The sequence below is a fragment of the Pseudomonas sp. GL93 genome, from assembly GCF_003408955.1.
Taxonomy (GTDB): domain Bacteria; phylum Pseudomonadota; class Gammaproteobacteria; order Pseudomonadales; family Pseudomonadaceae; genus Aquipseudomonas; species Aquipseudomonas paracarnis.
In genome coordinates this window covers 1-56,929 of sequence record NZ_NKRF01000064.1, presented here as the reverse complement: position 1 = coordinate 56,929, position 56,929 = coordinate 1, and the positions used below count along the sequence as shown (strand labels likewise).

Annotated in this window: 54 protein-coding genes and 4 tRNA genes (1 of these 58 cut by a window edge); 35 read left to right on the top strand and 23 right to left on the bottom strand. The window is 60.2% G+C overall.

Going from position 1 to position 56,929, the window contains the following annotated elements:
• Both CER19_RS11500 and CER19_RS11495 read right to left on the bottom strand, forming a co-directional pair.
• Positions 1–260, bottom strand: the start of a protein-coding gene (locus CER19_RS11500) for a cysteine desulfurase family protein (protein WP_116666506.1). Its footprint begins 901 nt before the window's first position; only the first 260 of its 1,161 coding nucleotides appear in the window; it begins with the start codon at positions 258–260; the stop codon falls past the left edge of the window.
• Positions 261–491: 231 nt separating this feature from the next.
• Positions 492–761, bottom strand: a complete 270-nt coding sequence (locus tag CER19_RS11495; protein ID WP_003190175.1) for a hypothetical protein — start codon at positions 759–761, stop codon at positions 492–494.
• A 268-nt stretch (positions 762–1,029) separates the two neighbouring features.
• Between CER19_RS11495 and CER19_RS11490 the strand changes: the two genes are divergently transcribed.
• Positions 1,030–2,127 carry a sigma-54-dependent Fis family transcriptional regulator gene (locus tag CER19_RS11490; protein ID WP_116666505.1) on the top strand — a complete coding sequence of 366 codons (1,098 nt, stop codon included), beginning with the start codon at positions 1,030–1,032 and terminating at the stop codon, positions 2,125–2,127.
• On the opposite strand, the gene CER19_RS11485 is transcribed toward CER19_RS11490, so the two are convergent.
• Positions 2,116–2,481, bottom strand: coding sequence for an antibiotic biosynthesis monooxygenase (locus CER19_RS11485; protein ID WP_019817256.1), 366 nt, complete (start codon positions 2,479–2,481; stop codon positions 2,116–2,118). The genes CER19_RS11490 and CER19_RS11485 overlap by 12 nt on opposite strands.
• 100 nt (positions 2,482–2,581) lie before the next feature.
• On the opposite strand from CER19_RS11485, the gene soxR reads away from it, so the two are divergent.
• The 10 genes from soxR (at position 2,582) to CER19_RS11435 (ending at position 10,473) form a co-directional block, all read left to right on the top strand.
• A complete protein-coding gene (soxR, locus tag CER19_RS11480; RefSeq protein ID WP_116666504.1) occupies positions 2,582–3,037 on the top strand; it encodes a redox-sensitive transcriptional activator SoxR in 456 nt (151 codons plus the stop codon).
• Positions 3,038–3,111: 74 nt separating this feature from the next.
• A complete protein-coding gene (locus CER19_RS11475; protein WP_116666503.1) occupies positions 3,112–3,573 on the top strand; it encodes a VOC family protein in 462 nt (153 codons plus the stop codon).
• A gap of 755 nt (positions 3,574–4,328) precedes the next feature.
• Positions 4,329–5,531: a PepSY domain-containing protein gene (locus CER19_RS11470; protein WP_116666502.1), complete on the top strand. Its 1,203-nt coding sequence runs from the start codon at positions 4,329–4,331 to the stop codon at positions 5,529–5,531.
• Entirely contained in the window at positions 5,528–6,064 is a 537-nt protein-coding gene (locus CER19_RS11465) for a hypothetical protein (protein WP_019817260.1), read from the top strand. Before CER19_RS11470 ends, CER19_RS11465 begins: the two co-directional genes overlap by 4 nt.
• Positions 6,061–6,384 (top strand): hypothetical protein, encoded by a 324-nt coding sequence (locus tag CER19_RS11460; RefSeq protein ID WP_014717808.1) that lies wholly within the window; start codon positions 6,061–6,063, stop codon positions 6,382–6,384. The genes CER19_RS11465 and CER19_RS11460 overlap by 4 nt, the downstream gene beginning before the upstream one ends.
• Positions 6,381–6,941, top strand: coding sequence for a DUF6162 family protein (locus CER19_RS11455; protein WP_116666501.1), 561 nt, complete (start codon positions 6,381–6,383; stop codon positions 6,939–6,941). The genes CER19_RS11460 and CER19_RS11455 overlap by 4 nt, the downstream gene beginning before the upstream one ends.
• 19 nt (positions 6,942–6,960) lie before the next feature.
• Positions 6,961–7,881: a metal ABC transporter substrate-binding protein gene (locus CER19_RS11450; RefSeq protein ID WP_116666500.1), complete on the top strand. Its 921-nt coding sequence runs from the start codon at positions 6,961–6,963 to the stop codon at positions 7,879–7,881.
• A complete protein-coding gene (locus CER19_RS11445) occupies positions 7,878–8,624 on the top strand; it encodes a metal ABC transporter ATP-binding protein (protein ID WP_116666499.1) in 747 nt (248 codons plus the stop codon). The genes CER19_RS11450 and CER19_RS11445 overlap by 4 nt, the downstream gene beginning before the upstream one ends.
• Entirely contained in the window at positions 8,621–9,520 is a 900-nt protein-coding gene (locus CER19_RS11440; RefSeq protein ID WP_116666498.1) for a metal ABC transporter permease, read from the top strand. Before CER19_RS11445 ends, CER19_RS11440 begins: the two co-directional genes overlap by 4 nt.
• The gene (locus CER19_RS11435; RefSeq protein ID WP_116666497.1) at positions 9,520–10,473 is read left to right on the top strand and encodes a metal ABC transporter solute-binding protein, Zn/Mn family; all 954 of its coding nucleotides are present in this window, start codon (positions 9,520–9,522) and stop codon (positions 10,471–10,473) included. Before CER19_RS11440 ends, CER19_RS11435 begins: the two co-directional genes overlap by 1 nt.
• Positions 10,474–10,619: 146 nt before the next feature.
• Here the strand turns inward: CER19_RS11435 and CER19_RS11430 are convergent, their stop codons facing one another.
• Positions 10,620–11,333 carry a UTRA domain-containing protein gene (locus tag CER19_RS11430; RefSeq protein WP_116666496.1) on the bottom strand — a complete coding sequence of 238 codons (714 nt, stop codon included), beginning with the start codon at positions 11,331–11,333 and terminating at the stop codon, positions 10,620–10,622.
• 351 nt (positions 11,334–11,684) lie between these two features.
• Here CER19_RS11430 and CER19_RS11425 point away from each other — a divergent pair, with 351 nt between their 5' ends.
• From CER19_RS11425 to CER19_RS11390, 8 genes are all read left to right on the top strand, one after another.
• Positions 11,685–12,761, top strand: a complete 1,077-nt coding sequence (locus CER19_RS11425; RefSeq protein WP_003190150.1) for an ABC transporter substrate-binding protein — start codon at positions 11,685–11,687, stop codon at positions 12,759–12,761.
• Positions 12,762–12,941: 180 nt separating this feature from the next.
• Positions 12,942–13,748, top strand: coding sequence for an alkaline phosphatase family protein (locus CER19_RS11420; RefSeq protein ID WP_116666495.1), 807 nt, complete (start codon positions 12,942–12,944; stop codon positions 13,746–13,748).
• On the top strand, positions 13,745–14,590 hold the full coding sequence (locus CER19_RS11415) for an ABC transporter permease subunit (protein ID WP_116666494.1): 846 nt from the start codon (positions 13,745–13,747) through the stop codon (positions 14,588–14,590). The genes CER19_RS11420 and CER19_RS11415 overlap by 4 nt, the downstream gene beginning before the upstream one ends.
• A complete protein-coding gene (locus CER19_RS11410; RefSeq protein ID WP_003190144.1) occupies positions 14,577–15,377 on the top strand; it encodes an ABC transporter permease in 801 nt (266 codons plus the stop codon). Before CER19_RS11415 ends, CER19_RS11410 begins: the two co-directional genes overlap by 14 nt.
• Positions 15,374–16,363 (top strand): ABC transporter ATP-binding protein, encoded by a 990-nt coding sequence (locus CER19_RS11405; RefSeq protein ID WP_034127242.1) that lies wholly within the window; start codon positions 15,374–15,376, stop codon positions 16,361–16,363. Before CER19_RS11410 ends, CER19_RS11405 begins: the two co-directional genes overlap by 4 nt.
• 33 nt (positions 16,364–16,396) lie before the next feature.
• The gene (locus tag CER19_RS11400; RefSeq protein ID WP_116666493.1) at positions 16,397–17,050 is read left to right on the top strand and encodes an HAD family phosphatase; all 654 of its coding nucleotides are present in this window, start codon (positions 16,397–16,399) and stop codon (positions 17,048–17,050) included.
• A gap of 361 nt (positions 17,051–17,411) precedes the next feature.
• Positions 17,412–19,493, top strand: a complete 2,082-nt coding sequence (locus tag CER19_RS11395) for a carboxy terminal-processing peptidase (protein ID WP_224796967.1) — start codon at positions 17,412–17,414, stop codon at positions 19,491–19,493.
• A 117-nt stretch (positions 19,494–19,610) separates the two neighbouring features.
• Entirely contained in the window at positions 19,611–21,380 is a 1,770-nt protein-coding gene (locus CER19_RS11390; protein ID WP_116666492.1) for a bifunctional diguanylate cyclase/phosphodiesterase, read from the top strand.
• Here CER19_RS11390 and CER19_RS11385 read toward each other — a convergent pair.
• The 4 genes from CER19_RS11385 to CER19_RS11360 form a co-directional block, all read right to left on the bottom strand.
• The gene (locus tag CER19_RS11385) at positions 21,377–21,748 is read right to left on the bottom strand and encodes a hypothetical protein (protein WP_005786715.1); all 372 of its coding nucleotides are present in this window, start codon (positions 21,746–21,748) and stop codon (positions 21,377–21,379) included. The genes CER19_RS11390 and CER19_RS11385 overlap by 4 nt on opposite strands.
• Positions 21,745–22,083, bottom strand: a complete 339-nt coding sequence (locus CER19_RS11380) for a helix-turn-helix transcriptional regulator (RefSeq protein ID WP_116666491.1) — start codon at positions 22,081–22,083, stop codon at positions 21,745–21,747. The genes CER19_RS11385 and CER19_RS11380 overlap by 4 nt, the downstream gene beginning before the upstream one ends.
• A gap of 97 nt (positions 22,084–22,180) precedes the next feature.
• Positions 22,181–22,636, bottom strand: coding sequence for a YkvA family protein (locus CER19_RS11375; protein ID WP_116666490.1), 456 nt, complete (start codon positions 22,634–22,636; stop codon positions 22,181–22,183).
• 996 nt (positions 22,637–23,632) lie between these two features.
• Entirely contained in the window at positions 23,633–24,373 is a 741-nt protein-coding gene (locus CER19_RS11360; protein ID WP_116666488.1) for an FKBP-type peptidyl-prolyl cis-trans isomerase, read from the bottom strand.
• Positions 24,374–24,620: 247 nt separating this feature from the next.
• On the opposite strand from CER19_RS11360, the gene CER19_RS11355 reads away from it, so the two are divergent.
• Both CER19_RS11355 and CER19_RS11350 read left to right on the top strand, forming a co-directional pair.
• Positions 24,621–26,429 (top strand): di-heme-cytochrome C peroxidase, encoded by a 1,809-nt coding sequence (locus CER19_RS11355; RefSeq protein WP_116666487.1) that lies wholly within the window; start codon positions 24,621–24,623, stop codon positions 26,427–26,429.
• Positions 26,430–26,458: 29 nt separating this feature from the next.
• A complete protein-coding gene (locus CER19_RS11350) occupies positions 26,459–27,592 on the top strand; it encodes a catalase family protein (RefSeq protein WP_116666508.1) in 1,134 nt (377 codons plus the stop codon).
• Positions 27,593–27,681: 89 nt separating this feature from the next.
• On the opposite strand, the gene CER19_RS11345 is transcribed toward CER19_RS11350, so the two are convergent.
• From CER19_RS11345 to CER19_RS11330, 4 genes are all read right to left on the bottom strand, one after another.
• A tRNA-Asp gene (locus CER19_RS11345) sits at positions 27,682–27,758 on the bottom strand.
• 19 nt (positions 27,759–27,777) lie between these two features.
• Positions 27,778–27,853: transfer RNA gene (locus CER19_RS11340), tRNA-Val, on the bottom strand.
• A gap of 177 nt (positions 27,854–28,030) precedes the next feature.
• Positions 28,031–28,107, bottom strand: a tRNA-Asp gene (locus CER19_RS11335).
• 19 nt (positions 28,108–28,126) lie between these two features.
• Positions 28,127–28,202: transfer RNA gene (locus CER19_RS11330), tRNA-Val, on the bottom strand.
• 159 nt (positions 28,203–28,361) lie between these two features.
• Between CER19_RS11330 and rdgC the strand changes: the two genes are divergently transcribed.
• Together rdgC and CER19_RS11320 are read left to right on the top strand one after the other, a co-directional pair.
• Positions 28,362–29,282 (top strand): recombination-associated protein RdgC, encoded by a 921-nt coding sequence (gene rdgC / locus CER19_RS11325; RefSeq protein WP_005786703.1) that lies wholly within the window; start codon positions 28,362–28,364, stop codon positions 29,280–29,282.
• A 166-nt stretch (positions 29,283–29,448) separates the two neighbouring features.
• Positions 29,449–30,405, top strand: coding sequence for a bile acid:sodium symporter family protein (locus CER19_RS11320; protein ID WP_116666486.1), 957 nt, complete (start codon positions 29,449–29,451; stop codon positions 30,403–30,405).
• A 141-nt stretch (positions 30,406–30,546) separates the two neighbouring features.
• Here CER19_RS11320 and CER19_RS11315 read toward each other — a convergent pair whose 3' ends face one another.
• Entirely contained in the window at positions 30,547–32,274 is a 1,728-nt protein-coding gene (locus tag CER19_RS11315) for a M91 family zinc metallopeptidase (protein WP_116666485.1), read from the bottom strand.
• 334 nt (positions 32,275–32,608) lie between these two features.
• Between CER19_RS11315 and sugE the strand changes: the two genes are divergently transcribed.
• On the top strand, positions 32,609–32,923 hold the full coding sequence (sugE, locus tag CER19_RS11310) for a quaternary ammonium compound efflux SMR transporter SugE (protein ID WP_116666484.1): 315 nt from the start codon (positions 32,609–32,611) through the stop codon (positions 32,921–32,923).
• Between the two features lie 108 nt (positions 32,924–33,031).
• Here sugE and CER19_RS11305 read toward each other — a convergent pair whose 3' ends face one another.
• The 3 genes from CER19_RS11305 to CER19_RS11295 all read right to left on the bottom strand — a co-directional run bounded on the left by CER19_RS11305 (position 33,032) and on the right by CER19_RS11295 (position 37,413).
• The gene (locus CER19_RS11305) at positions 33,032–34,906 is read right to left on the bottom strand and encodes an MFS transporter (protein WP_116666483.1); all 1,875 of its coding nucleotides are present in this window, start codon (positions 34,904–34,906) and stop codon (positions 33,032–33,034) included.
• 59 nt (positions 34,907–34,965) lie between these two features.
• Positions 34,966–36,114 carry a TDT family transporter gene (locus CER19_RS11300; protein ID WP_116666482.1) on the bottom strand — a complete coding sequence of 383 codons (1,149 nt, stop codon included), beginning with the start codon at positions 36,112–36,114 and terminating at the stop codon, positions 34,966–34,968.
• Positions 36,115–36,225: 111 nt separating this feature from the next.
• A complete protein-coding gene (locus tag CER19_RS11295) occupies positions 36,226–37,413 on the bottom strand; it encodes an MFS transporter (RefSeq protein ID WP_116666481.1) in 1,188 nt (395 codons plus the stop codon).
• Positions 37,414–37,504: 91 nt separating this feature from the next.
• Between CER19_RS11295 and CER19_RS11290 the strand changes: the two genes are divergently transcribed.
• The gene (locus tag CER19_RS11290) at positions 37,505–38,044 is read left to right on the top strand and encodes a TetR/AcrR family transcriptional regulator (RefSeq protein ID WP_116666480.1); all 540 of its coding nucleotides are present in this window, start codon (positions 37,505–37,507) and stop codon (positions 38,042–38,044) included.
• A gap of 131 nt (positions 38,045–38,175) precedes the next feature.
• On the opposite strand, the gene CER19_RS11285 is transcribed toward CER19_RS11290, so the two are convergent.
• The 4 genes from CER19_RS11285 to CER19_RS11270 all read right to left on the bottom strand — a co-directional run bounded on the left by CER19_RS11285 (position 38,176) and on the right by CER19_RS11270 (position 41,353).
• Entirely contained in the window at positions 38,176–38,955 is a 780-nt protein-coding gene (locus CER19_RS11285; RefSeq protein WP_003190115.1) for an ABC transporter permease, read from the bottom strand.
• Positions 38,952–39,884 carry an ABC transporter ATP-binding protein gene (locus tag CER19_RS11280; protein WP_014717781.1) on the bottom strand — a complete coding sequence of 311 codons (933 nt, stop codon included), beginning with the start codon at positions 39,882–39,884 and terminating at the stop codon, positions 38,952–38,954. The genes CER19_RS11285 and CER19_RS11280 overlap by 4 nt, the downstream gene beginning before the upstream one ends.
• A 135-nt stretch (positions 39,885–40,019) precedes the next feature.
• Positions 40,020–40,637 (bottom strand): glutathione S-transferase family protein, encoded by a 618-nt coding sequence (locus CER19_RS11275; protein ID WP_116666479.1) that lies wholly within the window; start codon positions 40,635–40,637, stop codon positions 40,020–40,022.
• A 56-nt stretch (positions 40,638–40,693) separates the two neighbouring features.
• The gene (locus CER19_RS11270) at positions 40,694–41,353 is read right to left on the bottom strand and encodes a transglutaminase family protein (protein ID WP_116666478.1); all 660 of its coding nucleotides are present in this window, start codon (positions 41,351–41,353) and stop codon (positions 40,694–40,696) included.
• Between the two features lie 190 nt (positions 41,354–41,543).
• On the opposite strand from CER19_RS11270, the gene CER19_RS11265 reads away from it, so the two are divergent.
• On the top strand, positions 41,544–43,991 hold the full coding sequence (locus CER19_RS11265; protein ID WP_116666477.1) for an acyl-CoA dehydrogenase: 2,448 nt from the start codon (positions 41,544–41,546) through the stop codon (positions 43,989–43,991).
• A gap of 75 nt (positions 43,992–44,066) precedes the next feature.
• Entirely contained in the window at positions 44,067–44,474 is a 408-nt protein-coding gene (locus CER19_RS11260; protein ID WP_003190109.1) for a PA2817 family protein, read from the top strand.
• A 149-nt stretch (positions 44,475–44,623) separates the two neighbouring features.
• Here the strand turns inward: CER19_RS11260 and CER19_RS11255 are convergent, their stop codons facing one another.
• Positions 44,624–45,556: a LysR family transcriptional regulator gene (locus tag CER19_RS11255; protein WP_034127229.1), complete on the bottom strand. Its 933-nt coding sequence runs from the start codon at positions 45,554–45,556 to the stop codon at positions 44,624–44,626.
• Between the two features lie 89 nt (positions 45,557–45,645).
• Here CER19_RS11255 and CER19_RS11250 point away from each other — a divergent pair, with 89 nt between their 5' ends.
• Positions 45,646–46,287, top strand: coding sequence for an alanyl-tRNA editing protein (locus CER19_RS11250; protein ID WP_116666507.1), 642 nt, complete (start codon positions 45,646–45,648; stop codon positions 46,285–46,287).
• Positions 46,288–46,377: 90 nt separating this feature from the next.
• On the opposite strand, the gene CER19_RS11245 is transcribed toward CER19_RS11250, so the two are convergent.
• Both CER19_RS11245 and CER19_RS11240 read right to left on the bottom strand, forming a co-directional pair.
• Positions 46,378–47,949: an alkaline phosphatase gene (locus CER19_RS11245; protein ID WP_116666476.1), complete on the bottom strand. Its 1,572-nt coding sequence runs from the start codon at positions 47,947–47,949 to the stop codon at positions 46,378–46,380.
• Positions 47,946–48,500, bottom strand: a complete 555-nt coding sequence (locus CER19_RS11240; protein WP_116666475.1) for a GNAT family N-acetyltransferase — start codon at positions 48,498–48,500, stop codon at positions 47,946–47,948. The genes CER19_RS11245 and CER19_RS11240 overlap by 4 nt, the downstream gene beginning before the upstream one ends.
• A gap of 190 nt (positions 48,501–48,690) precedes the next feature.
• On the opposite strand from CER19_RS11240, the gene CER19_RS11235 reads away from it, so the two are divergent.
• The 7 genes from CER19_RS11235 to CER19_RS11205 all read left to right on the top strand — a co-directional run bounded on the left by CER19_RS11235 (position 48,691) and on the right by CER19_RS11205 (position 56,568).
• Positions 48,691–49,098: a biopolymer transporter ExbD gene (locus CER19_RS11235; protein ID WP_014717774.1), complete on the top strand. Its 408-nt coding sequence runs from the start codon at positions 48,691–48,693 to the stop codon at positions 49,096–49,098.
• 2 nt (positions 49,099–49,100) lie between these two features.
• Entirely contained in the window at positions 49,101–49,829 is a 729-nt protein-coding gene (locus tag CER19_RS11230) for an energy transducer TonB (RefSeq protein ID WP_116666474.1), read from the top strand.
• Between the two features lie 24 nt (positions 49,830–49,853).
• Positions 49,854–52,133 (top strand): TonB-dependent receptor, encoded by a 2,280-nt coding sequence (locus CER19_RS11225; protein ID WP_116666473.1) that lies wholly within the window; start codon positions 49,854–49,856, stop codon positions 52,131–52,133.
• Positions 52,134–52,157: 24 nt separating this feature from the next.
• Complete coding sequence (locus tag CER19_RS11220; protein ID WP_116666472.1) at positions 52,158–52,805, top strand: MotA/TolQ/ExbB proton channel family protein; 648 nt, start codon at positions 52,158–52,160, stop codon at positions 52,803–52,805.
• A gap of 56 nt (positions 52,806–52,861) precedes the next feature.
• Positions 52,862–54,079 carry a phospholipase D-like domain-containing protein gene (locus CER19_RS11215; protein WP_116666471.1) on the top strand — a complete coding sequence of 406 codons (1,218 nt, stop codon included), beginning with the start codon at positions 52,862–52,864 and terminating at the stop codon, positions 54,077–54,079.
• 115 nt (positions 54,080–54,194) lie between these two features.
• Positions 54,195–54,662, top strand: coding sequence for a hypothetical protein (locus tag CER19_RS11210; protein ID WP_116666470.1), 468 nt, complete (start codon positions 54,195–54,197; stop codon positions 54,660–54,662).
• Positions 54,663–54,828: 166 nt separating this feature from the next.
• Positions 54,829–56,568, top strand: a complete 1,740-nt coding sequence (locus tag CER19_RS11205) for a dipeptidase (RefSeq protein ID WP_116666469.1) — start codon at positions 54,829–54,831, stop codon at positions 56,566–56,568.
• Positions 56,569–56,929: the final 361 nt, after the last annotated feature.

Below are 56,929 nucleotides of genomic sequence, written 5' to 3'. Positions count from 1 at the left end.
ACGCCCTTGAGCGCAAGGTTGTTGGATTCCGTGGCACCGGAGGTCCAGACTATCTGCTCGGGCTCGGCCACCACCAACTCGGCCACCTGGCGACGCGCCTGTTCAACCTTCTGCCGGGCCGCTTGGCCGAATGCATGGGAACTGGACGCAGGGTTGCCGAAGTGGGCGTTGAAACCCAGACACTCGACCATCACCTGGATAACTCGCTCATCCACCGGCGTGGTGGCGGCGTAGTCGAAATACAGCGGACGTTTATTCATGAGGTAAAAACTCGCAGAGCGTATTCCCAAGAGCAGCGTCTCGGGGGGCATCGACCAGAACAGAGGTCGTCAGGTTTAACCGATCGAATGCCATTAAAGAAGGTAACTTTATTTAAATGTGCGTAGGAACGCTCCTGGAATGAGCTTAACAGGCTGAAGTAGCCCCATGGCAAACAAAAAGCCCGAGGTTCCTTGTGGGAAACCTCGGGCTTTTTGCTGCACGAAGCGCGCTCAACTGGGCCGACCATGCAGGACCACGCTGCGCTCGGCGTTCATTTCACCTTGGCGATCAAAACCGAAGGGCTTTTGTGGCTGGCCAAGCAATGCGGCGCGCTGGCGTTGGTAGTCGTCAAACGACAAGCCACGACGGCCCAGGGCCTCCAGGGCCAACTGCTTGGTTTCCTCCGCCGTATAGGGACGCAACTCCGGGGAAGGCTGGGTCGCACAACCCGCAAGGACAGAGGTGACAAGTAAAAAGGAAACAGCGAGGAAACGGTTCATGGCGATAGCCCTGCGAAGGAGGTTTCGAGTCAATGAACACAGGCTACTCCCGGCCCTTCTCGCTGAAAAATCATCGTCCGTGATAGTCGCTATCACGCGTATCGGCGTCCGTCGGGGGAACGCCTTTATATTCATTTAAGTTCTATAAATATAGAAACACCTTCATTTACGAATTAAGACGATACCTCTATAAAGACCTTGCGCGCAGCCCACTGTCCACCAGGCAACAGCCCTTCAACAAAGCCCAAATTCCCCCTGAGAGGTCACCATGCAGCTGTTCACCCTGCCGCCCTCGCCTGCCCTCGCGACCTCGATCCGCGCCACAGCCCAGGTCTTCGAAGACCCAAAGTCCCAGGCCCTGCTCGACCATATCCAGCAAGTGGCCCCCAGCGAAGCCAGCGTGCTGATCATCGGCGAAACCGGCACCGGCAAAGAACTTGTCGCGCGGCATATCCACCACCTCAGTGCGCGGCGAAACCGGCCCTTCGTGGCGGTGAACTGCGGGGCCTTTTCCCAAGCGCTAGTGGAAGCCGAGTTGTTCGGCCATGAGAAAGGCGCCTTTACCGGTGCCCTCAGCGCCAAGGCCGGCTGGTTCGAAGAGGCTGACGGCGGCACCTTGTTTCTGGATGAGATCGGCGATTTGCCGATGGCCATCCAGGTCAAGCTGCTGCGGGTGCTACAGGAGCGTGAGGTGGTGCGCCTGGGTTCGCGCAAGAGCATTGCAATCGATGTGCGAGTCCTGGCCGCCACCAATGTACAACTGGAAAAGGCCATCAACGCCGGGCATTTCCGTGAAGACCTCTACTACCGCCTCAATGTAGTCAGCCTGGAACTAAGCCCGCTGCGCGAACGTACCGACGATATCCTGCCGCTGACCCGGCACTTCATCCAAACCTACAGCCAGCGCCTGGGCTATGGCCCGATCAGCGTGAGCCACGAGGCCGAGCACAAGCTCAAGCGCTACAGCTGGCCGGGCAATATCCGTGAGCTGGAAAACGTGATTCATCACACCCTGCTGATCTGCCGCAACGCTGTGATCGAACCCGACGACCTGCGCCTGTCGAACCTGCGCATCGAACGCCAGAACGACAGCGACACCGATACCAGTGCGCAAGCCCTGCTGGCGCGGGCGTTTCAAAAGCTCTTCGAGGAACAGTCCGGCGCCCTGCATGAAAAGGTCGAGGACGCTTTATTTCGCGCGGCCTATCACTTCAGCCACTGCAACCAAGTGCACACCGCCAATCTGCTGGGACTGAGCCGCAACGTCGCTCGCGCTCGCCTGATCAAGATCGGCGAACTGGCGGTCAACAAGCGCAGGCCCGGGGAAAATGTGCAAGGCGAACGGATGCTGCATCTATCCATTTAGTCGGCAGTGCAAGGCATCGTCCTGACTGCGCTCAAAACTGCGCAGTACCTGGAATGCGCCAAAGGTCACGGCCGTGGCCCGGTGAGCGCGGATCAGCGTCCAGAAATCTTCGCCGCCCTGCTCAAAACACTTGAAGGCGGCCTCACCCTCTTCCCGCGATTGCCATTGCAAATAATTGAGCACCCTGCGCCCGTCATCGCTGACCTGTACGCTGGCACTCAAGAAGCCGCCATGGCGCACGGCCAGACGCTCGCTCTGGGTGGTCAAGGCGGCCACTAGCGCGGATTGCTGACGAGGCTCGATGTGAAATTCGATCAGTTGAGTGAAGCTGCGACTCTTCTCTGATACCTGCATGAACACTCCCCTCTCTTTGTAGGCAGAATCTTGCGATTCGATGCCACGCAGGGTAAAACCTCTAGTTAAGTCGAGGTCAAGCACTGTTTGGGAGCCTTACATGCTCAGCAACGAACTCAGCGTCGGTCAGTTGGCCGCTCGCAGCGGCGTGGCGGTCACCGCCCTGCACTTCTACGAATCCAAAGGGCTGATCAAGAGCAATCGCAATGCCGGCAATCAACGGCGATATCCACGGGATGTACTGCGCCGGGTGGTGCTGATCAAAATCGCCCAACGCCTGGGCATTCCGCTGGCGACCATTGGCGAGGCATTGCGGGCCCTGCCCGAGGGGCGCGCACCGAACGCTCACGACTGGGAACGGCTGTCGGCGATATGGCGTGAAGATCTGGATGAGCGCATCAACAAGCTGATGCTGCTGCGCGACAAGCTCAATGGTTGCATCGGGTGCGGGTGCCTGTCGATGGAGGCGTGCCCGTTGCGCAATCACGATGACGAGCTGGGTGAGCGTGGCCCCGGTGCGCAGCTGCTGGAGCCCACGCCTGATTCTGATCGGTAACGCCAGCTGCGCAATGCAACGTGACCTATAGTGAAAAGGCTGTAACCCCATAACCACAATCAAAGGAGAACGTTATGAGCGTTAAACCTATTCCCGAGGGTTATCACGGCATTACCCCCTATCTGGGCATCAACGAGGCCGCAAAGGCGATCGAGTTCTACAAGAAGGCCTTTGGCGCCTCAGTGTTCATGCGCCTGGACATGCCTGACGGCAGGGTCGGCCATGCGGAGCTGCGTATTGGCGAAGCGGTGATCATGTTAGGCACGCCCTGCGACGAAACAGCCCTGCGCAATCCTGACGCACACCCCAGTGTCGGCCTGCACCTGTATGTGAATGACGTGGACAAACAATTCAAACAGGCGGTTGATGCCGGCGCCAGCGTAGTGTCCACGCCGCAGGATCAGTTCTATGGGGATCGCTCGGCGAGTGTAAAGGATCCGTTCGGGCACCTGTGGTTCCTGGCGACTCACAAGGAAGACCTGAGCGAGGAACAGATCCGTCAGCGTGCCATGCAAATGTTCAAGCAAGGCGGATAGTTGCAGCGCAATACACATCCAATGTGGGAGCTGGCTTGCTCGCGAAGGCGGCGGGTCAGTCAATTAATCTGCAACTGAACCACCGCTATCGCAGGCAAGCCAGCTCCCACATTGGTTGGGTATTGCCCACGGAATCAGCGCCCGGCATCAATCCCCTGTGGGAGCGGGCTTGCTCGCGAAGGCGGCGTGTCAGTCAATGAGTCTGTCACTGAACCACCGCTATCGCAGGCAAGCCAGCTCCCACATTGGTTGGGTATTGCCCACGAAATCAGCGCCCGGCATCAATCCCCTGTGGGAGCGGGCTTGCCCGCGAAGGCGGCAGGTCAGTCAATTAATCTGCAACTGAACCACCGCTATCGCAGGCAAGCCCGCTCCAACATTGGTTGGGTATTGCCCACGGAATCAGCGCCCGGCATCAATCCCCTGTGGGAGCTGGCTTGCCCGCGATGGCGGCGGGTCAGTCAATTAATCTGCAACTGAACCACCGCTATCGCAGGCAAGCCAGCTCCCACATTTAGACCTCAGCGCGTCAGATAGAAAGGCGTCGGCTGGTAGGCCGTGATCGCAGACAAGCTATATCCCAAAGGTTACGCCACACACCCTGACTGCGAGCTTGAAACATTTTCTTTCATATCCGCCTTAGGGATTTCTCATTCTCATCCGTCCTAACTTAGATACAGCCTGTCGCGTCAGCAAAAGCTACGACTGGCCTTTTCCGGGCCTCCATCGCCCCTCCGATCAAGACCCTCATTTATATGTCGAAGAAGTCACGCTCCAAACTCTGGTTTCTCGTCCATAGCTGGCTGGCGTTGCCCATCTGGTTCTTTGTACTGATCGTCTGCGTCACCGGCACCCTGGCCGTGGTGAGCCAGGAAATCGTGTGGCTGGCCAACCCGGATATCCGCGCCAGCAAGCCGTCGGATGACGCTCAGCCGCTGAGCTTTGACCAGGTGATCGCGGCCATCAAGCACGATGAGCCCAAGGCCATCGTCCAGTCCATCATCCGCCCGGATGAATCGCACTTCGCCCTGAGCGTCGGCCTCAGCTACCCGGATGGGCGCTCCGTGGAGGTGTATGCCAACCCCTACACCGGCGCGATCCAGGGCATCAGCCCCTCGTTCAATTTCCAGCAATTCACCCGCGCCCTGCATGGCTGGTGGCTAGTGCCATTCACCAATGGGTACAGTTGGGGCTGGTACCTGGTGTCCGCGTTGGGCTTGCCGCTGCTCGCCTCGTTGGTCACCGGCCTGGTGGTGTACAAGCGCTTCTGGAAAGGCTTCCTGCGCCCTACCCTGCGCATCCGCCACGGCGCACGGATCTTCTGGGGCGACTTTCACCGCCTGAGCGGCATCTGGTCGATCTGGTTTATCGCGGTCATTTCAATCACCGGCACCTGGTTCCTGATCGAGGCTGTCCTGGGCGACAACCAGATATCCATTTCCAGTGAACCCATCGTGCCAGTGATTGCGCGGGAAAAGGTGCCGCTGTCGGCACCGGGCGTACCGGCACCGATGATCCCTATCGACAAGGCGATCGACATCGCCGCCGAGCGGATCCCCGGCCTGGACGCCAGCTTTGTGTTCATGCCAAGCAACGCCTACAGCCACCTGCAGATCGGCGGGCGAGGCTGGTACCCGTTGATGTTCCAGACCGCACAGTTGAACCCCTATGACGGTGAAATCGCGGTCTCAAACTTATTGTCCGACCGTACCCCGCTGGAATTTGTCACCGAGTCGATGCGCCCGCTGCACACCGGGGACTTTGGCGGTCTGTGGATCAAGCTGATCTGGGCGTTCTTCGGCCTGGTGCTGAGCATGATGGTGTTGAGCGGCCTGCTGATCTGGACCAAGCGCACCGCTCTGGCCACCCTCAACGCCCTCAAGCGCGAGGCCAAGACGCAACGTCAGCCCATGCCCACCCCGGCCATGCGCACCGAAACCCCGGAGGCCCAGCGATGAGCAAGGTCGCAACCGTACCGCCGTCCCCGCTGCGCGCCTTTTGGCTCAAATGGCGTTTCCATATCAACATCCTGCTGTTGCTGGTGCCGTTGGGGTTCATGCCTAAATACTTTGCCGACGCCGCGTTGTTTCGCGGAGATACCGGCATCGGCGAGCGCGTGGCCGGGCAAGTGCAAGTCGGCCCCTGGAGCCTGACGCTGGCTGAGTTTCGCAACGAAGGCCCGAGCCCGAACCCGGCTGGCCCGATGAAGTTCTTTAACGCTGCCCTGTGTGACACCTGTGCCGAGCAGGTCAAGGCCACTTACCTGCGTATCGGCAAACCCCGCAGCCTGCGCGCTGCCGGAGTGATCTTCTTCGGCACGCCGTACCGCATGGGCGCCGCCCTGCCGATCCCCGAACGCACCCCGGCGGACGCCGAAATATGGGTGACCATGGAAGGGTGGGACGGCAGCATGCACCAGGGTTCCATCCCGCTGAGCCAGGCCTCGCCTGCCACCATTGCCTGGCTGAACAAGCAAGGAGTCAAACCATGACGTTCAAGCGCCTCACCCGCGCCGCGCTGTTGCTGTGCGCCGGCCTGAGCACCACCGCCTTCGCCCACAACCCGATGTGCGAATGCAAAGAAATCCCCGGCGAGCAGATCCAGTGCAAAGGCGGTTTCTCCGACGGCAGTGGCGCCCCCGGCGTAACCCTGGATGTGATCGGCTACGACGAAACCATCCTGGTGCCGGGCAAGCTTGGCGAGGATTCGACCCTGACCTTCAAGAAGCCCGCCGCCGAGTTCTACGTGCTGTTTGATGCCGGCCCCGGCCACGTGGTGGAAATCGACCAAGCGGATATCCCGTCGCAATGAGTACCACACAGGTTGTACGCCCCGCTGGCGCGGGCCACGAAACTCTTTATGTGTTGCTGTTGTGCCTGATCATCCTCGCGGTGGCGGGCACGGTCGTGGCGCTGCACGGGGAAACCCAGGAAGTCGCGGCAGTGCCCAGCCACCAGTTGGACGCCCGCCGCGACCTGAGCGCGGCCGAGCAAGGCATCTACGCCGACCTGCGGGTGACCCTGGATGAAATCCACCTGTTGCAGCAGGAGCACAGCGCCCTGCCGACACCTGAGCAACTGGCCGAAGAAGGCTTCGCGCCATTTGCCCAGGACGCCAGTTCGGTCAGCCGTGGCGGCCATCGCTGGCAGTTGCTGGCACCGGCTGCCTACCTGGGCTTGAGCCAGGTGCCGGCCACCAGCGGTTCGCTGCTGATGCGCGTGCAAGGCAGTGAGCCGGATATCTGGCTCAACCGCAGCGCCAACCTTGCCGCCCCATCCGACCTCACTGACCAGGCGTTGATCGCGGCCGGCTGGCAGCAGGTAGTCGCGCAATTCGATGCCGGCGTCACCCGCCAACACCGTCACTGAACGAGAAGACCGATTGCCCATGCCTATGTCATCGCCCCTGTTGCGCCTGTTGCTGGTTGGCCTGTTCAGCCTGATGCTCGCCCCCCTTGCCAATGCCGAGGCGGCCAAGCGCCTGCGTATCGGCATTACCTTGCACCCCTATTACAGCTACGTAGCCAATATCGTGGGCGACAAGGCCGAAGTGGTGCCGCTGATTCCCGCCGGTTTCAACCCCCACGCCTACGAGCCGCGCGCCGAAGACATCAAGCGCATTGGTACCCTGGATGTGATCGTGCTCAACGGCGTCGGCCATGACGACTTCGCCGACCGCATGATCGCCACCAGCGAGCGCCCGGACATCAAGGTGATCGAAGCCAACGCCAACGTGCCGCTGCTCGCCGCTACCGGTAACGCAGCACGCGGTGCGGGCAAGGTGGTCAACCCGCACACCTTCCTGTCGATCAGCGCGTCGATTGCCCAGGTCAATAACATTGCCCGTGAGTTGGGCAAGCTCGACCCGGACAACGCCAAAACCTACACCCAGAACGCCCGGGCCTACGGCAAGCGCCTGCGCCAGATGCGCGCCGACGCCCTGGCCAAGCTGACCAGCGCGCCCAACCCGGACCTGCGCGTCGCCACCGTACACGCGGCCTACGACTACCTGTTGCGCGAGTTTGGCCTGGAAGTCACCGCCGTGGTCGAGCCGGCCCACGGTATCGAGCCAAGCCCCAGCCAGCTGAAAAAGACCATCGATGAACTGCGTGCTCTGGATGTGAAAGTGATCTTCTCGGAGATGGATTTCCCGTCCTCCTACGTCGATACCATCCAGCATGAATCCGGAGTCAAGCTGTACCCGCTGTCGCATATTTCCTACGGCGAATACAGCGCAGAGAAGTACGAAGTGGAGATGACCGGCAACCTCAACACCGTGGTACGGGCGATTCAGGAGTCGGGAGCATGAGCGCCGCGCAGCAACTGAACGCCGTCAGCGTCGGCCCCACCCTGAACTTCGACCAGATCTCGCTGACCCTGGGGCGCACCGTGATCCTCGATGGCGTGAGTTTCCAGGTACAGCCGGGCAGCATCCATGCGCTGGTCGGCCCCAATGGCGGCGGCAAAAGCTCGCTGATCAAGACCCTGCTGGGGCAGACGCCGCACCAGGGGCGTTTGAGCCTGGAATGGCCAACCGCACCCGGCACCATCGGTTACGTACCCCAGGCGCTGGAATTTGACCGGGGCTTGCCGATGACCGTGGACGACTTCATGGCTGCCATGTGCCAGCGTCGCCCGGCGTTTCTGGGCCTTTCCAGGCATTACGCGGGGGCGATTGGCGATGCCCTTGAGCGCGTTGGCATGCAAGACAAGCGCAAGCGCCGCATGGGCGCGTTGTCCGGCGGTGAGCGCCAGCGTGTACTGCTGGCCCAGGGGCTGATTCCGGCGCCGCAATTGCTGGTGCTGGATGAGCCGATGTCGGCCCTCGATGAGGCCGGTATCCAGGTGTTCGAACGGTTGTTGAACGATTGGCGCCTGGCTGGGATTACGGTGCTGTGGATCGAACACGACCTGGAAGCCGTTGGCCGCCTGGCCGACCGCGTCACCGGTTTGAACCGCCGCGTGCTGTTCGACGCCACGCCCAAGGAGGCGCTGACCCCGGACCGCCTGCTCACTCTGTTCTCCACCCACCCTCGGAGCCCGGCGCCATGAGTTATGAAGCCTTTCGCTTGATGGTCCAGGGCTGGGCCTCTTCCGGTTACCTGCCCGAAGCCCTGGCCTACGGGTTTGTGGTCAACGCCCTGCTCGCCGGCTTGTTGATCGGCCCGGTACTCGGCGGCCTGGGTACGCTGGTGGTGGTCAAGCGCTTTGCGTTTTTCTCCGAAGCGGTCGGGCATGCCGCGCTGACCGGCGTGGCCGTGGGCATCCTGCTGGGCGAACCCTATACCGGGCCTTATGGCAGCCTGTTTGGCTACTGCCTGCTGTTCGGCATCCTGCTCAATTACCTGCGTAACCGCACCGGCCTGGCGCCCGATACCTTGATCGGCGTGTTCCTGTCCGTGTCCCTGGCACTGGGGGCAAGCCTGCTGCTGATCCTGGCCGGCAAGATCAACGTGCACATTCTCGAGAACGTGCTGTTTGGCTCGGTGCTGACGGTCAACGGCAACGACCTGCTGGTACTGGCCATTGTCGGCTCGCTGGTGATGGCCCTGGCATTGCCGCTGTACAACCGCATCATGCTGGCCAGTTTCAACCCGCAATTGGCGGCAGTACGCGGGGTGGCGGTGAAAAGCCTGGACTACCTGTTCGTGATCCTGGTGACCCTGATCACCGTGGCCGCGGTCAAGGTCATCGGCGCAATCCTGGTCGGTGCCTTGCTGGTGATTCCTGCCGCCGCGGCGCGCCTGTTGAGCCAGTCACTCAAAGGCTTCTTCTGGATCTCGGTGCTGATCGCTACCATCAGCACCCTGTGCGGCATCCTGCTGCCGATCATCTTCGACCTGCCCATCCCATCCGGCGCCGCCATCATTCTGGTTGCCGGTATCGCCTTCGCCTTCGCCGCCATCGCCCGTGGCGTTGTGCCCAGCCTCAAAGGGAATCTTGGATAATGCGCCCTGCCTTTCGCCCACTGGCCCTGGCCATCGCTTGCTTGATGAGTACGTCGGCGCTGGCCGTCGACGGTTTCGACGCCAAGGACTTCAAAGTCAACCAGGGCCTCGGTCACGCAGCCCTGACCAAGACCAAGCCGCCGGTCAAGGTGCTGGCCTCGCTGCCGATTACCTACGGCTTGGCCGAGGCGCTGCTCAAAGGCACCAACGTAGCGCTTGAACGCGCCGCACCGGCCAATCTGCCGGGTTCGCGGCAGGTGTCCTACTTCACCGGCCGCGGTGCTGCGGCATTGAATAAGTTGGCGCTGGACGCCGACGCGGCCATCGGCCTGCGCTCGCTGTGGGCCGATGACCCGCTGTACCCCGTGGCGCGGCGCAGCAATATTCGTATCGTCGAAGTCGATGCCGCACGCCCGGTGGACGGCGGCTTGCCGGGTATCGCAGTACAACCGGGTGTCACCGATGGCTTGAACAGCCAACCCTGGCAATCGAGCAACAATATGGGGCGCATGGCCGACGTGATGGCCGCCGACCTGAGCCGCCTGGCGCCGGCAGCCAAACCCAGGATCGACGCTAACCTGGCCGCGCTCAAGCAGCGTTTACTCAAGCTCACCGCCGACAGCGAGGCGCGATTGGCCAAGGCCGACAACCTGAGTGTGCTCAGCTTGAGCGATCACTTCGCGTACCTCGTCAGCAGCCTGAACCTGGAAGTGCTCAGTACCGATGCACGGCCCGATGCCGAGTGGACGCCCGAGGCGCTGCAAAAACTCAGCAGCGCGTTGAAGGACAGCGACGTGGCGGTGGTGCTGCATCACCGTCAACCGAGTGATGCAGTCAAAGCCGCCGTCACTGCCGGCGGCGCCAGACTGTTGGTATTGAATGTGGACGGCGCCGACCCGGTGACTGAGCTGGAAACCAATGTGGACCAAGTGATCAAGGCTCTTACGCCCTAGGCAAGCCACCGATCCGTCAGGGATAAACTCGGTTCAATGTGGGAGCTGGCTTGCCTGCGATGCGGGCGCCTCGGTTTATCAGGCATACCGAGTCGATGCCATCGCAGGCAAGCCAGCTCCCACACGGGTTCGCGGTGCATCAGCCGCTACACCACATCCACACCCACATGAATCGCATCATGCCGCCAGAACTCCAGGTCACAGTCGATCAGGCGTTGATGCTGGTCATAGTTGACCCGGGCGATGCGCAAGCCCGGGCTGCCCACCGAGACACGCAGCGCAGCGGCCGCTTCCACCGGCAGTGAGGTCGGGACTATCTCGAAGCGCACCCGCCCGTAGTGCAAGTCATATTTGCTGGCATACAGCTCAGTCATCGACTGATTCAAATCGCACGCCAGGATCCCCGGAAAATACTGCGGGTTCAGGTAGTGCTCCACGTACAACACCAGGCGTCCGTCAATCCTGCGGCCCCGGCAAATCTGGATCACGCTCGACAACGCCGGCAACTGCAACCACGCGCACACCGCCGCCGACGCCGGTTGCAAGCGTGCTGAAATGACCTGCGTGGAAGCCTCGCGCCCCTGGTCGCTGACCATGGCGTGAAAGTGGCTGCGCTGCATCAGGTTATAGGCCAGCCGTGGCGGTGAGACGAACCGGCCCCGACGCTCTTCGCGGTAGATCTGCCCTTGGGCCTCCAGTTGTAACAAGGCTTCCCGCACGGTAATCCGAGTGGTACCAAACAACTCGCTGAGCTTGCGCTCGGCGGGCAGTTTGCTGGCAGGCGGCAACAGGCCATGGTCGATCTGCTCCTGCAGCGCCAGGCCGATGGAAGTTACCGCCTTGATTGCCTCATCACGCATCAACGTTACCTATCTGGACTAGACCAGCACCGTTCAGGTGCACAAAACGCGCGCTATCTGGGCTTTTGCTGCTGTGTGCCAGCCTAGGCACTCCAGATGACCGACAGATGACAAAGGCTGTCGACTGCCTCTACCACACCCTGCAATACATCGGCCAAGTCCAGGGCCTGCGGGCACTTGGGCATGGTCTACGCTAAGTCGGAGCTGAGCGACATCAGCGCTTCAAAAACGACATCGACATGAAACTGTCATCCATGGGGCCTAGATTGGCTCAGGTATTGCTGACCTAGACCAAACCACCGCTAACGTTCAGATAAAACGCCGCGTTGAAAACGCCCAAAGGAGCTTCGGATGAAACAGCTTTTCCTGGCATCACTGTTAGGCTCGACCATTGCCATGTGCACCGCCGCCATGGCTGCTGATACCGATCTAAAAACCTTGGAAGCCGCCGCCAAAGCGGAAGGCGCCGTCAACAGCGTCGGCATGCCCGATGACTGGGCCAACTGGAAAGGCACCTGGGAAGACCTGGCCAAAACCTACGGCCTCAAGCACATCGACACCGACATGAGCTCGGCCCAGGAAATCGCCAAGTTCAAAGCCGAAAAAGACAACGCCAGCGCGGATATTGGTGACGTGGGCGCGGCCTTCGGCCCGATCGCGGTGAAGCAGGAAGTCACCCAGCCGTACAAACCGTCTACCTGGGCGCAGGTGCCGGATTGGGCGAAAGACAAGGACGGTCACTGGGCCCTGGCCTACACCGGCACCATTGCCTTTATCGTCAACAAGAAGCTGCTGCACGGCTCCGAAGTGCCCACCACCTGGGCTGACCTGCAAACCGGTAAATACAAGGTATCGGTGGGTGACGTGAGCACCGCCGCCCAGGCCTCCAACGCGGTCCTCGCCGCGGCCATCGCCAACAAGGGCGACGAGAAAAACATCGCCCCGGGCCTGCAATTCTTTACAAAGATCGCCCAGCAAGGTCGCCTCTCGCTGTCCAACCCAACCATCGCCACCATGGAAAAAGGCGAAGTCGAAGTGGGTCTCGTCTGGGACTTCAACGGCCTGAGCTACAAGGCCAAGATGGCCAACCCGGATGACTACGTGGTGCTGATCCCCTCGGATGGCTCGGTGAAATCCGGCTACACCACCATCATCAACAAATACGCCAAGCACCCGAACGCCGCCAAGCTGACCCGCGAATACATCTTCAGCGATGCTGGCCAGCTCAACCTGGCGCGCGGCAATGCGCGTCCGATCCGGGCTGAAACCGACTTGAAACTGCCGGCGGACGTTGCCAAGAACCTGATCCCTGGCGAGCAGTACACCAAGGCCAACCCGCAGCCGATCAAGGATGCCGATGCCTGGGAAGCGACGTCCAAGAAGCTGCCACAGATGTGGAACGAGCAAGTCATCGTAGAAATGAAGTAAGGGTTTACCCCACATTGGAGATCCAGTGGAGATCCAGTGTGGGAGCGGGCTTGCTCGCGAATGCGGTGGGCCAGTGACTTATCGACTGACTGAGCTGCCGCATTCGCGAGCAAGCCCGCTCCCACAGTTTTGCCCTGTTCCTCCAGTTAAATTGGTTCAACCCTCTGTTGCGGAGCCCCCATGAAGCACAATGTCATCCTTGTGGTGCTCGACGGCCTCAACTTCGAGGTTGCCCGGCACGCCATGGGGCACTTGCAGGCCTATGTCGGCGCTGGACGCGCAGCCCTCTACACACTGGAATGTGAACTGCCCGCCCTGTCCCGCCCGTTGTACGAATGCATCCTCACCGGCGTGCCGCCGATTCAAAGCGGCGTCGTGCACAACAACGTCTCGCGCCTGTCCAACCAGCGCAGCATTTTCCATTACGCCACCGACGCCGGCTTGAGCACCGCGGCGGCGGCTTACCATTGGGTCAGCGAGTTGTATAACCGCACGCCCTTTCTCGCCGCCCGCGATCGTCATACCGACGACAAGGCGCTGGCGATCCAGCACGGGCATTTCTACTGGAATGACCACTACCCCGATTCCCACCTGTTCGCCGATGCCGAAAGCCTGCGGCTCAAGCACGCGCCAAACTTTTTGTTGGTGCACCCGATGAACATCGACGACGCCGGCCACAAGCACGGCCTCGACACTGCGCAATACCGCAACAGCGCGCGTTCGGCCGACATTATCCTGGCCGACTACCTGCAAAACTGGCTCGATTCCGGCTACCAGGTACTGGTCACCGCCGACCATGGCATGAACAACGACCGCTCCCACAACGGGCTGTTGCGCGAAGAACGGGAAGTGCCACTGTTCGTCATCGGTGACGCCTTCAGCCTGGACACTGATGCCGCGCCGAAACAGACCGACCTGTGCGGCACCATCTGCGAACTGCTGGGCGTGCCCCACGACAAACCTGTGTGCCGGGAGCTGCTCAAGTGAATGCACTGACCCGCGGCAAATGGCTGGCCCTCCTATGCCTGCTGCCCTTCGCACTGTTCTTTATCGTGTTCGAGATCGCGCCGCTGGTGTGGGTGCTGATCAGCAGCCTGCAAACCGAAGAGTCCGGCTGGAGCCTGGAAAACTTCACCCGCATCTTCACCTCGAAGTTCTACCGGCAGGCCGTCCAGTTCAGCCTGGAGATCAGTTTCTACTCCAGCATCTTCGGCATCATCATCGCCACCCTGGGCAGCTACTCACTGCGCCGAGTGGATTCGCCGCTGCGCAACTTCGTCACCGCGTTCGCCAACATGACCAGCAACTTCGCCGGCGTACCCCTGGCCTTCGCGTTCATCATCCTGCTGGGGTTCAACGGCAGTATCACCCTCATGCTCAAGCAGGCCGGGATCATTGAGGACTTCAACCTGTACTCGAAAACCGGCTTGATCATCCTCTATACCTACTTCCAGATTCCCCTCGGCGTGCTGCTGCTCTACCCGGCCTTCGACGCATTGCGCGAAGACTGGCGCGAGTCGGCCGCCCTGCTCGGTGCGAATGGCTGGCAGTTCTGGCGACATATCGGCCTGCCGGTGCTCACCCCGGCCCTGCTCGGTACCTTTGTGATCCTGCTGGCCAACGCCCTCGGCGCCTACGCCACGGTCTATGCGCTTACTACCGGCAACTTCAACGTGCTGCCGATTCGCATTGCCGGCCTGGTCTCTGGCGATGTGTCGCTGGACCCGAACATGGCCAGCGCCCTGGCCGTGGTGCTGGTGGCGCTGATGACCGTGGTCACGGTGGTGCATCAACTGCTGCTCAAGAGGAGCTACCATGTCTCGCGCTGAAGCCGGCCCGGCCTCCCTCTACCATCGGGTGGTGGTGTACCTGTTATTCCTGATCCTGGTGCTGCCGCTGGTGGGCACTTTTGTCTACTCGATTTCCAGCAGTTGGTCGGCAACCATCCTGCCCGCCGGCTTCAGCGTGAAATGGTATGTACAGCTGTGGAGCGACCCGCGCTTTCTGATGGCCTTCGGGCAATCGTTGCTGGTTTGCGTGGGCGCACTGATCCTTTCGGTGGTGTTGATTTTGCCGCTGCTGTTCGTGGTGCACTACCACTTTCCCAAGCTCGACGCGTTGATGAACATCCTGATCCTGCTGCCCTTTGCGGTGCCGCCGGTGGTGTCCTCGGTGGGTCTGCTGCAACTGTACGGTTCCGGGCCGCTGGCGATGGTGGGCACGCCGTGGATTTTGATCGGCTGCTACTTCACCGTCGCGCTGCCGTTCATGTACCGCGCGATCACCAACAACCTGCAAGCCATCAACCTTCGCGACCTGATGGACGCTTCGCAACTGCTCGGCGCCAGCACCTGGCAGGCCGCGATCCTGGTGGTGCTGCCCAACCTGCGCAAGGGCCTGATGGTGGCGCTGCTGCTGTCGTTCTCGTTCCTGTTCGGCGAGTTCGTGTTCGCCAACATCCTCGTCGGGACCCGCTACGAAACCCTGCAGGTGTACCTCAACAACATGCGCAACAGCAGTGGCCATTTCACCAGTGCCGTGGTGATCTCGTATTTCTTCTTTGTGCTGGTACTGACCTGGGCCGCCACTCTCTTGAACAAGGACAAAAGCCAATGAGCTTCGTCAGCGTCCAACACCTGCAAAAAGGCTACGCCGGCACCCCGGTGTTCAGCGATATCAATTGCGAGGTCGCCAAAGGCGAGTTCGTCACCCTGCTCGGCCCGTCCGGTTGCGGCAAATCCACCCTGCTGCGCTGCATCGCCGGGCTTACCCCGGTGGACAGTGGCCAAATCCTCCTGGATGGCCAGGACATCGTGCCCCTGAGCCCACAGAAACGCCAGATCGGCATGGTGTTCCAAAGCTACGCGTTGTTTCCCAACATGACTGTGGAACAGAACGTCGCCTTCGGCCTGCGCATGCAAAAGGTCAACGCCGACGACAGCCACAAGCGCGTACAAGAAGTGCTGCAACTGGTGGAGCTCAAGGACCTGGCCGGCCGTTATCCGCACCAGATGTCCGGTGGCCAGTGCCAGCGCGTCGCCCTCGCCCGCTCCCTGGTAACCCGCCCGCGCCTGCTGCTGCTCGATGAACCGCTGTCGGCATTGGATGCACGTATTCGCAAGCACTTGCGCGAGCAGATCCGCCAGATCCAGCGCGAACTTGGGCTGACCACGATTTTCGTGACCCATGACCAGGAAGAAGCGCTGACCATGTCCGACCGCATCTTTTTGATGAACCAGGGCAAGATCGTGCAGAGCGGCGATGCCGAAACCCTTTATACCGCTCCGGTGGATGTGTTCGCTGCCGGGTTTATCGGCAACTACAACCTGCTTGATGCCGACAAGGCCAGCCAACTGCTGCAAAGGCCGATCAGCGGGCGCATTGCGATTCGCCCCGAGGCCATCGAGTTGAGCCGCAGCGGCGAGCTCGATGCGTTGGTGCGTAGCCACAGCCTGCTGGGTAACGTGATTCGCTACCGCATCGAAGCCCGTGGCGTCGAGCTGGTGGTAGACGTGCTCAATCGTTCGGCCGACGATCTGCACCCGGATGGCCAGCGCCTGGCACTTTCCATCGACCCCAGCGCACTGTGTGAAGTAGCCTGACAGGCAGTGACCTATTGAGAGAGAGCATCACCGATGGCATTGGTAATTTTTGATCTGGACGACACCCTGATCCACGGGGACTGCGCCACGCTGTGGAGCGAACAGATGGGCCGCCTCGGCTGGGTAGACCCTGAGTCGTTCATGCGCAGGAACAACGAGCTGATGGATGCCTACAGCCAGGGCAAGCTGCGGATGGAAGATTTCATGGATTTCAGCCTGGAGCCGATGATCGGCCGTACCCCGGAAGAAATCGAGCACCTGGTGGAGCCGTGGGTCGAGGAAGTGATCGAGCCGCTGATCTACAGCGACGCCACCAAGACCATCGCCCGCCACCGCGCGAACGGCGACCGGATCCTGGTGATTTCCGCTTCGGGCACTCACTTGGTCACGCCGATTGCTGCGCGTATCGGTATCGAGGAAGTGCTGGGGATTAACCTGGAGGTCAGCCACGGCGTGTACAGCGGCCATACCGTCGATGTACTGACCTACCGTGAGGGCAAGATCACGCGCTTGCTGGCATGGCTGGAGCAGGAAGGTGAAACCCTTGAAGGCGCCTATTTCTATTCGGACTCGCGCAATGATTTGCCGCTGCTGCTCAAGGTGGATCACCCGCAGGTGGTGAACCCGGACCCCGTATTGCGCGCCCATGCCGAACAGGCCGGCTGGCCGATCCACCATTGGACCTGAATCAATAGAGATCAACCTGTGGGAGCTGGCTTGCCTGCGATAGCGGTGCAACAGTGAAGAATTCTTCATCTGGTGCACCGCTATCGCAGGCAAGCCAGCTCCCACACTGACGGCATTTCAATCTAGGATTCGGTCAGGCTGTTGGCAATATGGACTACATCGAATGTAGGACTGGGTTCTTCTAACCCTCCACATGCCCCTCAACGCCTTGCAATGCTTTCACAGTGCCTCCATAGTGAGTCTGGACTGAGCCCGATGCTGTAGCGCCGGGCTTTTTGCATTATGCGACCGGACCATATGGAACCGGCTCCCTCAAAGACGGCCTAATATGCGTTATCAATTGCCCCCGCGTCGAATCAGCATGAAGCATCTGTTCCCCAGCACCGCCCTCGCTTTTTTCATTGGTCTCGGCTTCGCGTCGATGTCGACCAATACGTTCGCAGCCAATAGCTGGGACAACCTTCAGCCTGATCGCGATGAGGTGATTGCCAGCCTTAACGTCGTCGAGTTGCTCAAGCGCCATCACTACAGCAAGCCGCCGCTGGACGACGCTCGCTCAGTGATCATCTACGACAGCTACCTCAAGCTGCTGGACCCGTCGCGCAGCTACTTCCTGGCCAGCGATATCGCTGAGTTCGACAAGTGGAAGACCCAGTTCGACGACTTCCTCAAGAGCGGCGACCTGCAGCCCGGCTTCACCATCTACAAGCGTTACCTGGACCGCGTCAAAGCGCGTCTGGACTTCGCGTTGGGTGAGCTGAACAAAGGTATCGACAAGCTCGACTTCACACAGAAAGAAACCCTTCTGGTGGACCGCAAGGACGCTCCTTGGCTGACCAGTACCGCGGCGCTGGACGACCTGTGGCGCAAACGCGTCAAGGACGAAGTGCTGCGCTTGAAGATCGCCGGCAAAGAGCCCAAGGCCATTCAAGAACTGCTGACCAAGCGCTACAAGAACCAGCTGGCGCGCCTGGACCAGACCCGTGCCGAGGATATCTTCCAGGCCTACATCAACACCTTTGCGATGTCCTACGACCCGCACACCAATTATCTGTCGCCAGATAACGCGGAAAATTTCGATATCAATATGAGTCTGTCCCTGGAAGGCATCGGTGCCGTCCTGCAAAGCGACAATGACCAGGTGAAGATTGTACGTTTGGTGCCGGCAGGCCCGGCAGACAAAACCAAGCAAGTGGCACCGGCTGACAAGATCATCGGCGTGGCCCAGGCCGACAAAGAGATGGTCGATGTGGTCGGCTGGCGCCTGGACGAAGTGGTCAAGCTGATCCGTGGGCCTAAAGGCAGCGTGGTGCGCCTGGAAGTGATTCCGCATACCAATGCACCGAACGACCAGACCAGCAAGATCGTGTCCATCACCCGTGAAGCGGTGAAGCTCGAAGACCAGGCCGTGCAGAAGAAAGTCCTCAACCTCAAGCAGGATGGCAAGGACTACAAGCTGGGCGTGATTGAAATCCCGGCCTTCTACCTGGACTTCAAGGCGTTCCGTGCCGGTGATCCGGACTACAAGTCCACCACCCGCGACGTGAAGAAAATCCTGACAGAACTGCAGAAAGAGAAAGTCGACGGCGTGGTCATCGACCTGCGCAACAACGGCGGCGGCTCCCTGCAGGAAGCCACCGAGCTGACCAGCCTGTTTATCGACAAGGGCCCGACCGTGTTGGTACGCAACGCTGACGGCCGTGTCGACGTGCTGGAAGACGAGAACCCGGGGGCCTTCTACAAAGGGCCGATGGCGCTGCTGGTCAACCGCCTTTCGGCTTCGGCCTCGGAGATTTTCGCCGGCGCCATGCAGGACTACCACCGTGCATTGATCATCGGCGGCCAGACCTTCGGCAAAGGCACCGTGCAGACCATCCAGCCGCTGAACCATGGTGAGCTTAAACTGACGCTGGCCAAGTTCTACCGGGTTTCCGGGCAGAGCACCCAGCATCAGGGCGTACTGCCGGATATCGATTTCCCGTCGATCATCGACACCAAGGAAATCGGCGAAAGCGCCCTGCCTGAAGCCATGCCGTGGGACACCATCCGCCCTGCGATCAAGCCGGCGTCGGATCCGTTCAAGCCCTTCCTGGCTCAGTTGAAGGCTGACCATGACACCCGCTCCGCCAAGGACGCCGAGTTCGTGTTTATCCGCGACAAGCTGGCCTTGGCCAAGAAGCTGATGGAAGAGAAGACCGTCAGCCTCAACGAAGCGGATCGCCGTGCACAGCACTCCAGCATCGAGAATCAGCAACTGGTGCTGGAAAACACCCGCCGCAAGGCCAAGGGTGAAGACCCGCTCAAAGAGCTGAAGAAAGAAGATGAAGACGCGCTGCCAACCGAGGCGGATAAAACCAAGCCGGAAGACGACGCTTACTTGGCCGAGACTGGCCGGATCCTGCTGGATTATCTGAAAATCACCAAGCAGGTGGCCAAACAGTAAATGATGGCGATTTAATGTGATCGCTCCTCGGAGTGTCATCATATAGACATCATTCTGTCGTGAAATAAAAGGACCGCAGGTTTACGCCTGCGGTCCTTTTTTTTGATCGAGACCGCCATGACCATGACCGAACAGCTGAATGCATTGGGCTCAATCCTGGCTCAAGGCAGTTTGCACAGCCTGTTCCAACCGATCATCTGCCTGTCGGAGCGGCGCATCCTCGGTTATGAAGCCCTCAGTCGTGGCCCGTCCAACAGCCCGCTGCACTCCCCCGTGGCACTGTTCTCGGTGGCCAGCCACGCCGGGCGCCTGAGCGAATTGGACATGGCGTGTCGAGAGAGTGCATGCCGGCGCTTCAGCGAACAGAAACTGCCCGGCAAGCTGTTCCTCAATATCTCGCCGGAATCCTTGATGGAGAACGCGCATCAGCCAGGGCGCACCCTGCAACTGTTGCGCGACTTTGGTATTTCTCCCAGTCAGGTGGTGATCGAGCTCACCGAGCAAGCGCCCACCGATGATTTCGCCCTGCTTCAAACCGCCTTGCACCACTACCGCGACATGGGTTTTGCCATCGCACTGGATGACTTGGGCGCCGGTTATTCCAGCTTGCGGTTGTGGTCCGAACTGCGCCCGGACTACGTGAAGATCGACCGGCACTTTATCGACGGCATTCACCAGGACGCCCTCAAGCGTGAGTTTGTCGGCTCGATCCTGCAGATCGCCAGGGCGTCCCGCGCCCAAGTGATTGCCGAGGGCATCGAGTTGCCAGAAGAACTGGCGGTGTTAACCGAGATGGGCGTCGACCTGGTCCAGGGCTACCTGCTCTGCCGCCCTCAGGAAAAGCCGCCGCAGGAAGCGCGCCTGATGCTGCCCAAGCCGGATAACGCCACACTGGCCCTCAATGACGAAGGCAGTGACCTCAGCGCCCTGCTCAATGAGCAACCCGCCGTGGATCAAGACACCGCCACCGCCCAAGTGCTGGAATCGTTCCGCCGCCAGGCAAACCTCAACTCGCTGGCGGTATTGGACGGCCGCGGTCGCCCGGTCGGCATTGTGCACCGGCATTCGCTATCGGACGCGTTGCTCAAGCCGTTCGCGACCGATTTGTTCGCGCGCAAACCCATCAGCCGCTTGATGAGCGATGATTTTTTGGCGGTGGAGCTGAGCCAGTCCTTGCAACAGGTCAGCCGTTTACTCACCAGCCGCGCACGGCAACGCATCGAAGAGGATTTCATCATCACCCTGAACAGTGATTACCTGGGGCTGGGTCGGGTCATCGACGTGCTCAAGTTGATCACGGAGCTGAAAATCCAGCAGGCCCGCTACGCCAACCCGCTGACCTTGCTGCCTGGCAATGTGCCGATCCAGCAGTGCCTCACCCGGCTGCTGCAGCAACAGCGCGAGTCGGTGATCTGCTATGTGGATATCGACAGTTTCAAACCGTTCAACGATATCTACGGCTACGGGCGCGGGGATGAAGTGCTGCTGTGCCTGGCGCAGTGCCTCAATGACCGGGTAGACCCCAGCCGCGACTTTGTCGGGCACATTGGCGGCGATGACTTTCTGCTGGTGCTGGGCCCGCAGGACTGGCGCAAGCGGCTCAACCAACTGCTGGACGATTTCCACACCCAATGCCGGCGCTTCTACCGCGCCGAACACCTGGAGGCTGGGTGCTTCGTGGCGCTCAATCGCCAGGGCGCGCGCCAGGAATTTGCGTTGCTGTCGCTGTCCATTGGTGTAGTGCACTTGTATCCACAGGCCTGCGCACAACTCGATGCCAGCCAGTTGGCAGAGCTGGCCTCACAAGCCAAGCACCATGCCAAGGATGTTGCGGGCTACAGCATCCACGTGATCGACAGCATGGACACCTGCGCCCAGGCGCTTTAGGCCTCGGCAGACTCCGGGTACTCGTACTCGAACACCCGCACCACTTCGGATGCATGCCAGGACGCGGCGGCCACGCCATCGGAAGGCCCGCTGAACCGCCCCAGGCGCTCCACACATTCGAAAAAACCGGTGCGCGGCAGGCGGCTGGCCCCCTGGCTGATCACCAGGGAACTGCGCAGCGGTTGCTCCGCCTTGGCATCCAGCGCTGCCAGGTGCTCCAGGGCCGCCGCCAGGGTCTGCATCGCCGGCGTGGGAAATTGCAGACGCTCAAGCAGCGCACGGTACGTGAGCAAATGCCGCTGGCGCCGCGCCTGATCCAGTTCGTTGAGCAACCCATCCCAATGTTGACGGCTAATACGTAGGCTCAAGACTCATCCCTCCAACCTGCTACGCCCAATTCCCAAGCCAGGCTGCGGCGAATGGCGGCATCCGGCTGGCGTTCACCACTTTCAATCAAACCAAGGTACGAGGGGCTGATCCCCACTGTGCGTGCCAGGGTCTCGATAGCCAGCCCCTTGGCTTCACGCAGGCCGCGCAGGGCTGCGAGCGGGCGCAGGTCCTGATCGATGGCGATAGAGGCGGCAGAGGAAGAAGCGGGTGTAGGTTGCTGCTGACCGGCGGCTTTTAGCAGCGCCTGATACTGGTCCCATGGCAACACCGCATATTCGGGTGCGCCATCGCGTGAAATGATCTGAATATCCATGACTGCCCCGTAGGATAAAAACACTTACTAAGTAAGTTCTTTCCTTAGAAGTGTAATCCTAACAGCCACTAAGGTCGCCGGGGGATACCAGGCATCATTAGTTTTTTTGCGGGTTTTCCTGGGCCAGCAGTTCAGGCGTCGCTGGCAGGCGCTCAACCACTGCGAGTTTTTCCGGGCGTTGCGCATCGCGCCACACACGAAAGGCGCTCAGTTCGCCGCTCAGGGTCTTCATGACCCATGCCAGCACGGCGATGTCGTCGAGCATGCCGAACATGGGGAGAAAGTCCGGAATCGCATCAATCGGGCTGAGAAAGTACATCAGCCCTGCTACCACCGAAATCAGCGCCTTCGGGCTGATGGCACGGTATTCGCCACGCCAGTAAGCCAGGCAAAGGGCCTGAAGCAATTTGAGATCGTCCTTGAGCTGGCCGAGCCGGTTGCCTTGGCTTGAGCCTTTGGCTGCAACTGCAAACAACAAGGTTGGCAAGCGCCCGCGACCGAGCAAGCGTGCGGCCATAGGCAGGAAACGGGTGAAATTGAACGGTGGTTTCATAGGGCACTCCAGTTCCAGGCGATATAAAAGGTTATCCACACAAATTGTGGATAACCTTGTGAACAGAGCCTGTTTTATCGGCTGAAAGCCACGGACTACAAGGCCTACAGTCAGATCGGGCGTTTTTTGCGCACATAAAAAAAACCCAAGAATTCATTGACTTGGCATGTATGTGCGGCTACCCGTGCTCGAGTCTTATATCAGACTGTGTCCGGTTGCGGACGTTCGTTTGGATTTGCAGAGGCTTCAATGCAGGGGTTGCCTGGCTTGCGAAAGTCATAAGTATCTGTACGACTCCGGTACGAAGCTGCCCCCTGTGGCGAGGGAGCTTGCTCCCGCGGCGGCCTGCCAGCCGATGCCTATCTCCCAGACAACCCCGGGCTCCAAATGTGGGAGCTGGCTTGCCTGCGATGACGGCCTCACAGTCGACACAATTATACCGAGTACATATCCATTCCTGCGGTAACGGTCACTTAGGGTTCAGACAGCGGGTCACTTTTGGAAAAGAGCCCCAAAAGTAACCAAAAGGGCTCTTGCCCCACCACTCGGCACCTCGCCTAGGCTCGGTGCGCCCTCACTCCGGCTTGAATCCGTGGGTCGCCGTCATGGGCCATCCTTGGCCCAGGACGGCTAACCCGGCGTCCTGCCGGGTTACCCACGAATTCAAACCTGCGTTCGGCCAGCGTGGTTTAACGGGGCGCCTGAGATCAAGATCACAAGCAGATCAAGATCAAGAGCGGCTCGCTTCGCATCGTAGTTAGCGTTGGCTGCTACAGCCTGTAGTGTTGTGTAAAGACTTATGGCAATCGCAGGCAAGCCAGCTCCCACATTTGGAGTGCGGGACGTCAGGTAAGTAAGTGGCGGCTGGAAGGCCTTCATCACAGCGATGCGGCGACCCGACAAGCCAGCTCACACAGAAATTTTTTGCATCGTTTGATACAGTCCCGAAAACAACAACGCCCCGTCGAGACGGGGCGTTGTGTGTTCAGTCGCCGATTACTTCTTGGCGGCTGGTGCAGCAGGCGCGTCAGTCGCTTCTGCCTTGGCTGGGTCCTTGATGGCCAGCAGTTCCAGGTCGAATACCAGCACGGAGTTGGCCGGGATCGCCGGGCTCGGGCTCTGGGCGCCGTAGGCCAGGTCGGACGGGATGTACAGCTCGACCTTCTCGCCCACGTGCATCAGTTGCAGGCCTTCGACCCAACCCGGGATCACGCCGCTGACCGGCAGGTCGATCGGGCTACCGCGATCTACGGAGCTGTCAAAGGTGGTGCCGTTGGTGAGCTTGCCGGTGTAGTGAACAGTCACCACGTCGGTTGGCTTAGGCTGGGCGCCGTCGGCCTTCTTCACGATCTTGTACTGCAGGCCGGAAGCGGTGGTGACGACACCGTCTTTCTTGGCGTTGTCTTCGAGGAATTTCTTGCCAGCGGCTGCCGACTCTTCGCTCATTTTGGTCATGCGTTCTTCAGCACGCTTTTGCAGTGCGGCAAACGCTTCAACCAGCTCATCGTCCTTGAGCTTCTGCTCTTTCTTGCCGACGGCATCTTCGATGCCCTGGGCAACAGCTTTGGAGTCCAGGTCGTCCATGCCTTCTTGGGCAAGGCTCTTGCCCATGTTCAGGCCGATGCCGTAGGAAGCTTTTTGCGCCGGGGTTTTCAGCTCTACGCTGGTCTGCGAATCACAACCCGCAAGTACCAGGCTAACCAGGGCCACCGCCGCCGCCAACCGATGCTGTTTCATGCTATTTCCTTGTTCATGCGCCATAAGGGCATTCGAATAAAGTCGCGAGCTTATCAGGCGGCCACGACCAATGGCTACCGGCATGTGAGCAGGAAACTTCTGATAAGTTCACGTGTTTAAAAGCATTTCCATTTATCATGGGGCCCCGCGACGGATCGCGGGACCGCCTGATAGCGGGCTAATTGCTACTTGCCGCACCTGTGGCGCAGTGGCATAACAACGCGACAATTCGACAAGGATAGTTATCTTGCGCATTTTTTCCCGTGTTTTATTCCTGATACTGATCGCACTGGGCCTGATTCTGGCCGTGGTGCTCTACTACACCCTCAACCCCAAGCTGCCGGACTACGTGCCAGTAAAGCAGGTGCACTACCAGGAGCAATGGAGTGCCGACGACCGCCAGACCTACTACTTCACGCCCCAGGGTACCCAAGTAAAAGGCCTGCACTACGACTGGTTCACCGCCTTGGAACTGCCGTTTTCCGAGCAACGCTTTGCCGCGCCGGAGTACCTGGCGCGCTTTGGCTTCCTGGTCGACCCCAAGCAGGTACCCACCGCGCAAAACCCTGGCAACCTGCCGGTAGGTTTCGCCCGGCACCAGAACGCCGACAGCAAGGCTCAGTACCTGGATATCACCTGTGCGGCCTGCCACACCGGCGAATTGCACTTCAAGGGCCAGGCCCTGCGCATCGACGGTGGCTCGGCGCAACACGTACTGCCCTCCAGCGTTCCCACGTTGCGCGGCGGCAGTTTCGGCCAGGCTCTGGTCGCCAGCCTGGCCGCTACCTATTACAACCCGTGGAAGTTCGAGCGCTTTGCCCACAAGGTCCTGGGGGATCAGTACGACGCCCAGCGCGATCAACTGCGCAAGGACTTCAAGCAATCGCTGAACCAGTTCCTTAAAGTCGCCTGGAATGACACCCACCGCGGCCTTTATCCCACCGAAGAAGGCCCGGGCCGTACTGACGCCTTTGGACGCATCGCCAACGCCAGTTTTGGCGACGCTATTTCCCCAGACAATTATCGCGTCGCCAATGCGCCGGTGGACTACCCGCAACTGTGGGATATCTGGACCTTCGACTGGGTGCAGTGGAATGGCTCGGCCCAGCAGCCCATGGCGCGCAATATCGGCGAAGCCCTTGGCGTAGGCGCGACCCTGGCGTTTTTCGACGCTGCCGGGCAACCGCTCAAGGGCGAGGCCCGCTACCCGTCCAGCGTACGGGTGCGCGACCTGCACCTGATCGAAGAAACCCTGCAACGCCTCAAGCCGCCGACCTGGCCGCAAGACTTGTTCGGTGCCATCGACAAACCCCTCGCCGCCCAGGGCCGCGCACTCTTTGCCGAGAACTGCGCCGGCTGCCACCTACCCACCGTCACCCAAGAAAACGGCCGCCCGGTGCAGCAGTTGAAAATGCTGCCGGTGGACTACATCGGCACCGACCCCGGCACGGCCAACAACATTGCCGATCAACGCTATGACCTCAGCGCGCTGCAATGGGACCCGGCCGAACTGGCCCGGCTCAATGTCGAACTGCACCCCACCCCCACCGCGCCGCTGGACCTGAAGAAAATGTCGGTGGCCCAAGGCCTGGCCTATGTCACGGCCTTCGTCGAAGAGCATGCCTACCGTGCGGCCGGCGTTACCACGGCCGAGCGCCCAGGCCTGGACGGGTTCGGCCTGCCCATCGGCGTGCGCGAGTTGCGTGCCTATAAGGCGCGGCCACTGGCAGGCGTATGGGCCACCCCACCGTTCCTGCACAATGGTTCGGTGCCGACGATCTACCAACTGCTCTCGCCCCAGGACGAACGCAGCACCACCTTCTATAAAGGCACCTTCAACTACGACCCGCGTCACCTGGGGTTTGAGACCATCGCCTTCAAGAATGCCTTCGTGTTCGATACCCGAATCACCGGCAACCACAACAGCGGCCACGAATTCCGTGCCGGCGAACGTGGCAATGGCGTGATCGGCCGCGGCTTGCTGCCGCAGGAACGCTGGGCGCTGCTCGAATACCTCAAGGTGCTGGGCGGCCCGCTGGAGCAACAACTGCCATGATTATCCGATCGCAAAACAAGGACCGCTCCATGCTTGCTCGTCTCTGGCTGCGCCTTGGCGCCTTTGTTGGCAAAACCCTGTTGTGGCTGCTGGGCCTGGGCCTGCTGGGGTGGGTGCTGACCACGGCCTGGTTTGCCTGGCAGCACAGGGGCCCGGTGTCGGTGAAGGAACAGATCCCGCCGGGTGAAGCGGCGATGACCCAAGGCATCATCCAGACCGCCGTGCGCATCGTTGACCAGCATCGCGAAGGCACTCGCTACCTGCGCGATGCCCATGCCAAGGCCCATGGGTGCGTGAAAGCCGAGGTCAGCGTTCTGGCGGATCTCGACCCGGCCTTGCGCCAGGGTGTTTTCGCCGAGCCGGGCAAGACCTGGCAGGCGACGATGCGCCTGTCCAACGGCAATGCCTATCCGCAATTCGACAGCATCCGCGATGCCCGCGGCATGGCGATCAAGCTGCTGGACGTGCCGGGCAAGCAACTGATGGCCGACCAGCAAGCGCGCACCGAGCAGGATTTCGTGATGTTCAGCCACCCGAACTTCTTTGTCAGCGATGTCGCGGAATACGCGCAGAACATCGGTGCGCAAGCGGATGGCAAGAAGGTCCTGGCGTTCTTTCCCAAGCTCGACCCGCGCAGCTGGCAAGTGCGTCACCTGTTTATCGCCCTGGCAACCCTGGCGCCCGCACCGGCCAGCCCGACGCAGACGACTTACTTTTCAGTGTCGCCTTATAAGTTTGGCGCGGCCAACGCCAAGTTTCGCGTCGCGCCCGACCCGCAAAGTTGCCCGGATTATGTGCTGCCCAAACAGAACCAGGACCTGCCCAACTTCTTGCGCAGCGCCCTCAACCAGCAACTGTCCACCGACCGCGTAGACGCGTGTTTTGTGCTGCAGATCCAGCGGCAAAACCCGCAGGCGTTCATGCCCATCGAAGACACCAGCATCGAATGGAAGGAAAGCGACGCGCCGTATGAAACCGTGGCCAAGGTCAGGATTCCCGCCCAGGACTTCGACACGCCGGCGCAGAACCTGGCGTGCGATAACCAGTCGTTCAACCCCTGGTTCGGGCTGGAAGCCCACCGCCCCATCGGCGGCATCAACCGGCTGCGCAAAGCGGTGTACGAAGCCGTCAGCGATTACCGCCACAGCCGCAACGCACCGTAAGGTGCGTTAAATCGCAGGCGAAAAAAAACCCGCTCAATGAGCGGGTTTCTTGTGGCTACCTGGCGTTCAGTGTTCCAGGTGACCGAATATGGCGCAGCGGACGGGACTCGAACCCGCGACCCCCGGCGTGACAGGCCGGTATTCTAACCGACTGAACTACCGCTGCGCGTAACACTTGAAGCGAATGGTGGGTGATGACGGGATCGAACCGCCGACCCTCTGCTTGTAAGGCAGATGCTCTCCCAGCTGAGCTAATCACCCTTCGTTTCGGTGTGGGCGCATCATACACCAAAAAACCGTAATGTCTTGATTTAAATGCAATTTATTTAAAAAAAGTTTAGTACACGATTTTTTGCCATATTTCGGACAGAAAAAAACCCGCTCAATGAGCGGGTTTTCTTTGGCTACCTGGCGTTCAGTGTTCCAGGTGACCGAATATGGCGCAGCGGACGGGACTCGAACCCGCGACCCCCGGCGTGACAGGCCGGTATTCTAACCGACTGAACTACCGCTGCGCGTAACACTTGAAGCGAATGGTGGGTGATGACGGGATCGAACCGCCGACCCTCTGCTTGTAAGGCAGATGCTCTCCCAGCTGAGCTAATCACCCTTCGTTTCGGTGTGGCGCGCATTCTACGGAGCGACCCTAAGTCTGGCAAGCACTTTCTTAAATCTTTTTTTTCAGCCCTTCCAATGGCTTAGGCAGGGTTGGCCTGCGGCGTGATCAAGAGAATAATGCCCCCCTTTGTATAGAGGAGAGACTCACCCCATGTGGTTCAAGAACCTGCTTATCTATCGCCTGACCCAAGATCTGCCTGTTGATGCCGAGGCGTTGGAAGCGGCCATGGCCACCAAACTGGCGCGCCCTTGTGCAAGCCAGGAGTTGACCACTTACGGTTTCGTCGCGCCTTTCGGTAAAGGTGAAGATGCTCCCCTGGTTCACGTCAGCGGCGATTTCCTGCTGATCGCCGCCCGCAAGGAAGAACGCATCCTGCCGGGTAGCGTGGTGCGTGATGCACTTAAAGAGAAAGTCGAAGAGATCGAAGCCGAGCAGATGCGCAAGGTCTATAAGAAGGAGCGCGACCAGATCAAGGATGAAATCATCCAGGCCTTCCTGCCGCGCGCCTTTATCCGTCGCTCGTCGACCTTCGCTGCGATCGCGCCGAAACAGGGCCTGATCCTGGTCAACTCGGCCAGCCCCAAGCGCGCCGAAGACCTGTTGTCGACCCTGCGCGAAGTGATCGGCACCCTGCCGGTCCGCCCGCTGACGGTAAAAACCGCCCCGACTGCAATCATGACCGACTGGGTCACCACTCAGAAACCGGCCGATGACTTCTTCGTCCTCGACGAATGCGAACTGCGCGACACCCACGAAGACGGCGGCATCGTGCGCTGCAAGCGCCAGGACCTGACCGGCGAAGAGATCCAACTGCACCTGACCACCGGCAAGGTCGTGACCCAACTGTCCCTGGCGTGGCAGGACAAGTTGTCCTTCATGCTCGACGACAAGATGACCGTCAAGCGCCTGAAGTTCGAAGACCTGCTGCAAGACCAGGCGGAACAGGACGGCGGTGATGAAGCCCTGGGCCAACTGGATGCCAGCTTTACCTTGATGATGCTGACCTTCGGCGATTTCCTGCCGGCGTTGGTTGAGGCACTGGGCGGCGAAGAGACACCACAGGGCATCTAAGCAACACCGATCCAATGTGGGCACCGTCAGTGTGGGAGCTGGCTTGCCTGCGATAACGGAGTGTCAGCCAGAACAGTGCCGACTGATACACCGCTATCGCAGGCAAGCCAGCTCCCACATTTGATTGCATCGACAACTCAGAAATCGAATAAAAAAGGACATCCCCATGCGCGCACTCGCCGCCTTGAGCCGCTTCGTCGGCAACACCTTTGCCTACTGGGTGTTGATCTTTGCCGTTGTCGCCTTTCTCCAACCCAGCTGGTTCATCGGCCTGAAAAGCGCCATCGTCCCACTGCTGGGCCTGGTGATGTTCGGCATGGGGTTGACCTTGAAACTGGAAGACTTCGCCGAAGTCGCTCGTCACCCGTGGCGCGTGGCCTTGGGCGTGGTCGCGCATTTCGTGATCATGCCGGGCGTGGCATGGTTGCTGTGCCAGGCGTTCCATTTACCGGCGGAAATTGCCGTCGGCGTGATCCTGGTCGGCTGTTGCCCAAGTGGCACGTCGTCCAACGTCATGACCTGGCTGGCCCGGGGTGACCTGGCGTTATCGGTGGCGATTGCCGCGGTCACCACCCTCCTCGCTCCGCTGCTCACACCAGCATTGATCTGGCTGCTGGCCTCGGCCTGGCTGCCGGTGTCGTTCATGGAGCTGTTCTGGTCGATCCTGCAAGTGGTGCTGCTGCCCATCGTACTGGGCGTGGTCGCGCAGCGCTTGCTCGGTGATCGGGTAAGGCATGCGGTGGACGTGCTGCCACTGGTGTCGGTGATCAGCATTGTGATCATCGTCGCGGCCGTGGTTGCCGCAAGCCAAGGCAAGATTGCCGAGTCGGGCCTGCTGATCATGGCGGTGGTGATGTTGCACAACAGCTTCGGTTACCTGCTGGGCTACTTCACCGGGCGCCTGTTCAAGTTGCCCTTGGCGCAACGCAAGTCGCTGGCGCTGGAAGTCGGTATGCAGAACTCCGGGCTGGGTGCCGCGCTGGCCAGTGCACACTTTTCGCCGTTGGCGGCGGTACCCAGCGCGTTGTTCAGCGTCTGGCACAATATTTCCGGCGCATTGCTTTCTACCTACTTCCGTCGCATGAGCGAGAAGGAAGACCGCCGCGCATCAGACGCCGCGTAACTTCAGCTCTCCAGAGAACTTCGCGGGGATGACCTCGCGACACACCAAGCGATTGCCCTACCTATAGCGAACGTGGCGCAAGCAAGTGCAGGGCCTTGCTTGCACCTATGCTTCAACACCTCTGAGCGCTGTATTAATGCCTTAGTCGAAGTATCTTTGACGTGGAGGCAAATTCAACTCCGCCAGCAGAGCGTTTTCGTTATACGGCCATGGGTTGTAGGTGGAGGCCGAAAAGTTACGACCCAGGAACCGAAAAGGCTGATGACTGGTAGGAAGTCCAACAGCCTGGCGTTCCAGGTTTCTCTCCCAGGCAAAATCCGGATCAGGATGGCCTACAAACGTATAGCCCGGTAGAAAGGTACCCTGACCGCCGTTGACCGCATGACTAAGCTCGTGAAAGAGAATCACGGCAGGGGGGCGCCCGTGTCCGGGAGTGATGAAACTTCGCTCATGAATCAGCACGGGATTAGTCGCAGGCGCCCCTCGGACACCGTTTGATATAAAGCCGTACGCGGGGTCATTTTCGAGACGATTGGCGTCTTGAGGCGAGGGAGGGCTATCTGGATCGCGATGATGGTAGGAGCTTCCATCCACTCCCTCTCGAAGGGTAATCGGCGCGGCAAGGGAATCGATTTCTGCCAGCATCCCCTGCCCGGTGGGTGAGCTGCGCAGAAACTCCAGGTTGTCTTCCATATTTTGGATGAAATCTTCGCTCCCCTCGATCTTGATGCTGCTACCGTTACTCGAAGCGTCTAAATGACGAACGTTTGCAGGTGAACGCACACCATTAAAATTATCCACCCCGCGTTGCCCATATACGATATCGGATGGGTTATAAGTCGTGACGGTGTCCTGCCCTCGTCCCGTGTATATAACATTGCGGTCACCACCATAAATGATGTCGTCACCGCCCCCGCCATGCAATATATTGCGCCCTCTGCCGCCATAAATTAAATCGTTACCCTGTCCTCCGTCCACGTAGCTGATTTTTGCATCCGGACCACCGCCCGCACGCAGCTCATCACTCCCCTTGCCACCATATATCACCGTATTGCCAGTACCGCCGGTGATGAAGTCATTGCCATCATTTCCCTCTGCATAGCTATCACCGCTGCCCAGGTTGATGATGTCAGAACCGTCTCCACCAAATACATTTGTCCGGCCTGCCCCGCCATAGAAGATATCGTTACCCGCGCCGAGATTGACAAAGGTTTGCTCACGCCCCCCATAGTCGAGACTGACGCCATCGCGCCCACCCGCGGTATCAATGTAAAGACGCTGTTGATCAGCAGAGTAATTTTGGAAAGGCAGGTGGTACGACTGTCCATTAACGTGCGCAACAAGCCCTCCATCTCTGCCTCTTTCAACATGGACTCTGTCGTCGCCATCACCGGTAGATAACAGAACATGCTCACTTTGCTTTGAAGGATCATCAGCGTCATTGGCGGAGCCGCGCTCAATGGTGACATTGCCATCTTCATAATGGTCCGTACTGATGCGAACAGGCTCTTGCCCGCCAAAATTTATTTGTCCTTGCTGACCACGGGCAGCAGCCTTGACTTCCTCTCGACTAGGACCATACCGGTAGTACGGTTCGTCCTGCGACGCAGCAGCTTGCCTCGCCTGCCGCTGAGACTCGTTATCGCCGCTGGTGTTTTCACCATAGGTAATCGGTCCCGCCCGGGCAGAACTGAACTCTACCGGGGGAGCATCATTTGCGTTGTTAAACATCAACTGCACATTCGCCGTGTTTGGAGCAGCGCGTGCTTCCTGCCTGGCAGGATCAGCCGCCTGGCGATGACTTTCGTTGTTATTTTCATTTTCGTAAGATCGTGAACCGGGTGATGCTGCAACAGAAGAAGTTTCCATTGTGTACCTCCAATTAACACTCGGACTTACGAATCTTTTGTGGTGTTACTGGTGGAGGCCGTTCCTTGCCATTGGGCGAAAACTTCCTGACTCCTGCGCTAAAACATAGAACTCAACCTGCGCACCGGCGATTTCTCCCAAACCCCTCAATTTAAAAGGGGCAGCCATTGACGTCGCATGAGCGAGCACAAAACAGCCGTGCGCTGGAAGCCGCGCCGTAAACTTGATCACCTGATTTAATTTCGGCACTCTAGCGAACTACGCGAGGACGACCTCGCGACGCTATCAAGCGCTTACCCGGGGACGACCCCACTTTGATAGAAGCGAGGTCATCATGTCCTGGATCATTCTGTTTTTTGCCGGGTTGTTTGAAGTGGGCTGGGCCGTGGGCCTGAAGTACACCGACGGGTTCAGCAAGCCGCTGCCCACCGCCCTGACGATTGCCGCCATGGCCGTCAGCCTTGGGTTGCTGGGGCTGGCCATGAAGGAGTTGCCGCTGGGCACCGCCTATGCCATCTGGACCGGCGTGGGCGCCGTGGGCACTGTAATTGCCGGGATTATCCTGTTTGGGGAGTCCATGGCGTTGTTTCGGTTGGCCAGTGTGGCGTTGATTATTTGTGGACTCATTGGGCTCAAGGTTTCCACTTAAGCCACTACCGCTATCGCAGGCAAGCCAGCTCCCACCTTTTGAATTGTGAATACAATCAAATGTGGGAGCTGGCTTGCCTGCGATGAGGCCCTGACAAACAACGACAAGCTACCTGACACTCCCGCGTAAACCACCCACCACAGCCTGCAACTGCACCGGCGTTGCCGCCTCCACAGCAATCGGCTCCCCAGCCACCAACACTACCCGCGACCAGATCCGATGGAAGAAGCCCTTGTTCGGATCGCGGCTGAAGAAACTCCCCCACAACCCCTGCAATGCCATCGGGATCACCGGCACCGGCGCCTCCTCCAGGATACGCGTTACCCCACCCCGGAACTCATTCATCTCGCCATCGGCTGTCAGCTTGCCTTCCGGGAAGATGCACACCAACTCGCCATCCTTGAGGTACTGGGCAATGCGCGCGAACGCCTGTTCGTAGATCTGGATGTCTTCATGGCGCCCGGCAATCGGAATCGCCCCGGCGGTGCGGAAGATAAAATTGAGCACCGGCAAGCGGTAGATCTTGTAGTACATGACAAAGCGAATCGGCCGACGTACTGCGCCGCCAATCAACAGCGCATCGACAAACGACACATGGTTGCACACCAGTAACGCCGCGCCTTCATCCGGAATGGCTTGCAGGTTGCGATGCTCCACGCGGTACATGGAATGGCTGAGCAGCCAGATCATGAAGCGCATGGTGAACTCGGGGACGATTTTGAAGATGTAAGTGTTAACCGCGATGTTGAGCAGCGACACCACCAGGAACAGCTCGGGAATCGACAGCTTGGCCACGCTCAACAGCAGGATCGAAACGATGGCCGAGACCACCATGAACAGTGCATTGAGAATGTTGTTGGCCGCAATCACCCGCGCCCGTTCGTTCTCGGCGGTGCGCGACTGGAGCAGCGCATACAGCGGCACGATGTAAAAGCCGCCGAACACACCCAGGCCGAGGATATCGAGCAGCACCCACCACGCCTGGCCGTAGCTGAGCACCGCGAGCCAATCGTTGGGTTGCACGTTCTGCGGGAAGCCGCCGGAGTGCCACCACAGCAGCAGGCCGAACACGGTCAGGCCAAACGAACCAAACGGCACCAGGCCGATTTCTACCTTACGCCCGGAGAGCTTTTCGCACAGCATCGAGCCCAGGGCGATGCCCACCGAGAACACCGTTAGGATCAAGGTCACCACGGTTTCGTCGCCGTACAACCACTCCTTGGCGTACGCCGGGATTTGCGTGAGATAGATCGCACCGACAAACCAGAACCACGAGTTGCCGACAATGGAGCGCGACACTGCCGGCGTCTGCCCCAGGCCCATGCGCAACGTCGCCCACGACTGAGTGAAGATATTCCAGTCCAGGCGCAGTTGCGGTGTCGAAGCCGCTGCGCGCGGGATGCTGCGGCTGGCCAGGTAGCCCAGCACCGCCACGGCCACAATCGCCACCGCCACCACCGGCGCGTAATGGGTGGAAGACATCATGATCCCGGCACCGATAGTGCCGGCGAGAATCGCCAGGAACGTGCCCATCTCCACCAGGCCGTTACCGCCGACCAACTCATCGTCGTGCAAGGCCTGGGGCATGATCGAGTACTTCACCGGGCCGAACAGCGCCGAGTGCGTGCCCATGGCAAACAGCGCCAACAGCATCAATTCAAGATGATTGGTCAGGAAGCCCGCCGCGCCGACGGCCATGATCACGATCTCGCCGATCTTGATCGCACGAATCAATGCGTCCTTGTTGAATTTCTCGCCAAACTGCCCGGCCAACGCCGAGAACAGGAAGAACGGCAGGATAAACAACAAGGCACACAGGTTGACCCAGATGGAGCGGTCGCCCTCGATGGTGAGCTTGTAAAGGATGGCCAGGATCAGCGACTGCTTGAAGATGTTGTCGTTGAACGCGCCCAGCAACTGGGTAATGAAAAACGGCAAGAAGCGCCGCGTGCGCAGCAAGGTGAATTGGGAAGGATGGCTCATCGTCGTCCGTGTTCCTGCGTGGCCTTTATTTATCAGGCCACGACTTTACCTAATCCTGCTTACTTATTCGCTAGCCCGGCAATACAAGGCGAAACAAAAAGCTCGCCTTTATAAGCGCCCTGCACGGTGCGCTTGGCCACGATCAACCACATCAGCGCCAGCGCAACCACCAGCACACTGCCAAACACACTGAAAAACGCCAACTGCAACAGGCTCGCCAATTTAAGCGTGGCCAAGGCGTAAACCCCCAATGGGAAGGTGAAACCCCACCAGCCCAGGTTGAACGGGATACCGGCGCGCAGGTAACGCAGGGTGATCAACACCGCAATCAACATCCACCACAAGCCGAAGCCCCACAGGGTGATGCCCGCAATCAGGCCCAGGCCATGGGCCATTTCACCGACACTGGCCAGGCCATTGGCGGCGAAGATCCCAGGGGCATCCGTACCGAGCAGCAACATGCCCAGGGCACCGGTACCGATCGGGCCCAGCGCCAACCAGCTCGACGCTGCCATGTTGGCGTGAGGCAACTTATGCAAGGCCATGCGCAGCATCAGGATGGTCAGGATGCTGAACGCTACCGGCAGGGAAAACGCCCACAGCACGTAGCTGGTCACCAACATCACTAACTGCGAATGGGCATCGGCCAAGTGCGGCGCGAGCAAGCCGCCGCTGGCCGCTGCCACTTCGGCAGCCACCACGGGCAACAGCCAGACGGCGGTCATCTGGTCGATGCTGTGCTCTTGGCGGGTGAACATCATGAACGGGATCAGTACGCCGCAGGCCAGGGACATGGCGACGTCCAGCCACCACAAGGCTTGGGCCAACGGGATCACATCACCGCCCCAGCGCGGCAGGCCGAACAGCAGCAAGCCATTAAGAATGGTCGCCAGCCCCATGGGGATGGTGCCGAAAAACATCGAGACGGTGGAGTGCCCGAAGATGCGTCGCGCCTCGTGGAAAAACATCACCCAGCGGGCGGCATACAGCACGCTGAACAGCACAAACAGGCCAATGGTGAACAGCCACAGGCCTTCGGCGACAGCGTGCAAGCCGGGCAGGTTGACTGGCAGTTGGGCCAAGGCCAGCGCCAGCACACCGGTGCCCATGGTCGCGGCAAACCAGTTCGGGGTGAACTGGCGAATCACTTCCCGGGGACGGGCCAGGTGACTGAAGGGTTTGTAGCGGTGAGTGGTCGAGCAGGTCATGGGTTAATCCTCTTCCTCATATGAGGTTGAGGCCATGATAGAACCTGATCGAATATCTATATAACGGGTAATATCTCTAACTGTTATCTGTTTTATCTATATTAACCACGATCATGCCCTCGCCCTAGCCTGCGCCGAGTCCCGCCACAACAACCCACCAAGGGCCCCCAGAGACAGCAAGATAAGCACCGCACCGTAGCCGTCCGTGGTCGCGATCAGGCCAAACACACGGCTCAGGTTACCCGCCAACAGCGCCGGCACGCAGAACGCCAGGTAGCTCAATACATAGAACGCCGACATCAGGCCCGCCCGCTCATGGGGCAACGCCAGGCCCACGATACTGCGCACACTGCCCATGAAACCGCCGCCGAAACCCAGGCCTGCGATCACGCTGGCGACAAAGAACAGCCACAGGCTGGCGGTGCTTACGGCAACCAGCAGCAACCCCACGCCCACGGCCAGCAGTGCAGCCGACAGGCGCATGACCCTGTCAGCCGCGTGGTTGCGCAGACTGTAGATCATCACCGCGCCGCTCAAGGTCACCACCGCCACCAGCCCGCCGCCGATCAAGTGCGAGGTCGACCCGGTGGCGACACGTACCAACGACGGCGCCAACGAGGAAAAGAACCCACCCAGCGCCCACACGGCCACATTCAATGGCATCGCCAGCCACAAGGCGCGGCGCGCCTGCGGTGGCACATGCAGAGTTGGCGCCAGGGACTTCAAGGCGCCTGGTATGCGGCTGACCGTTTCAGGCAGGCGCCAGACATAAAGAGCCTGCAACACCATCAAGCCCAGCAGGGTGTAATAGATCAATTGGGTTGGCCACGGCGCGAACTCCACCAGCAGCCCGCTGCCCAGGCCACCACTGGCCATGCCGAGCATCGGTGCGAGGCTGTTGAGCATCGGGCCGCGGACACGGTCGGTATCGAGCAGCGTCGCACTCAATACCGCTGTGGCAGTGCCAGTCGCGAAGCCCTGCAACGCGCGGGCGGCCAGCAGGCAGGCGGTGCTGTCAGCAACGATAAACAGCAGCATCGCCACACTATTGAGCAGCAGCGCGGCGAAGATCACCGGCTTGCGCCCCAGGTAATCCGAGAGCGACCCCACCGTCAGCAGCGCCGCCAGCAGGCTCACGGCATAGACACCAAAGATGGCCGTGAGCATGGCCGCCGAAAAATGCAGGTGGTCTTGATACACTTGGTACAACGGCGTCGGCGCGCTGGAGGCGGCGAGAAAGGTCAGCACCGTGATCACCAGAAACGCCAGGCTGGACCGCTGAGAGATGACACTGGACATGGGCACGCTCCGCTAAAGCTAATATTTTGCTTTTGTGCAGTGTGCTATTCGCTGGCGCTTAAAGCAAATTCTTTGTGTTAAGGTCTTGCCCATGGCGATCAAAGAAGGCCTCCGCCCGGGGGGCCGTAGTGCCCGGGTACAAGAATCCGTCCACAGAGCGGTGCGCGAATTGCTGGAAGCCCATGAGCGTTCCAGCGTCACCGTGCCGATGATTGCGGCATGTGCTGGCGTCACGCCGTCGACCATTTACCGGCGCTGGGGCGATCTGTCAGTACTGCTCGCCGACGTCGCCCTGGCCCGAATGCGCCCCGATACCGAACCGGCCAACACCGGTAGCCTGCGTGGCGACCTGCAAGCCTGGGCCGAGCAATACCTGGATGAGATGAGTTCGGACGTAGGCCGCAATATGATGCGCGACGTGCAAAGCAGCCCTACGCCAGGGTATTGCGTGAGCATCCTGAGTGGGCAGTTGCAGGTGATTGTTGATCGCTATCCGCAGGAACAGCCGCCGAGCGTTGACCATCTGATCAACCTGCTCGCCGCACCGACGGTATTTCGTATTCTGTTTTCGGCCCAACCGTTGGCGGTAGAAGAACTGCATGCCCTGATCGAGCTGGCACTGAAGGCTTAAAGCCCTGCACATAGCAAATGTGGGAGCGGGCTTGCTCGCGAAGGCGTCGTGTCAGTCAATGCATCAGCAACTGATCTACCGCATTCGCGAGCAAGCCCGCTCCCACATTTTGTACCGCGTGCCGTCAGCGGCTAGGTACGCATCCCACGCCCACTCACCAGCAACCGCGCGCAGCCGATATACAAGACGATGGTGGCGACGATCATGAAAGTGATCGCCACACTGATCTTGATATCCGACACGCCCAGAATGCCGTAGCGGAAGGCATTGACCATGTGCAGCACCGGGTTGGCCAGGGACACCGTCTGCCAGAACGGCGGCAGCAAGGTGATGGAGTAAAATACCCCGCCCAGGTAGGTCAGCGGCGTGAGCACGAAGGTCGGAATGATGGAAATATCATCGAAGTTGCGTGCGAACACGGCGTTGATAAAGCCCAGCAGCGAGAAGATCGTCGCCGTCAGCACGACCACTAGAATAGTGACCCCAAGGTGATGCACCTGCAGGTGGGTAAAGAACAGCGACAGCAGCGTCACGATCACTCCCACCATCAGGCCACGCAACACGCCGCCCAAGGTGTAGCCGATGAGGATGGTGTGCGGTGACACCGGCGAGACCATCAGCTCTTCGATGGAGCGCTGGAACTTGCTGCCAAAGAAACTCGACACCACGTTGCCGTAGGAGTTGGTGATCACCGACATCATGATCAGTCCCGGCACAATGTATTCCATGTAGGTGAAGCCACCCATGTCGCCGATCTGCCGGCCGATCAGGTTACCGAAGATCACAAAGTACAGGACCATGGTGATCGCCGGTGGCAGCAGGGTCTGCGGCCAGATCCGGGTAAAGCGCTTCACTTCGCGATAGACAATGGTTTGCAGCGCGACAAGGTTGGGTTGCAGTTCGGAACTCATACCGCCACCTTCGCCAGATTTTTCTCCACCAGGGACACGAACAACTCCTCAAGGCGATTGGTTTTATTACGCAGGCTCAACACTTCGATGTTCTGAGTCGCCAACTGGGTGAACAGCGCGGTGATGCCCATGGCTTTATCCACCTGCACCTCCAGGGTGTGGCTGTCCACCAGCCGGCTTGGGTAGCCGAGCAACTGCGGCGCCACCGACAGGTTGTTCTTCAGGTCGAGCAGGAAAGTTTCCACATGCAACTGGCCCAGCAGGTTGCGCATGCTGGTGTTCTCGACAATGGTGCCGTGGTCGATGATGCCGATGTTGCGGCACAACTGCTCAGCCTCTTCCAGGTAGTGGGTGGTGAGGATGATGGTGATGCCCTTCTCGTTCAGTTCGGTGAGGAAGGTCCACATCGAGCGGCGCAGCTCGATGTCCACGCCGGCGGTAGGTTCGTCGAGGATCAACAGGCGCGGCTCATGCACCAGGGCGCGGGCGATCATCAGGCGTCGCTTCATGCCACCGGACAGCGAGCGCGAAGGCACGTCACGCTTGTCCCACAGGCCCAGTTGGGTGAGGTACTGCTCGGCGCGTTCCTTGGCGACTTTCGCCGGAATGCCGTAGTAGCCAGCCTGGGTCACGACAATGTCGAAGGTCTTTTCGAACTGGTTGAAATTGAATTCCTGGGGCACCACACCAATGGAGCGCTTGAGCGCCGCCGGGGATTTGTCCAGGTCATGCCCGAAGATATTCACCGTGCCGCTGGTCTTGTTGACCAGGGTGGAGAGAATGCCAATGGTGGTGGATTTGCCGGCACCGTTGGGGCCGAGCAAGGCGAAGAAGTCACCTTCGGCAACGTCCAGATCGATACCACTCAGGGCCTGGAAACCGTTGCCGTAGGTTTTGGTTAGCTGCCGGATGGACAGAGCGGAACTCATATGGAAATACGCACCAAAGAAGGGAATAGAAAGAATAGATGAAGGCACACCGCAGGTAGTTCAACCTGCGATGCAGTGCGAGCATGGTGCGTGCCCATGCCGCACAAGTACAGTCACCCGTATTAATAGTGTGTATTAAGTCAACGCGGTCATCACCGCCTTGCGGTAGGCCGGGCGCTGCTGCAGGCGCTGGTACCAGGCCTCCAGATGGCGCATGGCAGGGCGTTCGATGGGCATTTCGAACCAGGCGTAGATGAAGCAGCCCAAGGGGATATCGCCCATGCCGAACGCCTGGCCGGACAGGTAGGGTTGCTCGGCGAGAGCTTGGTCCACGGTTTTGAGCGCATCGATACAGGCTTGGCGCCCGGCATTGATGCTGTCCCAGTTTTGCTGGTCAGCCGGGGTGCGCACGATGCCCCAGAACACCGCCTTGAACGGATCGGCGAGCGTGGAAGTGGTCCAGTCCATCCACTTTTCGGCGTTGGCCCGGGCTTGCAAGTCGCTGGGGTAAAAGTCCGATGCCTGCTTGGCGCACAGGTAACGCACGATGGTGTTGGACTCCCACAGCACAAAGTCGCCATCTTCGATCACCGGTACCCGGCCATTGGGGTTCATGGCCCGGTATTGCGGGGTATCAACCACACCAAAAGCCCCGCCCGCATCAATTGCTTCATAGTCCAGGCCGAGTTCCTCGGCGCACCACAGTGCTTTCCTGACGTTTGATGAATTTTTACGACCCCAGATCTTCAGCATGACCGCGCCTTATCGTTGATGAACATGGCTTGATGAACGCAGCAGCATACGCCGGTTCAGCCGCGGCTTAAATCGCCCTGCATATCGCCGAGCAAGGTCGGCGCATCATCGCCAAACAGGTGCGGGTAGCACTGGCGGATATGCCCGAAGAAAAATGCTTCGGGCACGTCAGCAAATTGCCCGTGGTCCACCACGTACTCCATAGAACGCTGGCCCTGGCGATTGAACGCGTGGAACACGCTGTCGTGCAGCCCATCGAATTCCAACGGCGGCACGTCGAACACCTCGCATAGTTGTTGGTTGAACGCCGGAGTGGCCTTGACCCAGCGGCCGTTCAGGTAAAGCTCGGTATAACCGTGCATGGCGAACACGTCACTTTTGAGCAGGGCGAGCAGCCGCGGTGTGGACAGGTGGTTGCGCACGTCCGCCAGGCCAATGCGTGCGGGAATGCCGCAGTGGCGCGCGCAAGCGGCGAGCAACGTGGCTTTGGGTACGCAGTAGCTTTCGCCGGCCGCCAGGGCGAAGCTGGCGCTCAAGGTGTCGGGGTCACGGCTGAAGGTATAGGGGTTGTAGCGAATTGCCTCACGCACCGCGTAGTAAAGACTGACTGCCTGGTCACTTAAATCCGGGCGGGTTCCGCGATGTTTCTCGGCGAACTCCACCACCACAGGGTGGTCACTATCGATGAAGCGGCTGGGACTCAAGTACGTATTCATGAGCTTGATCTCCGAGGGGAGCCTGGAGTTTAACCACCAGGCCTGCCAGAGAGATAACGACGATTCGGCCAAATGCCGGCGCCGGCTGATGGCTTGCCCAGTACACCTTGTTACACCCTGATCACCCGGCTTGTTCGGATGCCGACTAAGCTCCCTGGTGGTTTCGCCCCTGGTTCACGGAGGATTGAATATGCTGTTGTTGTGGATACTGGTGCTGGTGGTCGGCATTGCCTACCTGGCACACCGCCGTACTGCCCCCCTGCCCGCCCTGGGCGTGGTCGCCGTCTACCTGCTGGCGATGGGCGCCTGGAGCCACGCACCGGGTTGGCTGCTGCTGATCTTCTGGGTCCTCCTGGCCGTGGTGGCCGCGCCTTTGTTGCTGCCTGACCTGCGCCGCCAATACTTCACCAAGCCGCTGTTCAGCTGGTTCCAGAAAGTGCTGCCGCCGATGTCCGAGACCGAGCGCGATGCGATTGATGCCGGTACCGTGTGGTGGGACGGCGAGCTGTTCAGTGGCCGCCCCGACTGGGACAAATTGCTAGCCTACCCCAAGGCGCAATTGACCGAGGAAGAGCAGGCGTTCATCGACGGCCCCACCGAAGAACTCTGCGCCATGGTCAGCGACTGGGAAATCGGCCAGGCCATGGACCTGCCGCCGCAAGCCTGGGAACACATCAAGACCCATGGCTTCTTCGCCCTGATCATTCCCAAGGAGTACGGTGGCAAGGGCTTTTCCGCCTATGCCCACTCCCAGGTTGCCATGAAGCTCGCGACCCGCAGCGGTGACCTGGCCTCCACCGTGATGGTCCCCAACTCCCTCGGCCCGGCCGAACTGCTGCTGCACTACGGCACCGACGAACAACGCAACCACTACCTGCCGCGCCTGGCCCGTGGCGACGACATCCCGTGCTTCGCCCTCACCGGCCCGCTGGCCGGCTCCGATGCGGGCGCCATGCCCGACACCGGCGTGATCTGCAAAGGCGAATGGGAAGGCAAGGAAACCCTCGGCCTGCGCCTGAACTGGGAGAAGCGCTACATCACCCTCGGCCCGGTCGCGACCTTGCTCGGCTTGGCCTTCAAGGCTCATGACCCGGACCACCTGCTGGGTGAAGAAGAAGACCTGGGCATCAGCCTCGCATTGATTCCTACCGACACCCCTGGCGTGGAAATCGGCCGTCGTCACCTGCCGCTTGGCGCCGCCTTCATGAACGGCCCCAACTCCGGCAAGGATGTGTTCATCCCCCTGGAATACCTGATCGGTGGCCAGGAAATGCTCGGCAAGGGCTGGATGATGCTGATGAACTGCCTGTCGGTCGGCCGTTCGATCTCGCTGCCCGCCGTCGGCACCGGCGCCGCCAAGTTCACCAGCCTGGTGACCGGGCAATACGCCCAGGTGCGCGAACAGTTCAACGTGCCGCTGTCGGCCTTCGAAGGCATCCAGGAAGCCCTGGCACGCATTGGTGGCAACGCCTGGCTGATGGACAGCGCGCGCATGCTCACCGCCAACGCCGTGGACCTGGGCGAGAAGCCGTCGGTGCTGTCGGCGATCCTCAAGTACCACCTGACCGAGCGCGGCCGTGAGTGCATCAGCCACGCCATGGACGTGCACGGCGGCAAGGGCATCATCATGGGCCCCAACAACTACCTGGGCCGCAACTGGCAGGGCGCACCGATCTTCATCACCGTGGAAGGCGCAAATATCCTCTCGCGTAACCTGATGATCTTCGGCCAGGGCGCGATTCGCTGCCATCCCTTCGTACTCAAGGAAATGGCCCTGGCCGGCCGCGAAGACCATGACCAGGCGTTGAAGGAATTCGACGGCCTGCTGATGCAACACATCGGTTTTGCCGTAAGCAACGCCGCCAGCACCCTGGTGCTGAACCTGGGCTTCGGCCACTTAGAAAAAGCTCCCGGCAACCGGTTGAGCCAGGGCTACTTCCGTGCCCTGAACCGCCAGGCGGCTGCGTTTGCCCTGCTGGCCGACCTGAGCATGATGTTGCTGGGTGGCGAGCTCAAGCGCCGCGAACGCCTGTCCGCCCGCCTGGGTGATGTGCTCAGCCACATGTACCTGGCGTCGGCGGCGCTCAAGCGTTATCACGACCTGGACTCGCCGGACCATCTGGAGCCGCTGTTTGCCTGGGCCATGGAAGAAAGCCTGGGCGAATCGGAACGCGCATTGGATGAGCTGCTGAGCAACTTCCCGAACAAGGTGCTGGGCTGCCTGCTGCGGGTGATCGTGTTCCCATTCGGGCGTCGTCATACCGGGCCGTCCGACGCTCTGGATGCCGAAGTGGCAGCCGTAATCGGCCGCGCCAAGGGCGACCCGACCCTGGAAGAATTGCTGGCCGGCTGTTATCGCCCGCAATCAGCAGAAGATCCCGTGGGCGCCCTGCAACATGCCTACGACCTGCTCGGTGCCAGCCACCCCTTGCAGAAAAAACTCCACAGTGCGCTCAAAAGCGGCCAGGTCAAGCCGGCTGCCGGCGAGCATGCCATCGACGCGGCCCTGCAGGCCGGCGTGCTGCAACCGGCCGAGGCACAGACCTTGCGCGATGCCGAGGCTGCGCGACGCAAGGTGATCGACGTGGATGATTTCAGCAAGGAAGAGCTGATGCAGGCAGAAGGTAAAGTCCGCTGAGTCGAGCGGTCATATAAAAACGGGCGCGAGAGGCTTATACTCTCGCGCCCGTTTTTGCTTTAGAGGCCTTATCTCGTGTCCAACGTCGTTGCCGATCATCTCGTCTTGCTCGACCACTTGCGCAGCATCCTGGTTGCCGTCGGCGAAGCCGAACAGGTACCCGAGGAAAGCCACTCGCTGTTCCTGGAGCGTTTCGACGAACTGCGCGCCCTGTTGCCAATCGACCCGATCGAAAGCCAGTACCTGGGCCAGGACCTGATGAGCCAGGTCATCCTGCGCTACCCGCAAATCGCCCACCTGGTGCCCCGCGACCTGCTGTGGTTCTTTGGCGGCGACTGCCTGCACTTCATGCCCGACGAAGAACTGGACCTGTACCAGGCCCTGGAAGAACGTCGCTATGAAGCCGAACAGAACGACGAACCGTTCGACTGGAACCAGGAAAAACAACTGCTGGCGATGCCTCAGGACCAGAGCAAGCACTGATGCCAGTATGTAGGAGCGAGCTTGCTCGCGAAAAACGTCAACGATAACGCGTGCTTTCTGAGTAAACGCGGCGCCGGTGAGTTTTTCGCGAGCAAGCTCGCTCCTACAGGTATTAAGGCTTGTCTCCCCCACATTTCCTAACCGCACTCCTACCGCCGCCGTAGCGTGGGCTCCCTGGCCATGCACTCCACCAGATAATCGATAAACACCCGCAACTTCGGCGGCAGGTACCGTGTGGGCGAATGCAGCAACCACGCCTCGCCATGGTACGAGGCAATAAAATCCCACCCCGGCAACACTTGCACCAAATCCCCCGCTTCCAACGCGTGCCGCGCGGTGAAATACGGCAAGCTGGCAATCCCGACATGCTGCAACGCAGCCTCCAGTCGCACTCCGGTGTGGTTCGCCGCATACCGGCCGCGTACGCCGACCGTTACCGCCTTGCCAGCCTGGCGAAACTTCCAGCGTGAATCTCCCGGTGTCTCACCCAGATAGATGCAACTGTGCCCGAGCAGATCATGGGGATGGCTCGGTGTACCGTGCTCGGCCAGGTACTGCGGCGTCGCGCACAGCAAATGTTCGATGGGCAACAGCTGGCGCCCGACCAAGCCTGGCGGTGGGCTGTCGGTGATGCGGATGCTCAAGTCGACGTTGTCGTCGATCAAATCCACATGCCTATCTTCCAAGATCAACTGCACATCCACCTTGGGATAGCGCCGCAAAAATTCCGGCATATGCGGGTGCACCACGAATCGCCCCACCGCTTTGGGCACACTGACCCGCACCAGGCCCTCGGCCTCATGGGTAAATTGCCCACTGATTTCCATCACCGAGCGCGCGGCATTGACCATCTCCTGGCAACGCTTGAACACTTCCTCGCCGCCCTCACTCAGGCGCAGCTTGCGCGTGGTGCGTTGCAGCAGGCGCGTGGCCAGGGCTTGCTCCAGGCGCGAGATACTCCGGCTCACCGCCGAAGGCGAAACACTGAGTTGCCGCGCCGCTTCGGAGAAGCTGCCGGTTTCCACGACCTTGACGAAAATCGCCATTTCACCCAATAACGGCAAAGGAAGATTGATGCTCATGACGCACAGGTCCATTGATAATTGAGCGGATTATCACTCATCTGCGCACTATTTATACTGCCCGCAGAACCCTGATGCGGATGTAGATGATGACCGAGCGCCTGTTTTTTACCCACGACCACCTGACGGCCGAGCTGGAAGTGCTCAGTTGCACCCCGAACGAAGAGCAATTCGCCGTGATTGTGCAGTCGACCATTTTCCACCCCCAAGGCGGAGGCCAGCCGTCCGACACCGGATGGATCGGCGACAGCCAGGTGCTGCGAGTCATGCAGGAAGCCGAACAGGTGGTGCACTACGTCGACCACCCCCTGGAACCAGGACCCGCCATTGCACGAGTCGACGCGCAGCGGCGCGCCTTGCACACGCGTCTGCATTCGGCGGGGCACTTGATTGGCAATGCCGGCGAACGCCTGGGCTGGATGCCGATCAAGGCTCACCACTGGCCCGGCGAAGGCAAGATCACCTTTATCCGTGGCCAGACCGCGCAAGACATGGATGCGCAGACGCTCCAGCAGTGGGTCAACACATGGATCGCCGCCGACTATCCCCGCTATATGACGCTGGAAGATGGCACCCGCGAAGTCGGCTTCGGCGAATTACCGGCTTACGCCTGTGGTGGCACTCATGTCCAAGCGTTGAGCGAACTGGGCCAGGTAACGATTTTGGCGTTGTCAGAGAAAAAAGGCGCACTGTCGGTGCGCTACAGCCTCGTTGACCCCCTGCCACTGTAGGAGCGAACTTGCTCGCGAAGAACGTTAACGATAACGCGGGATACCTGATTCCCATCGGCGCCCTTTGGTTTTTCGCGAGCAAGCTCGCTCCTACAGGGCCACGCTCGGCTGGCCCGATTCATTGATGAACGACTTCAACGTCGACACCGTCGCCGCCGGGTCACGCGGGTCGCTGATCGCACGAAAATTCGTCAGCATGGTGCTGGCCGCCAACTCCACCGACACATACCCGCGCTGGCGGCTGTCGAAGAACTTCACATGGGGGTTGAGCGGCATGATCTTCATGAACGCGTCATAGGGCGGGCCGTCGGAGGTGACCGACGAGCCGACGAACTCGGTAGCGACCACCGCCGAGTCTGGCCTGTCGGCGTCGGCATGCAGGTCGGTGGCCCAGAACGAATGTATATCCCCACCCCAGAACACCGGGTTTTTTACGCGATTGCGCACGATCGACGCCAGCATCCGTGAGCGGTTAGCCATGTAGCCATCCCAACCATCGGCCCAGCGGCCAAGCTTATGATTGGTGAGGTCACGCTGCATCAGCGGCGCCACCAGCAAATCCTGGGCGATGACATTCCACTGCGCCCTGGACTGGGCAAACCCTTGGTCCAGCCAGGCTTCCTGCTGCCAACCGAGCAATGTGCGGGCGGGGTCACGCAGGTCGCTGCAAGGGGTGGTGACAATATGCCCTTGGTGGCTGCCATTGGCTGCGATGCACGGTTGCTCGGAACGGTACTGGCGACCGTCGAGCACATGGAAACGCGCAAGCCGGCCGTAATCCAGGCGCCGGTAGATGCGCATGTCCGGCCCCTTCGGCACGCTGCATGCACGCAGAGGCATGTGTTCGTAAAACGCCTGGTACGCCGCGGCCCGCTGCTTGAGAAACTGCGCCACCGCCACCTTCGGGTCCTGGGACCAGCGGTTGGCGTAGTCATTCTGTACTTCGTGATCGTCCCAGGTCACGACGCTGGGGGCCGCGGCGTGAAGGGCCTGCAGGTCTGGATCAGTCTTGTACAGTGCGTAGCGGTTGCGGTAATCACTCAGGCTTTGCGCATTGCCGCTGCCGTGAGAACGAAACACCTTGCCCGAATCCGCAGCATAGGAACTGTCGTAAATATAATCACCGAGGAAAAACACCAGGTCCGGCTGCTCGGCGGCAAGGTGCCGGTAGGCGCTGAAGTAGCCGCGCTCCCAATGCGAGCAGGACACAAACCCCAGCCGGGCCGAGGCCATGGCCTGCAGCGGCGGCATCGTGCGGGACTGGCCCACCGGGCTCTGCGCACCGAGCCCTTCAAACTGGTACCAATACGGCCGATCCGCGGCGAGCCCCGCCACCTCGACATGCACTGCGTGAGCGAAACGCGGCGTCGCCAGTACTTCGCCCTGCTTCACAATGCGCGTCATCGCCGCATCGCTGGCCACCCGCCAACGCACCGGCACCGAGCGATTCAGGCCGCCACGGCCATCCGCGGCGTTGAACAACGGCGCCAGGCGCGTCCAGATCACAAAGCCATCTGGCAGCGGGTCGCCGGAAGCCACGCCAAGGGTGAACGGATAATCCACCCCGGCACTGCGCGCAAAAGGGCTGAGAATCGAAAACGCGGTAGCGACCGCCAGCCCGCCAAGGACCCGGCGCCGGCCGTGGTCCACTTCGCCGCTCACAGGCAGCGCTCCCAGTCATCACGCACGGTGGCAAACCCGAGCAAATCCTCATACACGCCGTTCTTCAGGAACGCTTGGCGCATGCAGCCTTCATAGCGCAGGCCGATCTTCTCCATGACCCGCGCCGATTCCTTGTTGCGCGCGAAACACTGGCTGCCCACGCGCTGCAACCCCAGCGCCTCGAAGCCGAAGTCCATCACCGCGCTCGCCGCTTCAGCCGCATACCCCTGGTTACGGCAGTGCGCCGCCACCCAGCCACCCAAGTGCCCATAGCGATGGCGAGCATTGATGCGCAGGCTGACCATGCCGACCAATTCGTCGGTGCCGCACACATGCATTCCCAGGTTCAGCAGCTCACCGGCGCGGTACTTATCGGTGGCCCCGGCAATAAAATCCTGGGCGGTTTCCAGGGTGTAGGGCGATGGAATGTTCGCCGTGTTGTCGGCAATTTTCGGCCCGTTGGCAAGCGTGAAAAGCACCTGCGCCTGGTGCATTTCCAGGGCGCGCAACAGCAGTCGCGCGGTCGTCAATTGAGGCAGTGCGGTGGGCATGGGAGCCGGCTCTCAAGATAAATTTCTCAAGCATGTATGCCCCAAGTGTCAGTTTCATTACGCCCGAAAACTGACCGGTAAGTTTTCTGAAAGACGCGTCCTAGAGCCTCTAAACGGTCAATTAAAGTTAACCAATCGGTCATTTTTGGCTGTTAGCGTTCTGCCCCTAATTCAATGACGGGGTAACGGAATGAGAACCTGGGACGAACCCAAGAAACGCAAGGCGCACATCGAGCTGATCCCGATGATCGACGTGATGATGTTCCTGCTGGTGTTTTTCGTACTGGTGAGCCTGAACGTGATTCCCGCGCTCGGCATGAAGACCCAATTGCCCAGCGCCAGCAGTTCGCAGCAGCTCAAGCCGCAAAACAAATTCATCCTCACCCTGGGCCTGGAAGGCCAGTTGCAACTGGACGGCAAGGACCTGACCGTGGAGGCCCTGGTGCCGGCGCTGAAGGCTGCCGAAAAGCCCGATACCAAGTCGACGATCATCGTCAACAGCGACAAAGGCGTGGAGGTTTCGCGCCTGGTGGAAGTGATGGACACCCTGCGCCTGGGTGGCTTCACCTCCGTGTCCATCGCCACGCGTAAGTCCTGATCATGTACGTTCTGTTTCGTGCGCGTCAGCTGCTGGGCAGTGTCCCGGCCCTGATCGCCCTGGTGCTGATTGCACTGGGTATCCAGTCCCAGACGTTGAAGGTCGAGCCGGTGTATGACGAGTCGGCGGTCGAATTGGCCTTGGTCGAGCCGGAACCGGAGGTCATACCGGAACCGGTGGTGGAGCAAGAACCGCCACCGCCAGTGATCGAAGAGGAAGAGGCCGAGCCGGCGCCCCCGCTACCTGCGCCCAAGCCGCTGCCCAAACCCAAACCCGAACCCAAGCCAAAACCTGTGCCCAAGCCGGCGCCCGTGGTCGCCAAGCCCGCACCGACGCCGCCACCGGTGGCCGCCAAGCCAGCCCCGGCCGCCGTCACCCAAGCGGCACCGACGCCCGCCCCACCGGCGCCACCGAAGGTCGATGGCCAGGCCCTGGAAAGCGGTTACCTCAAAGGCTTGCGCAACGAACTGGACACCTACAAGCAGTACCCCACCGGGCGCCAGGCGTCCCTCGAACGCCCGAGCGGCGAGGTGGTGGTGTGGTTGCTGGTAGACCGTCAAGGCCGTGTCCTCGACTCGGGTTTACAAACCCAGGCCTCGAGCATGCTGCTCAACCGGGCCGCCACCAACAGTTTGCGTCGCATCAAGCAAGTCAAACCGTTTCCCGAGCAAGCCTTCGGGGGGCGCAATGAACAGCGCTTCACCGCCACCTTCAACTACAGCGTGCAATAAGCACCCGACACCAGGACGACAGTGATGAAGTTCACCCGTATTCATCTGGCACTTGTGGCCGCGACCAGCATGACCCAGGGAATGGTCATGGCAGAGACCAGCGACGTCGGTACCATTGGGGTACAAGGCAAGGCGACCGCAGGAGGCGGTTACATGGTGCCGGAGGAAAGCATCAAGGGCCGCTCCACGGTGACCAAGGAAGCACTGGATAAACAGGCGGCCACCGGCAATGCCATCGACAAGCTCAAGTACACCCCAGGCTTGAACATCTCCAGTGAAGACAACACTGGCCTGTCGGGCTTTCGCTTCACCATGCGCGGCATGAACTCCGACCAGGTGGGCATGTCGGTGGACGGCATGCCGATCAACGACTCCGGCAACTACGCGCTGTACTCCAACCTGCTGGGCGACCCGGAAAACATCGACCAGATCTTCGTCACCCAGGGCGCTTCGGAGTCCGACGGCCCGCACATTGGTTCCAGCGGCGGCAACATTGGCATCGTGACCATTCGCCCGACCAAGGAAACCGGCGCCTTCGTCAAACAGGTCGTCGGCAGCAATGCCACGCGCAAGACCTTTGCCCGCCTCAATACCGGCGAAATCAACGGCCTGAGCAACTGGCTGTCGGTGTCCCATACCGAAGGTGAGATGTGGCGCGGTTCGGGCGCGGTACGCGCGGACAAGGTGGAGTGGAACAGCTTTTTCGACGCTGGCAATGGCAACACCGCCAACCTGATCCTCAAGTACCACGAGCAGGACAACAACAGTTACAGCCAGTTGACCAAGGCGCAGTTCCAGCAATATGGCCGCAAGTACGACCCTTATCCGGCAACACCCAGCGTGGGCAGCAACGGCAAGTACAACAGCTATTACGGCCTGGCGCAGAACCCGTTCCAGACGTTCACCGCCGTGCTCAACACCCAGTTCAAACTGGCCGATAACCTCGCGCTGTCGGTGATCCCGTATTACTACTGGGGCAATGGCAGCGGCGTCGGATCATCCAGCTATGCCCTCAACCGTGGCTCCAACCAGGGCGGTGTGTTCGACCTCGGCAACCTGCCCACCGCCGCCCAATACAACGCCGACGGCACACCCAACAGCGGCGTGTACTACCGCCCTTCACGCACACAAACCTGGCGTCCGGGTATCACCACCAAGCTGACCTGGGACCTGGGCGACCACAGCCTGCAATTCGGCTACTGGTACGAGCGCGCACGCCAGAGCCAGACCCAGCCGTTCATTCCGCTCAAGAGCAACGGCAAGCCAGTGGACACCTGGCCTGATTCCAACAGCGCCATCGTCGATGCCAACGGCAACACCGTGCAGGGTCGCGACCGTTTCACCGTCACGCCGGCGCAAAAGGTCTGGGCCCAGGACACCTGGTACATCAACCCGGACTGGACCTTCATCGCAGGCCTGGCCTACATGAACGTCGAGCGTGAAGGCACCAACCACGGCAGCCTCAACGAACGCCCGGAAAAACGTAACCAGACCTACAACAAACTGCTGCCCAACGCCGGCCTGAAATACCAGCTGGACGAGCGTGACCAGTTGTTCTACAGCCTGTCGCGCAACATGCGCGTGCCGCAGAACTACGTGCTCTACGACAAAGGCGCCGGCTCGATCGACGCCGAACCGGAAACCAGCTGGAACCATGAACTGGGCTGGCGCTACAGCGGCGACGACATGAACCTGGCCGCCACCCTGTTCTACATGGACTTCAAGAACCGCCAGGTTTCGTCCCGGGACATCAACGGTGACTTTGCCGACATCAACGCCGGCTCCGTGGTCAACAAAGGCCTGGAACTGGAGTGGAGCGGCCAGTTGCCCCACCACTTCAATTACTACACCTCCTACACCTACACCAAGGCCGAGCAGCAGGATGACCTGACCGTCTACAACGCCGGCAAACCCATCGTGCTGCCCACCAGCGGCAAGCAGTTCGCCAACGTGCCCAAGAACATGCTGGCGGCCAACATCGGTTATGACGACGGCCGCTTCTACGGCACCTTCGGCGGCAAGTACACCAGCAAGCTCTACGGTGACCTGACCAACGACGAGGCGATTTCCGGCCGCACCGTGTTCAACCTCGGCGCCGGTATTTACCTGCCGGTGGACAAGAAAGTGGTCAAGGACGCGACCGTGCGCCTGAACGTCGACAACCTGTTCGACAAGAAATACCTGGACGGCGTGTACACCACCAAGACCAACGCGGCCAGCTACAGCGGTTTCCGCGATGGCGACCCGGCATACATCGTCGGCCTGGACCGCACCGTCACGGTTTCGCTGGAAGCGAATTTCTAAGACTCACCCAAGAGGAACACCATCATGGATATGAACCTGCTCCACGACGTCACCTTCTATGTGATGTACGCGGCGATGGCCATTGCGATCTTCATCGCCATCGAACGCGGCATCTACTACGCCTACGTGCACCGCCAGGCTCGTGCGTTGATCGACGCCCTGGGCGCCAACGTGCACAGCGAGCGTGACTTGCCGGAGAACCTGACCCGTCGCGACAGCCTGCCGCTGAACATGATCTTGCCGGTGCTGGCCCAGAAGGCAACCCACGGCTCGCGCAAAGACCTGGACGACGAAGTCGATACCCAGTACCTGAAGACCCGCGCCCCACTGGCTCGCAGCCTGTGGATTATCGAGACCATCACCACCGCCGCCCCCCTGCTGGGCCTGCTGGGCACCATTCTGGGCATCATCGACACCTTCAAGGCGCTGGCTACCGCGGGCGTGTCGGACCCTGGGCAGATTTCCGGGGGTATCGGGACGGCGTTGTTCGCCACGGGATTAGGTATCGCCATCGCGCTGTTCTGCGTGGTGTTCCACAACTTCTTCCAGGACAGCCTGGAGCGTATCAACGACCAGTTGAAGATCCTGTTGATCCGCGCCGCCACCGGCGCCCGCGCACAGGATGAAGTGACCCATCGCGTGCCCACCCCGCTGCACAGCCGCACGGCTTGACCTACAGGGCGGGCGCCTCAGGCGCTCGCCTTTTCCTTTGGTGCGATGAGACACTTATGCCCCTTTCGATAAAGTTGCGTATCGCCGGCCTGACCGGCTTGCTCCTCAGTCCGCTGGCCCAGGCGGACTTTTCCATTCCAGGCTTTGAACTGGTGCATACCGTACCCATGGACACCGCCCTGGGCACCGACGATTTGCGCCAGCCCGGCCCGGTATGGATCGAGCTGTTCGACGGCGCCAAAAGCCACATTGATATCGGCCAGTTCTACGCCGCGGACCACCCTGGCTCGGTGATGAACAAGGTACTCGAACACTTGGAAGCCGCCGGCAAACGCGGCGTGAAGATTCGTTTCCTACTCGAAGAAAAAGGCATCAAGCTCTCGGACGCCGCCACCCTGGAACGCTTGCGCGCCATTCCCAACCTGACCTTGCGCGTGCTGCCCTACGGGCAACTGAGCGGCGGCATCATCCACGCCAAGTACCTGCTGGTGGATGGCAAGCAGGCGTTTGTTGGCAGCCAGAATTTCGACTGGCGCGCCTTGGAACATATCCACGAAACCGGGCTGCGCATCACTGACGAAACGGTGGTGGGCCAGGTGCAGGCGATCTTCGAGCAAGACTGGCAAGCCCAGGCCGCGCTGGCTGGTAAACAACCGGTGCCGCTACCCGCTAACGGCCCGGCCCCCGCACGTACCGGCAACTACCTGGTGGCCAGCCCCCAACGCTACAACCCGCCCGGCGTGGGCGACTCACAGCTGGAACTGCCGCGCCTGCTGGGAGAAGCCAAGAAAGAAGTGCGCGTGCAATTGCTCGACTACGCGCCGCTGTCCTACGGACCGGATCGAACCCGGCCGTACTACGCCGTGATCGACAACGCCGTGCGCGCCGCCGCTGCCCGTGGCGTGTCGATCAAGCTGATGGTGTCCAACTGGAATACCGACCCACTGGAGCTGCCTTATCTCAAAAGCCTGGCGGTGCTGCCCAATGTCGAAATCAAGATCGTCACCCTACCCGAGGCCAAGCAGGGCTTTATCCCTTATGCCCGGGTGATCCACAGCAAAACCATGGAGATCGACGAGCAAGTGGCATGGGTCGGCACCAGTAACTGGTTGGGCGGTTATCTGGATAATTCGCGCAATCTGGAGGTGGTGATGCACAGTGAGGCGATGGCCAGGCGTGTAGGCCAGTTGCATGAGCAACTGTGGGATGGGCCCTATGCCAAAGCGCTGGATGTGTCGACCGACTATGCGCCTCCCCACCCAGGTACGCGGTAAGTGACGGCGCGCAGGCACGGTGTTGTGTTTTCCTGATTGGCCGCTAGTCTTAGCATTTTCCGGTCGCAGCTTTAGCGGTGCTGCGTCCGGAGTCCACTGCCACGAGACCACAGTCATGAATACCGCTTTTCTTCGCACCACCTGTACGCTGCTTATGCTGGTCTCCCTTGCAGCCTGCATCAACAGCCGTCAGCCCATCACGCTAGTCACCCTCGCCGACGGTACCCGCGGTTTGAAGAGCGCGGTTGATATTGGCCCGCCTGGCCCTTCCCAGGGCGATCTTTTCGTGTTCGACCAACCACTGATGGATCAGGACCGCCGTGATATCGGCAGCAACAGTGGCTACTGTGTCAGCACACGGCCAAGTGTTCACAGCCAATGCCAATGGACGTTACTGTTCTTCGGCCCAGGTGGCGCTGTCGCAGGTACCGTGGTAGTCGCCGGCCAGGAACTGGAAGCCGGAAAATCCGTGGTCGCCGTCATCGGCAGCACAGGCACCTATGCTGGCTCCACCGGAGAAATGAGCTCCGAACCCAACCCCGATGGTACGTTCACTCAGACCTTGTATTTGGTTCGGCCCTAACTCTGAAAAAGCCAGCGGCTAACGAACGGCGCGTTTATTAGAGTAAGATTTTTCCTTATTCAAGGTCTCCCCTACTGTTCCTTTGCAGTGTTAGTGTGTGGAATTGTTTCTGACATAATGATCAGAATACTTCCTACATTCACTTTGCAAAGGAATGCCTTTAATCATGCACTTTCCACTGAAAAAACTGGTGGCTGCCACCGTGTTCGCCGCGAGCCTTTCGGCAGTCGCCACACCTGCATCCGCCAACATCACCGCAGACCAAAGCACGGCAATCCTGAAGCATTTCAGCGAGACACCGGTCACCGATTTCCGCAGCTTCCTCGGCACCCTGGCTAAGGGCGAACTGGGTAAAACCGCCGACACCGACCCGGCTGTCAGCGCGTTTCTGGGCAACAAAACCCTGAACGCCGAGCAGCAGAACGAGATCAATCGCCTGTTGGGCATTTACACCCGCGTTAAATATGGCAAAGCCGCGCTCGAAACCCTGCGCGAATTGGTGGAGATCCCCACGTTTAACGTGGACGGCCTGCCACAGTACAAAAACCCGGAATTCCTCAAGATCGCGGCGAAGATCGAGGCCCTGGCCAAGTCCTTCAACCTGAACTTCCGTAACGTCGATAACCGCGTGTACGAAGTCTCCCTGGAAGGCAGCAGTGATGAAGTCGTGGGTGTGCATGCCCATGCCGATGTGGTGCCCGTGACTCCGGAAAACTGGGTACTGCAAGACGGTACCAAACTCGACCCGTTCAAGGTCACGCTGATCGGCGACCGCATGTATGGCCGGGGTACCGAGGATGACAAGAACGGCATCGTCGTGGCGATGTACGCCATGAAGGTGATCAAGGAAGAACAGCTGCCGCTGGCGCGCACCTTCAAGCTGTTGGTGGACACCACTGAAGAAACCGCCGGTGATGCCATTCCTTACTACTTCGAACGCAATCCCGTTCCGCAATACAACCTGGCGCTGGATGGCGGTTATCCGGTGGTGATCGCCGAGAAAGGCTCGGGTACGGTCATGGCCACCTTCCCGGTGCGCAAGGGCGAAGGCAAAGGCGCGGAAATCATCGCGATGACCGGCGGCAAGGCGAACAACCAGATTCCATCGGCCTCGGTGGCCACGCTGGTCAGCGATACCCCCGCCGAACTGGCCGCCAGCCTGCAACAGGCCGGTGCTGACTATGCCAAGCGCAATGGTGGCAATTTCCAAGTGACGGCCAAGGTCGATGGCAAGGACGTCAAACTCACGGTTACCGGCGTATCCGCTCACTCTTCCGAGCCTGAAACCGGGGTCAACCCGGTGGCGCGTATGCTGGAGCTGATCCACAGCCTCGACGGCAAGATCGCCCTCCAGCACAACCACATCACCGATGCCGCGCGGTATGCCGCCGACAACTGGGGCCTGGATTACCTGGGCGGTAAATTGGGTGTGGCCTACGCGGATGATTTCATGGGGCCGTTGACCACCTCGCTGACGTTTGTGGGGCAGGATGACAAGGCCTTCAAACTGGCCGTGAACCTGCGCGCACCGAAAGGTAAAACGCCGGAGGCGCTCAAGGCGCAAATCGAGCAGAAGCTGAACACCTGGGACAAGAACGCCAAGGTCAACGTGAGCTTCACTTACTCGCTGGACACGCCGATGTACCGCAACCCTGAAGGCGAATGGGTAAAAGCCTTGCTGGCAGTGGCCACTGAAAACCTGGGCATGGCGCACAAATTCGGCACCTCGGCCGGCGCAACCTCGGTGCACGACCTGCCCAACGGCGTGCAATTCGGCCTGGCCCGCCCGGAAGAGAAGTACACCGGGCACACTGACAGTGAGTTCAAGACGGTTGAACAGTTCTTGCTGGACCTGCAGATCGTCACCGAAATGATGGGCCGCGTCGGGCAGTTGCCGAAGCTCTGACCCATGTGGAACCCCAGCGAGGCTGCGATCGCGGCGGCACAGGCAAAATCTTCAGCGCCTGAACCACCGCTATCGCAGCCTCGCTGAAGCTCGACAGCTCCCACAGGGGATTGGTGGTGCTGGGTTGATCTCGGTTCACTGGGCTATCGCGCCAAACACAACTCCCGACAACAACACCGCCCAAATGTGGGAGCTGTCGAGCCCAGGCGAGGCTGCGATGGCGGCGGCACAGGCAACATCTTCAGCGCCTGAACCACCGCTTTCGCAGCCTCGCTGAAGCTCGACAGCTCCCACAGGGGATTGGTGGTGCTGGGTTGATCTCGGTTCACTGGGCTATCGCGCCAAACACAACTCCCGACAA

Coding starts and splice junctions, on each gene's coding strand:
- CER19_RS11495 (WP_003190175.1), bottom strand. CDS start 761: ATGAACCGTTTCCTCGCTGTTTCCTTTTTACTTGTCACCTCTGTCCTT.
- CER19_RS11490 (WP_116666505.1), top strand. CDS start 1,030: ATGCAGCTGTTCACCCTGCCGCCCTCGCCTGCCCTCGCGACCTCGATC.
- CER19_RS11485 (WP_019817256.1), bottom strand. CDS start 2,481: ATGCAGGTATCAGAGAAGAGTCGCAGCTTCACTCAACTGATCGAATTT.
- soxR (WP_116666504.1), top strand. CDS start 2,582: ATGCTCAGCAACGAACTCAGCGTCGGTCAGTTGGCCGCTCGCAGCGGC.
- CER19_RS11475 (WP_116666503.1), top strand. CDS start 3,112: ATGAGCGTTAAACCTATTCCCGAGGGTTATCACGGCATTACCCCCTAT.
- CER19_RS11470 (WP_116666502.1), top strand. CDS start 4,329: ATGTCGAAGAAGTCACGCTCCAAACTCTGGTTTCTCGTCCATAGCTGG.
- CER19_RS11465 (WP_019817260.1), top strand. CDS start 5,528: ATGAGCAAGGTCGCAACCGTACCGCCGTCCCCGCTGCGCGCCTTTTGG.
- CER19_RS11460 (WP_014717808.1), top strand. CDS start 6,061: ATGACGTTCAAGCGCCTCACCCGCGCCGCGCTGTTGCTGTGCGCCGGC.
- CER19_RS11455 (WP_116666501.1), top strand. CDS start 6,381: ATGAGTACCACACAGGTTGTACGCCCCGCTGGCGCGGGCCACGAAACT.
- CER19_RS11450 (WP_116666500.1), top strand. CDS start 6,961: ATGCCTATGTCATCGCCCCTGTTGCGCCTGTTGCTGGTTGGCCTGTTC.
- CER19_RS11445 (WP_116666499.1), top strand. CDS start 7,878: ATGAGCGCCGCGCAGCAACTGAACGCCGTCAGCGTCGGCCCCACCCTG.
- CER19_RS11440 (WP_116666498.1), top strand. CDS start 8,621: ATGAGTTATGAAGCCTTTCGCTTGATGGTCCAGGGCTGGGCCTCTTCC.
- CER19_RS11435 (WP_116666497.1), top strand. CDS start 9,520: ATGCGCCCTGCCTTTCGCCCACTGGCCCTGGCCATCGCTTGCTTGATG.
- CER19_RS11430 (WP_116666496.1), bottom strand. CDS start 11,333: ATGCGTGATGAGGCAATCAAGGCGGTAACTTCCATCGGCCTGGCGCTG.
- CER19_RS11425 (WP_003190150.1), top strand. CDS start 11,685: ATGAAACAGCTTTTCCTGGCATCACTGTTAGGCTCGACCATTGCCATG.
- CER19_RS11420 (WP_116666495.1), top strand. CDS start 12,942: ATGAAGCACAATGTCATCCTTGTGGTGCTCGACGGCCTCAACTTCGAG.
- CER19_RS11410 (WP_003190144.1), top strand. CDS start 14,577: ATGTCTCGCGCTGAAGCCGGCCCGGCCTCCCTCTACCATCGGGTGGTG.
- CER19_RS11405 (WP_034127242.1), top strand. CDS start 15,374: ATGAGCTTCGTCAGCGTCCAACACCTGCAAAAAGGCTACGCCGGCACC.
- CER19_RS11400 (WP_116666493.1), top strand. CDS start 16,397: ATGGCATTGGTAATTTTTGATCTGGACGACACCCTGATCCACGGGGAC.
- CER19_RS11395 (WP_224796967.1), top strand. CDS start 17,412: ATGAAGCATCTGTTCCCCAGCACCGCCCTCGCTTTTTTCATTGGTCTC.
- CER19_RS11390 (WP_116666492.1), top strand. CDS start 19,611: ATGACCATGACCGAACAGCTGAATGCATTGGGCTCAATCCTGGCTCAA.
- CER19_RS11380 (WP_116666491.1), bottom strand. CDS start 22,083: ATGGATATTCAGATCATTTCACGCGATGGCGCACCCGAATATGCGGTG.
- CER19_RS11375 (WP_116666490.1), bottom strand. CDS start 22,636: ATGAAACCACCGTTCAATTTCACCCGTTTCCTGCCTATGGCCGCACGC.
- CER19_RS11360 (WP_116666488.1), bottom strand. CDS start 24,373: ATGAAACAGCATCGGTTGGCGGCGGCGGTGGCCCTGGTTAGCCTGGTA.
- CER19_RS11350 (WP_116666508.1), top strand. CDS start 26,459: ATGCTTGCTCGTCTCTGGCTGCGCCTTGGCGCCTTTGTTGGCAAAACC.
- rdgC (WP_005786703.1), top strand. CDS start 28,362: ATGTGGTTCAAGAACCTGCTTATCTATCGCCTGACCCAAGATCTGCCT.
- CER19_RS11320 (WP_116666486.1), top strand. CDS start 29,449: ATGCGCGCACTCGCCGCCTTGAGCCGCTTCGTCGGCAACACCTTTGCC.
- CER19_RS11315 (WP_116666485.1), bottom strand. CDS start 32,274: ATGGAAACTTCTTCTGTTGCAGCATCACCCGGTTCACGATCTTACGAA.
- sugE (WP_116666484.1), top strand. CDS start 32,609: ATGTCCTGGATCATTCTGTTTTTTGCCGGGTTGTTTGAAGTGGGCTGG.
- CER19_RS11305 (WP_116666483.1), bottom strand. CDS start 34,906: ATGAGCCATCCTTCCCAATTCACCTTGCTGCGCACGCGGCGCTTCTTG.
- CER19_RS11300 (WP_116666482.1), bottom strand. CDS start 36,114: ATGACCTGCTCGACCACTCACCGCTACAAACCCTTCAGTCACCTGGCC.
- CER19_RS11295 (WP_116666481.1), bottom strand. CDS start 37,413: ATGTCCAGTGTCATCTCTCAGCGGTCCAGCCTGGCGTTTCTGGTGATC.
- CER19_RS11290 (WP_116666480.1), top strand. CDS start 37,505: ATGGCGATCAAAGAAGGCCTCCGCCCGGGGGGCCGTAGTGCCCGGGTA.
- CER19_RS11285 (WP_003190115.1), bottom strand. CDS start 38,955: ATGAGTTCCGAACTGCAACCCAACCTTGTCGCGCTGCAAACCATTGTC.
- CER19_RS11280 (WP_014717781.1), bottom strand. CDS start 39,884: ATGAGTTCCGCTCTGTCCATCCGGCAGCTAACCAAAACCTACGGCAAC.
- CER19_RS11275 (WP_116666479.1), bottom strand. CDS start 40,637: ATGCTGAAGATCTGGGGTCGTAAAAATTCATCAAACGTCAGGAAAGCA.
- CER19_RS11270 (WP_116666478.1), bottom strand. CDS start 41,353: ATGAATACGTACTTGAGTCCCAGCCGCTTCATCGATAGTGACCACCCT.
- CER19_RS11265 (WP_116666477.1), top strand. CDS start 41,544: ATGCTGTTGTTGTGGATACTGGTGCTGGTGGTCGGCATTGCCTACCTG.
- CER19_RS11255 (WP_034127229.1), bottom strand. CDS start 45,556: ATGAGCATCAATCTTCCTTTGCCGTTATTGGGTGAAATGGCGATTTTC.
- CER19_RS11250 (WP_116666507.1), top strand. CDS start 45,646: ATGACCGAGCGCCTGTTTTTTACCCACGACCACCTGACGGCCGAGCTG.
- CER19_RS11240 (WP_116666475.1), bottom strand. CDS start 48,500: ATGCCCACCGCACTGCCTCAATTGACGACCGCGCGACTGCTGTTGCGC.
- CER19_RS11235 (WP_014717774.1), top strand. CDS start 48,691: ATGAGAACCTGGGACGAACCCAAGAAACGCAAGGCGCACATCGAGCTG.
- CER19_RS11230 (WP_116666474.1), top strand. CDS start 49,101: ATGTACGTTCTGTTTCGTGCGCGTCAGCTGCTGGGCAGTGTCCCGGCC.
- CER19_RS11225 (WP_116666473.1), top strand. CDS start 49,854: ATGAAGTTCACCCGTATTCATCTGGCACTTGTGGCCGCGACCAGCATG.
- CER19_RS11220 (WP_116666472.1), top strand. CDS start 52,158: ATGGATATGAACCTGCTCCACGACGTCACCTTCTATGTGATGTACGCG.
- CER19_RS11215 (WP_116666471.1), top strand. CDS start 52,862: ATGCCCCTTTCGATAAAGTTGCGTATCGCCGGCCTGACCGGCTTGCTC.
- CER19_RS11210 (WP_116666470.1), top strand. CDS start 54,195: ATGAATACCGCTTTTCTTCGCACCACCTGTACGCTGCTTATGCTGGTC.
- CER19_RS11205 (WP_116666469.1), top strand. CDS start 54,829: ATGCACTTTCCACTGAAAAAACTGGTGGCTGCCACCGTGTTCGCCGCG.